32 protein-coding genes (1 of these 32 running past the window's edge) are annotated in these 57,671 nt (G+C 61.1%); 20 read left to right on the forward strand and 12 right to left on the reverse strand.

Annotation, left to right across the window (positions count from 1 at the left end):
• The 7 genes from N3J91_16325 to N3J91_16355 all read left to right on the forward strand — a co-directional run.
• Nucleotides 1–333 (forward strand): hypothetical protein (locus N3J91_16325; GenBank protein ID MCX8157979.1); only part of this gene is annotated, 333 nt, incomplete at its 5' end.
• A 76-nt stretch (nucleotides 334–409) separates the two neighbouring features.
• Entirely contained in the window at nucleotides 410–1,744 is a 1,335-nt protein-coding gene (locus N3J91_16330; protein MCX8157980.1) for a glycosyltransferase 87 family protein, read from the forward strand.
• Complete coding sequence (locus N3J91_16335; protein ID MCX8157981.1) at nucleotides 1,741–2,580, forward strand: type II secretion system GspH family protein; 840 nt, start codon at nucleotides 1,741–1,743, stop codon at nucleotides 2,578–2,580. Before N3J91_16330 ends, N3J91_16335 begins: the two co-directional genes overlap by 4 nt.
• 6 nt (nucleotides 2,581–2,586) lie before the next feature.
• Nucleotides 2,587–3,186 carry a DUF1559 domain-containing protein gene (locus tag N3J91_16340; protein ID MCX8157982.1) on the forward strand — a complete coding sequence of 200 codons (600 nt, stop codon included), beginning with the start codon at nucleotides 2,587–2,589 and terminating at the stop codon, nucleotides 3,184–3,186.
• A gap of 108 nt (nucleotides 3,187–3,294) precedes the next feature.
• Nucleotides 3,295–4,770: a sodium:solute symporter gene (locus N3J91_16345; GenBank protein MCX8157983.1), complete on the forward strand. Its 1,476-nt coding sequence runs from the start codon at nucleotides 3,295–3,297 to the stop codon at nucleotides 4,768–4,770.
• A 7-nt stretch (nucleotides 4,771–4,777) separates the two neighbouring features.
• Nucleotides 4,778–5,785, forward strand: coding sequence for a tRNA-dihydrouridine synthase family protein (locus N3J91_16350; GenBank protein MCX8157984.1), 1,008 nt, complete (start codon nucleotides 4,778–4,780; stop codon nucleotides 5,783–5,785).
• A 62-nt stretch (nucleotides 5,786–5,847) separates the two neighbouring features.
• Nucleotides 5,848–12,309: a lamin tail domain-containing protein gene (locus tag N3J91_16355; GenBank protein ID MCX8157985.1), complete on the forward strand. Its 6,462-nt coding sequence runs from the start codon at nucleotides 5,848–5,850 to the stop codon at nucleotides 12,307–12,309.
• Nucleotides 12,310–12,374: 65 nt separating this feature from the next.
• On the opposite strand, the gene N3J91_16360 is transcribed toward N3J91_16355, so the two are convergent.
• Nucleotides 12,375–13,064: a sulfite exporter TauE/SafE family protein gene (locus tag N3J91_16360; protein MCX8157986.1), complete on the reverse strand. Its 690-nt coding sequence runs from the start codon at nucleotides 13,062–13,064 to the stop codon at nucleotides 12,375–12,377.
• 153 nt (nucleotides 13,065–13,217) lie between these two features.
• Between N3J91_16360 and N3J91_16365 the strand changes: the two genes are divergently transcribed.
• Together N3J91_16365 and N3J91_16370 are read left to right on the forward strand one after the other, a co-directional pair.
• Nucleotides 13,218–15,278 (forward strand): beta-galactosidase, encoded by a 2,061-nt coding sequence (locus N3J91_16365; GenBank protein MCX8157987.1) that lies wholly within the window; start codon nucleotides 13,218–13,220, stop codon nucleotides 15,276–15,278.
• A 27-nt stretch (nucleotides 15,279–15,305) separates the two neighbouring features.
• Complete coding sequence (locus N3J91_16370) at nucleotides 15,306–15,530, forward strand: DNA gyrase inhibitor YacG (protein ID MCX8157988.1); 225 nt, start codon at nucleotides 15,306–15,308, stop codon at nucleotides 15,528–15,530.
• Here N3J91_16370 and hemB read toward each other — a convergent pair.
• The 4 genes from hemB to N3J91_16390 are packed head-to-tail and all read right to left on the reverse strand — an operon-like array spanning nucleotide 15,527 to nucleotide 19,213.
• Nucleotides 15,527–16,537, reverse strand: coding sequence for a porphobilinogen synthase (gene hemB / locus N3J91_16375; protein MCX8157989.1), 1,011 nt, complete (start codon nucleotides 16,535–16,537; stop codon nucleotides 15,527–15,529). The genes N3J91_16370 and hemB overlap by 4 nt on opposite strands.
• A 29-nt stretch (nucleotides 16,538–16,566) precedes the next feature.
• Nucleotides 16,567–17,343 carry a tRNA threonylcarbamoyladenosine dehydratase gene (locus N3J91_16380; GenBank protein MCX8157990.1) on the reverse strand — a complete coding sequence of 259 codons (777 nt, stop codon included), beginning with the start codon at nucleotides 17,341–17,343 and terminating at the stop codon, nucleotides 16,567–16,569.
• Nucleotides 17,340–18,185, reverse strand: coding sequence for a TatD family hydrolase (locus N3J91_16385; GenBank protein MCX8157991.1), 846 nt, complete (start codon nucleotides 18,183–18,185; stop codon nucleotides 17,340–17,342). Before N3J91_16385 ends, N3J91_16380 begins: the two co-directional genes overlap by 4 nt.
• Nucleotides 18,182–19,213: an LOG family protein gene (locus tag N3J91_16390; protein MCX8157992.1), complete on the reverse strand. Its 1,032-nt coding sequence runs from the start codon at nucleotides 19,211–19,213 to the stop codon at nucleotides 18,182–18,184. Before N3J91_16390 ends, N3J91_16385 begins: the two co-directional genes overlap by 4 nt.
• A gap of 116 nt (nucleotides 19,214–19,329) precedes the next feature.
• Here N3J91_16390 and N3J91_16395 point away from each other — a divergent pair, with 116 nt between their 5' ends.
• Complete coding sequence (locus N3J91_16395; GenBank protein MCX8157993.1) at nucleotides 19,330–19,779, forward strand: hypothetical protein; 450 nt, start codon at nucleotides 19,330–19,332, stop codon at nucleotides 19,777–19,779.
• A gap of 153 nt (nucleotides 19,780–19,932) precedes the next feature.
• On the opposite strand, the gene N3J91_16400 is transcribed toward N3J91_16395, so the two are convergent.
• Both N3J91_16400 and N3J91_16405 read right to left on the reverse strand, forming a co-directional pair.
• A complete protein-coding gene (locus N3J91_16400) occupies nucleotides 19,933–20,205 on the reverse strand; it encodes a zf-HC2 domain-containing protein (protein ID MCX8157994.1) in 273 nt (90 codons plus the stop codon).
• Between the two features lie 35 nt (nucleotides 20,206–20,240).
• The gene (locus tag N3J91_16405; protein ID MCX8157995.1) at nucleotides 20,241–20,885 is read right to left on the reverse strand and encodes a sigma-70 family RNA polymerase sigma factor; all 645 of its coding nucleotides are present in this window, start codon (nucleotides 20,883–20,885) and stop codon (nucleotides 20,241–20,243) included.
• A 119-nt stretch (nucleotides 20,886–21,004) separates the two neighbouring features.
• Between N3J91_16405 and N3J91_16410 the strand changes: the two genes are divergently transcribed.
• Both N3J91_16410 and N3J91_16415 read left to right on the forward strand, forming a co-directional pair.
• The gene (locus N3J91_16410) at nucleotides 21,005–21,721 is read left to right on the forward strand and encodes a Crp/Fnr family transcriptional regulator (GenBank protein MCX8157996.1); all 717 of its coding nucleotides are present in this window, start codon (nucleotides 21,005–21,007) and stop codon (nucleotides 21,719–21,721) included.
• A 3-nt stretch (nucleotides 21,722–21,724) separates the two neighbouring features.
• Nucleotides 21,725–22,624, forward strand: coding sequence for an alpha/beta hydrolase (locus N3J91_16415; GenBank protein MCX8157997.1), 900 nt, complete (start codon nucleotides 21,725–21,727; stop codon nucleotides 22,622–22,624).
• 76 nt (nucleotides 22,625–22,700) lie between these two features.
• Here N3J91_16415 and N3J91_16420 read toward each other — a convergent pair whose 3' ends face one another.
• Complete coding sequence (locus N3J91_16420; GenBank protein ID MCX8157998.1) at nucleotides 22,701–24,011, reverse strand: Gfo/Idh/MocA family oxidoreductase; 1,311 nt, start codon at nucleotides 24,009–24,011, stop codon at nucleotides 22,701–22,703.
• 247 nt (nucleotides 24,012–24,258) lie between these two features.
• Between N3J91_16420 and N3J91_16425 the strand changes: the two genes are divergently transcribed.
• Nucleotides 24,259–27,372, forward strand: coding sequence for a cadherin-like domain-containing protein (locus N3J91_16425; GenBank protein MCX8157999.1), 3,114 nt, complete (start codon nucleotides 24,259–24,261; stop codon nucleotides 27,370–27,372).
• Between the two features lie 15 nt (nucleotides 27,373–27,387).
• Here the strand turns inward: N3J91_16425 and mutT are convergent, their stop codons facing one another.
• Nucleotides 27,388–27,840, reverse strand: coding sequence for an 8-oxo-dGTP diphosphatase MutT (gene mutT / locus N3J91_16430; GenBank protein MCX8158000.1), 453 nt, complete (start codon nucleotides 27,838–27,840; stop codon nucleotides 27,388–27,390).
• A complete protein-coding gene (locus tag N3J91_16435; GenBank protein ID MCX8158001.1) occupies nucleotides 27,840–29,129 on the reverse strand; it encodes a UDP-glucose/GDP-mannose dehydrogenase family protein in 1,290 nt (429 codons plus the stop codon). The genes mutT and N3J91_16435 overlap by 1 nt, the downstream gene beginning before the upstream one ends.
• Nucleotides 29,130–29,213: 84 nt before the next feature.
• On the opposite strand from N3J91_16435, the gene N3J91_16440 reads away from it, so the two are divergent.
• Nucleotides 29,214–30,443: a hypothetical protein gene (locus N3J91_16440; GenBank protein MCX8158002.1), complete on the forward strand. Its 1,230-nt coding sequence runs from the start codon at nucleotides 29,214–29,216 to the stop codon at nucleotides 30,441–30,443.
• A gap of 618 nt (nucleotides 30,444–31,061) precedes the next feature.
• Here the strand turns inward: N3J91_16440 and N3J91_16445 are convergent.
• Nucleotides 31,062–32,249, reverse strand: a complete 1,188-nt coding sequence (locus N3J91_16445) for a Gfo/Idh/MocA family oxidoreductase (GenBank protein MCX8158003.1) — start codon at nucleotides 32,247–32,249, stop codon at nucleotides 31,062–31,064.
• Nucleotides 32,250–32,806: 557 nt separating this feature from the next.
• On the opposite strand from N3J91_16445, the gene N3J91_16450 reads away from it, so the two are divergent.
• The 6 genes from N3J91_16450 to N3J91_16475 all read left to right on the forward strand — a co-directional run bounded on the left by N3J91_16450 (nucleotide 32,807) and on the right by N3J91_16475 (nucleotide 56,694).
• Nucleotides 32,807–49,615 (forward strand): PA14 domain-containing protein, encoded by a 16,809-nt coding sequence (locus tag N3J91_16450; GenBank protein MCX8158004.1) that lies wholly within the window; start codon nucleotides 32,807–32,809, stop codon nucleotides 49,613–49,615.
• A 139-nt stretch (nucleotides 49,616–49,754) separates the two neighbouring features.
• On the forward strand, nucleotides 49,755–50,765 hold the full coding sequence (locus N3J91_16455) for a MoxR family ATPase (protein MCX8158005.1): 1,011 nt from the start codon (nucleotides 49,755–49,757) through the stop codon (nucleotides 50,763–50,765).
• A 28-nt stretch (nucleotides 50,766–50,793) separates the two neighbouring features.
• Nucleotides 50,794–51,912: a DUF58 domain-containing protein gene (locus tag N3J91_16460; GenBank protein MCX8158006.1), complete on the forward strand. Its 1,119-nt coding sequence runs from the start codon at nucleotides 50,794–50,796 to the stop codon at nucleotides 51,910–51,912.
• Nucleotides 51,909–53,873, forward strand: coding sequence for a transglutaminaseTgpA domain-containing protein (locus N3J91_16465; protein MCX8158007.1), 1,965 nt, complete (start codon nucleotides 51,909–51,911; stop codon nucleotides 53,871–53,873). The genes N3J91_16460 and N3J91_16465 overlap by 4 nt, the downstream gene beginning before the upstream one ends.
• Before the next feature lie 25 nt (nucleotides 53,874–53,898).
• A complete protein-coding gene (locus tag N3J91_16470) occupies nucleotides 53,899–54,855 on the forward strand; it encodes a PmoA family protein (protein ID MCX8158008.1) in 957 nt (318 codons plus the stop codon).
• Between the two features lie 24 nt (nucleotides 54,856–54,879).
• The gene (locus N3J91_16475) at nucleotides 54,880–56,694 is read left to right on the forward strand and encodes a PAS domain-containing protein (GenBank protein ID MCX8158009.1); all 1,815 of its coding nucleotides are present in this window, start codon (nucleotides 54,880–54,882) and stop codon (nucleotides 56,692–56,694) included.
• A 3-nt stretch (nucleotides 56,695–56,697) separates the two neighbouring features.
• Here N3J91_16475 and N3J91_16480 read toward each other — a convergent pair whose 3' ends face one another.
• Nucleotides 56,698–57,671 carry the 3' portion of an ABC transporter permease gene (locus N3J91_16480; GenBank protein ID MCX8158010.1) on the reverse strand. Its footprint extends 763 nt past the window's final position, so only the last 974 of its 1,737 coding nucleotides appear in the window; the start codon falls outside the window, past its right edge; it ends in the stop codon at nucleotides 56,698–56,700.

A 57,671-nucleotide genomic window follows, 5' to 3' on the forward strand; every position in this document is an offset into this window, starting at 1 on the left:
GGGCTGCTGAACATCGGCGAGTTTCACGGGGGCCTGACCTCGGCGGTGGACCGGTTGCATTATGTGCTGTTTGCGCAGGCGCTGGTGCTGGTGTGGCGTCTGGACGAGCGGTATTTTGCGTATGCGCTGCTGGTGGGAGGGGTGCCTGGGCTGACGCATATCTACTGGTCGTATCCGCGACTGATGATGATGGCGTTTCCGATGTTTATCGGGCTGGCGGTGTATTTGCGGGAGGGACTGGCGCGGTGGGTTTTGTGGTATTTGGTGGCGCTGATGGGGACGTTGCAGTTGTATTTCACGGCGTTGTACGTGCATAATCGCTGGGCGAGTTGAGGGGGAATGCCATTCGGCAAGACGCCAAAGGGAGAATGCGGAGCGCAAGTGCTACTTGAAACCGGGTTAATTGGACATGAACGAGCAAGGATCACCAGACAAAGTGGCAGTGGATGAATCTCCGCAAGCATTGTTGTCGCGTTGGGCGGCGGGGCGAGTGGTGGTGGAGGTGATGTCGGACCCGCGGCGTTTTTGGATATTTTTTTTGGTGGGCTTTTTGAGCTTGGTGGTGGTGGCGGAGTTGTTTCGCGGATTACGGCATAATCCGCATGCGGACGTTCAATTATACCAAAAGGTGGCACTGAATACCTTGGACGGGCGATTGCCTTACCGCGATTATGTGCTGGAGTACCCGCCTTATGCCGTGCCGTTTTTTCTGGTGACGGCGTTGCAGTCCGGCGAGCGCGGTCATTTGGCCGCGTTCTCAGCGCAAATGCTATTGGTGGACTGGCTGGTAAAAGGACTGTTGCTGTGGATGGTGTTTCGTTGGTGGCGGGAGCAGGAGGCTGCCGCGTCACCAGGTGAGGGGCCAGCGGCGGCGGTGTATGCGCCGACGGCCCGGATGTTTCTGCCACTGGTGGTGTTTTGCCTGTGCACGGCGCCGAACCACTTTTTTTATCTGCAACGGTACGACCTGATCCCGGCAGCCTTGTGTTTGGGGGTGTTGCTGGCATGGTGGCGTCAGCGGCAGGGCCTGGCGGGTGTGCTGTTGATGTTGGCCATCGGGGCCAAGCTGTATCCGGTGGTGTGGGTGCCGCCCTTGGTGGTGCTGGCGTGGCGGACGGGGCGGCTCAGGCCGTTTGTCCTGGGTTTGACGGCGGGGGCTGCGCCGCTGGTGCTTTTGGGGCTGGGGCTGCCCTGGTGGCGTTTCCTGGGCTTTCACGCTGAACGCGGCCTGCAGGTGGAGAGCCTGTTTGCGTCGGTCATCTGGCTGGGGAAACATCTGGGGTTATGGGCCGCGGAATATCGTTCGATCAAAGCGTGGCTGGAGGTGACGGGGCCGGTGGCGGAGCGGTTATTCCCGGTAGCGCGGGCGGTGTTCGTGGTGGCGACACTGGCCGGCGTGGCGGCGGCCTGTTGGCGGGCGCAGCGGGCCAAGGAAGGCTTGAGCCTGCCGGAGCTGGCGCAAACGCTGCTGTTGCCGTTGCTGGCGTTTGTGGCGTTCAACATCATTTTGAGTCCGCAGTACCTGATCTGGCTGGCCGTGGTGGTGGCGGTGGCGGCACTGGGGCCTTGGACGCCGCCGCTGCTGTTGATCACGGTGGCCGCTTTTATCACCCCCATCATTTTTCCGGGTTACCATTACAGCACGGGCGGGTCGCTGTTAGAATCGGTGATCACGGTAATTCGCAACGGTCTGTTGGTGCTGGCGGCGGCCCAACTTTTTCGGCAGATGCGTTCGACGCCATGAAACGGCGGTGTCCACGGGTATGGCGGCGGGGCTTCACGTTGGTGGAGCTGCTGGTGGTGGTGGGCATCATGGCGCTGTTGGCGGCGCTGGTGATGCCGGCTTTGGGGGCGGCCAAACGGCGGGCGGCCACGGTGCGGTGTTTGAACAATCTGCGGCAGTTGCAAGTGGCGTGGCAGATGTACGAGGTGGATCATCACGAGTTGCCCCCCAACAATGACCAGCCGGGCGCAGGGCAAAGCGCCGAACATCCCAGTTGGGTGGCGGGCTGGCTGCGGCTGGACAACGAGCAGGGGGACAAGCGGCAGTCCGTGGACACGGAGCTGCTCGTGGGCGCGAAGTACCGTCCGTTTGGGTCGTTGGGGCCTTATACCCGAAATCCGCAGCTCTACAAATGCGCGCACGACCGCAGCACGGTGCGAATTGACGGGGTGGATTTGCCGCGCACGCGCACGGTGGCGATGAACGCCTACATGAACGGTTCCGGCGTGTGGCAGGATACCAACTACGTGACGTTTCGGCGCTCGGCGCAAATCCCCAACCCCGCGGGGATGTGGGTGTTTATTGAGGAGCGGGAGGATTCAATCAATGACGGATACTTTGCGGTGGCCATGGCGGCCCGGTACGCGATCATTGACACGCCGGCCCAATACCACGAAGGGGCGGCGGTGGTGTCATTTGCCGACGGGCACGTGGACAAAAAGAAGTGGCAGGAGGCCACGACGCAGCCGCCTTTGCGGCCAGGGGTGCACCTGAGCGGCGTGCCGTTTTATACGCCGCCAACGGATCGGGACATGCGCTGGCTGGTGGAGCACACCAGTGTGCCGGCGCGGCCTTAGGGAAAGATGCGACCCCACCACGACCACACCGTAAAGCGTTGGGTGCTGGGCGCCAGCCGCGCCGAGGTGGCGCTGGTGTTGCTGGTATTGGGCATTTTGGGGATGGTGATACTGGCCTTCGTTTCACTGAATCGCGAGCGCACCAAGGAGACGGTCTGCTCCATGAATGTGAGGCGGCTGGCGGTGGCGTTTCAGAATTATGCCGCGGAACATTCCCAGTATCCCGCTTGCGGCAAGCTGGGGGATGAGTTGCCGCAAGACTGGCTGCACTGGCAGCCGGGCCGCCGCATTGAGCAGAGCGCCCTGGCGCCGTGGCTGGGGGAGATTTCCTCGCGCACCATGGCCTGCCCGCGCGATTTGGACACGCGGCATCGGCAGTATCAATTTAGTTATACGATGAACATGCACCTGCACCTGGCCGCGGTGGCCGGAGGGAAGCCCGCCGCCACGGTGGTGGTGTTTGAGGAGGAGCATCCCAATGACGGCGCCTGCCTGCCGGGGCACCCGAGTGACCGGCTGGCGCATCGGCATACTCGGGGGCGGTCCCATGCGGGTTTTGGGGATGGCAGCGTGCGGCTGGTGCGTGAGCATGAGGTGGTGAAGTAGCGCGGAGAGGGGGGCAGGGCGGGGACGAGGGGGCCAGGGTGCGCTCCCCACCGAAAAATGCAAATAATTGCTTGGCAGGGGGGCGGTGAATCCGTTTGATTGCGCGGCATGACGCCCGCGCTGATTCTGGGCTGCATCGGGGTGTTTTTTGTGGTGCTGGTGACCATTGCCTGGCGGACAAGCCGGCAGGCCGGCGCCCATGCGTACTTTCTTGGGGAGCGCAAGTCGCCGTGGTATATCCTGGCGTTTGGTCTGATTGGGGAATCCCTGTCCGGGGTGACCTTTATTTCGGTGCCGGGCCAGGTGGGTTTGCAACAATTTGGCTATTTCCAGATGGTCATGGGTTACGCCCTGGGCTACCTCATTATTGCCGGGGTGTTGTTGCCGTTGTATTACCGGCTGAATCTGACCTCGATTTATTCCTACTTATTCGGGCGGTATGGGCCGCGCACGCAAAAAGTGGGTTCGACCTTTTTTCTGGTCTCGCGTCTATTGGGCGCGGCAGCGCGGTTGTATTTGACGGCGGGGGTGATTCAGCATTTTGTGCTGGATCAATGGGGCGTGCCGTTTGCCGCCACGGTGGCCTTCATGATTTTGTTGATGATGGCCTACACGTTCAAGGGTGGCATCAAAACGATTGTGTGGACCGACACCTTTCTATCGTCATTTCTGCTGCTGGGGCTGTTTCTCTCGATTGTCCTGATTGCCCGGCAACTGGATTGGGGCGTGGGCGCCGTGTGGTCCAACCTGTGGGAGGGGCGTTACAGCCAGGTGTTTTTCTGGGACTGGCAGGCGAAGACCTTTTTCCCCAAGCAGTTCATTGGCGGCATCGTGGTGGCGGTGTGCATGACGGGCCTGGATCAAAATATGATGCAGCGCAACCTAAGCGCGCGCACCCTGCCCGAGGCGCAGAAAAACATCCGGTGGTTTGCGCTGATTGTGATGGTGGTCAATCTGGCATTTTTGTGCCTGGGGGCGCTGCTGCATGCGTATGCCGATGCCAAAGGCATTGCGAAGCCGGCCAATCTGGATCATCTGTTTCCGCTGCTGGCGCTGCAGCATTTGGGCCTGCTGGCGGGATTGATGTTCATCATCGGACTGACCTCGGCCACCTTTGCCAGCGCGGATACGGTGCTGACCACGCTGACCACCAGTTTTTGCATTGACATCCTGGACATGGACCGGCGGCCGCAGTGGGATGAGGCGTATAAAACGCGCCTGCGGCATCAGGTGCATGTCTTTTTCGCGCTGCTGCTGCTGCTGGTGATCTTGACCTTCAAGGCCTTGAACGCGCGGGAGGTGATCTTGCTGGTGTTGAAGCTGGCCAATTACACCTATGGGCCATTGCTGGGCCTGTTTTTCTTTGGGTTGTTCACGCCAATGCGCGTGGAGGATCGGTGGACCCCGCTGGCCTGTCTGCTGCCGCCGGTGGTATGTTACGTGCTGGAAGTTTTCGGCCCGCGGTGGTTGGGAGGCTACCAGTTCAGCAACGAATTGCTGCTGGTCAATGGCTTGTTGACCGCCTTTGGCTTGTGGCTGGCCCGGTGTAAAAACTCCCCCGCGCCCGGGACAACGGCAGGATGAGCCGCGCATGAGTCCGGTGGAATCATTTCGCGCCTTGTGGCGAGGGGGCACGCCTGTGCTGGCGCTGGCGCCGATGCAGGATGTGACCACCTTGCCGTTCATCCGGCTGTTGCATCAATATGGTGGAGCTGATTTGTATGTGACGGAATATTTCCGGGTCCATGCGTCCTCGCGGCCGGAGAAAGACATTCTGCGGTGCGTGGATGAAAACCCCACCGGCCGGCCGATGCTGGCGCAAATGATTGGCAATGACATTCCCGCCCTGATCCGCACCGCACAGGCCCTGTCCCGGCATCCGGTGGCGGGGATCGATCTCAATTTGGGCTGTCCAGCGCCGGTGGTTTATCGCAAGTGCGCCGGCGGGGGGCTGCTGCGGGAGCCGCAGCGGGTGGACCTGATCCTGGGCAGGCTGCGCGAGGCCATCACGCTTCCCTTGACCGTGAAGACGCGGCTGGGGTTTGCGGACGCGGCGGAGTTTGAAACGTTGCTGCCCATCTTTGCGCGGCACGGTTTGGATTTGTTGACGGTGCATGGCCGGACGGTGGCCGATGGCTACGGCGGAGTGGTGCGTTATGATTTGATTACCCAAGCGGCCACCGTGATGCCGTGCCCCGTGCTGGCCAACGGCAATGTTTTCAGCCCCGCTGATGCCGCGCGGGTTCTGCAGCAGACCGGTGCGCGCGGGGTGATGTTGGGGCGCGGGGCCATTCGCAATCCCTGGCTTTTTCGGCAAATTCGTGAGCATTTGGCGGGGCGGCCGGTCACTTTCCCGAGAGGGCGCGAAGTGCTGGCCTATTTGCATGCTTTGGACGAGGCCACGTCCACCCCAAACGTGAGCGAAGCATGTCAGGTGCAGGCACTTAAGAAGTTCAGCAATCAGGTGGGGTTGGGGCTGCCGGAGGCGGCGGCATTTTTGCACGACAGCCGGCGGGCGAAAACACGGGCCGAGTTTTTTGCGGTGTGCGCGGCTCACTTGGATCACGACCACCCCTTGGCACTGGTGCCGGCCGCTTGAAATGGCGGAAAGCAGTTGCCACTGGCGGGGATGGATGTTTTATTAGGGGCAACCAATCTGCTATGAGACGCCTCGCCGTTGTGATCGGGGCGGTGTGTTACGTTTTAGTGACAACCGCACAGCCCGCTGCTCCTTCGTTGGAAATCTCCGAATTTATGGCCAGCAACAACCGCGTGCTGGCCGATGAAGATGGAGATTTTCCGGACTGGATTGAGGTGCACAACCTCACCACCAATGCCGTTTCGCTGGGCGGGTATTATCTGACGGACGATCCGGCTCATTTGCGCAAGTGGGCTTTTCCAGAAATGGTGTTGCCGGCCGATGGTTATCTGCTGGTTTTTGCCTCGGGCAAAAACCGGCGCAACCCGGCGGCGCGCTTGCATGCCAATTTCGAGTTGGCGGCGGAGGGTGAGTTTCTGGCGCTGACGGATGGTCAAGCGGTGGTGCATGGCTTTGTGCCCACCTATCCCCCCCAATCGGAGGATATTTCCTATGGTATTGCCCGGCGGGTGATGGTGGCATCGTTGCTGGACCGCTCCGTGCCGCAGATTCTTATTCCCGCCAGCGCCGGGCAATGGGACAACCGCTGGGCGATGCCGGACTTTGTGCCGTCCGGACTGTGGTTTACCGGTGCCGTGCCTGCCGCCGTAGGCTATGATACCAACAAAGGCAGCGGGGTGGCGGCCAATGTGGCGCTAAGCGGCACGGCATCGCAGAGCACGACGCTCAGCTCCTACAGCGCCAGCCTGGCCATTAATGGGAGCACTTCGGATTTTACCCATACCACGTCGGCGGATTCCGCGCCGTTCTGGCAGGTCACCCTCACCAATCATTTTGCCATTTCGCGGGTCATCCTTTACAACCGCTCCTCCTGCTGCCAGTCCCGTTTGCGGGATATTCGGGTGCTCATCCTGTCCACCAATGTGTCCGGCATTGTCACCAACTGGCAATCGCCGTTGCTGAATCCGGAAAACGCCGGCTACACCTATCCCAACGGCCCCATGAGTATCACGGTGGATGTGGTGGCGTTGAACGGCGAGCCGGTGCTGGGCCGGATGGTGCGGGTGATCCGGATTCCGGATCCCGATTTGTCCGGCTCGGGCGGCCAGGGGAATGCCGATGAACCCAATGTTCTCTCTCTGGCGGAGGTGGTGGTGGAAGGGATGTTGGGAACGGATTTCGGGCTGTACCTTAAAACGGATGTGCAACCGCAAATGTTGGGGGTAAATGCCTCGGCCTTTTTGCGTCTGCCGTTTGTCGTGTCTCCGCAGCAGGCGGTGGAGCGGTTGCGGCTGCGGCTGCGCTATGATGATGGTTTTGTGGCCTACCTCAATGGGGTGGAAGTGGCGCGCGCCAACGCGCCGGCGGTACTGGACTGGAACAGCGCCGCCGTGACCAATCGCACCCTGCCTGCGGCCCGGCTGGAGGAGACGTTTGACCTTAGTGCCCAGGCCGGTTTGCTGGTGCCGGGCACCAACTGGCTGGCGATTCACGCGATGAATGTCTCCGCCCAAAATGGAGACTTTCTCATGGTGCCTGTCCTGGAGCTGCAGCATACCGTCGTATCCAGCTACGCCTGGCTGGTGGATGCCACACCGGGGACGCAGAACAACTCGGATTTCTATTATGGACAGGTGGCGGACACCAAGTTCAGCGTGAACCGGGGATTTTTCTTTGAGCCATTCACCTTGTCCATCACCTCGGCCACCCCTGGTGCGGAGATTTATTACTCCTTTAATGGCGATGAGCCGGCGCCGGGGAAAGGGATGCTGTACACCGGCCCGCTCACCATCACCAACACCACGGTGGTGCGGGCGCGGGCGTTCAAGGCAGGCTACCGGCCCACCAATGTGGACACGCACACCTACCTGTTTTTGGATGACGTGATTTATCAGTCGCCCGATGGCCGGCCGCCGCCCTATTTCCCCGCCAGTTGGGGGCGGAATCGGGTGGATTATGGGATGGATCCCGAAGTGGTGAGCAAGTACACCCGAGAGCAATGGCGTGAGGCGCTCACCCAAATCCCCACCCTTTCGATTGTAACCGAGCTGCCCAATTTGTTTGATCCGGTCATCGGCATCTATGCCAATGCCGACGGGCATGGGGAGGAATGGGAGCGGCCCAGCTCCATTGAGTTGCTGGATCCGACCAATGCAGTGCCGGGACGTTTTCAGGCGCCGTGCGGTCTGCGCATTCGCGGCGGTTACAGTCGCAACGCCAACTTTGTCAAACATTCCTTCCGGGTGTTTTTCCGGCGGGATTATGGGTTGGGCCGTCTGCGATATCCTCTGTTTGAGGACGAAGGCGCCCAGGAGTTCGACACCTTTGACCTGCGCACGAGCCAGAATTACTCCTGGCCGCGGGAGACGGGCAGCAATGGCCTTTACGAGACCATGGTGCGCGAGGTGTGGTGCCGGGAAACCCTGGGGGCGATGGGCCAGCCCTATCGCCGCTCCCGGTATTATCATCTTTACCTCAACGGCCAGTACTGGGGCTTGTATGAAACGGACGAGCGCCCGGAGGCCTCCTATGGCGAGATTTATCTGGGGGGCCGGAAGGAGGATTACGATGTGGTCAAGTGCGCCAACCATGTGGGGAATTTTGTCACGGAGGTCACCGATGGCAATATGACCTCCTGGTCCAACTTGTGGGTGATGGTGCGCTCGGTGCCGGGCAATCCCTCCAACTCCAATTATTTCCGCATCCTGGGGCGCAACCCGGATGGCACACGCAACCCCTCGCTGCCGGTGATGCTGGATGTGGACAACCTGATTGATTACATGATTGGCATCTTCTATTCCGGGGACGGGGATGCCACGCTGTCGGCCTTTCTCTCGAACACCCGGCCCAACAACTGGTTTGCGATGAAGAATCGCAACAACCCGGAGCGGGGCTGGATTTTCTTCAACAGCGACTGCGAGCACACCTTGGGCGCGCCGAGTTGGCAGGTGGACCGCACCGGGCCATGGAGCGGCATTAGCGGCTCGAATGTGGGCAATTTCACCTATTCCAATCCGCAGTACATGCATGAGGATTTGATGAACAATCCGGAGTACCGCCTCCGTTTTGCCGATCACGTGCAGAAGCATTTCTTCAACAACGGGGCCTTGACCTTTTCAGCCTGCACCAACCGTTGGTGGCGCAAGGCCAGTCAAATTACCAAGGCCATTCGCGCCTACTCTGCGCGCTGGGGGGATGCGGCCCCACGGGAGCCGCCGTATGGCGAGACGGACTGGATTAATGCCGTCAACGCCGTGCCCAACACCATTTTCCCCACCCGGGCCGACGTGGTTCTGGCGCAGCTCAAGACGGACGGTTTGTATCCCGCCGTGAATGCCCCCGGTTTCAACCGTCACGGGGGTTACGTGACCAATGGCTTTCCGCTGGCCATCAGTTTGAACAACCCCAGCGGGGTGGTGTATTACACGCTGGATGGGAGCGATCCGCGCCTGGTGGGCGGCGCGGTATCCCCGACGGCGGCCGCCTATACCGCGCCCATTCCACTGACCGGCAGCGTGCGCGTCAAGGCGCGCGCCCTGGTCAACAATGTTTGGAGCGCGTTGCTCGAGGCGGACTTCCTCACGCCGGAGCTGCCGTCGCTGCGTGTTACCGAGTTGATGTATCATCCGGCGCCTCCCACGGCGGCCGAACAGGCGGCCGGATTTACGGACGCCGATTTGTTTGAATATCTGGAGTTGCGCAATGTAGGCACCCAGACGGTGGCGCTCGCCGGTGTGCGCTTCATTGAGGGCATCAGCTTCCAATTCGAAGCGGGTACGCTGGCGCCCGGCGCCCGGTTGGTGCTGGTCAGAAATCGGGCGGCTTTTACCCTGCGCTATGGCGCCCAGACGCCGGTGGCCGGTGTGTATGTGGGCCAGCTCAGCAACGCCGGCGAGACGCTGCACCTGGTGGATGCCGCCGGCCGCACCATTCAACGTTTTGGCTATGGCGATGGATGGTATCCCATCACAGATGGCTATGGGTTTTCGCTGGTGGTGGTGGATGAAAACGCGCCGGCCTCGCTATGGGATAACCGCGCCAATTGGCGGCCAAGTGGCGCGTTTAACGGCTCGCCGGGTGGCCCGAATCTGGCGCCGCCATTGTTTCCGGCGGTGGTCGTCAACGAGGTGCTGGCGCATTCCGGCCCCGGCCAGGTGCGGGCGGTGGAGCTGGCCAATTTGGGGGACACACCGGCCGACATCAGCGGCTGGTGGCTGACAGACGATCTCAACCAGCCGTTCAAATTCCAATTCCCGTCCAATTCCATAATCCCCCCCGGCGGCTTCCGGGTGGTGATGGAGAGCGAATTGATCTCCGGTATGGGAGGGCTGACGTGGAGCGGCAGTGGTGGCGCGGTGGGCTTGTTCAGTGCCAACCCGCAAGGACAGCTTAGTGGTTATTACCATGGCTTTAACTTCCGCGGCTCCGAGGTTGGCGTGTCCTGGGGACGGCATGTGACCAGCACGGGCGCGGAGCACTTTGTCCGGCAGGCGCGCGTCACGCTGGGAGAGGCCAACGCCGGGCCGGCAGTGGGGCCGGTGGTGATTGCCGAAATCATGTATCGGCCGCCAGACCTTGGCACCAACGACAACAGCCGCGAGGAGTACATTGTTCTGGCCAATATAACCTCCCAGCCTGTTCTATTGTTTGATCCGGCCTCACCTACCAATACCTGGCGCATTTCCGGGGGGGTGGATTTTGTGTTTCCCACCAACGTCTGGCTGCCACCACGGGGGCGGTTGATGCTGGTCAATTTTAATCCTGTTAACAACCCGGGCGAGCTGGCTGCTTTTCGCCAGAAATACGGTGTGCCGCCTGAGATGCCCATATTGGGCGCGTACGCGGGCAAGCTGGACAATTCCGGCGAAGATGTGGAGCTCAAGGCGCCCATCGAATTTGCCACAGGTTTCCGGGGGGAAATGATGGTGGAGCAGGTGAGCTACCGCGACAACGCTCCGTGGCCCGGTGGCGCCGATGGTTTTGGCGCATCTCTGCAGCGGATTGATTTGAGCGCCTACGCCAATGATCCGGCCAACTGGCGGGCGGCCTGGCCGCGGTGGGCAGGTGGGCCGCTGATGGGGGCCGCGCCCGTCTTCACGCTCCAACCGCAAAGCCAGACGGTGGTGGAGGGTAGTACGGCCGTTTTCACGGCCACGGCCACGGGTGAGGGGCCGATTACATACTATTGGCGCTATAAGGGCACCGTGATTGCCACCAACACCAGCGGCCTGCTCACCCTCACCAATGTGAGCCTGGCGCAACAGGGCAATTACTCGGTGGGCGCTGCCAACGCGCATGGTGTGACGCTGAGCGAAGCGGCCGCCTTGGCGGTCTTATCTCTGCCCTCCATCGTCCAACCGCCCCTCAGCACCAATGTTTTGGTGGGCGGCAACGTGACCCTGACGGTGGTGGCCAGCAGTCCCTGGCCGCTGGGCTATCAGTGGCAGAAGGATGGGGTGGACATTCCCGGGGCCAACGGTGCCTCCCTGACGCTCACCAACGTGCAAATCGCCCATGAAGGCGCTTACCGGGTGATTGTGTCGGATTTGGTTGGGGCGCGCGTCAGCGCCCCGGCCTGGGTGCAGCCCATGCGGCGGGTCACCACGGTGCAGGGCATCCCCTCCACACTCACCGTCACTGCCGGGGTGGACGTGGTGTTTGCGCCGGTGTTTTCGGGTTATCCACCACCGTTTTATTACCAATTCCAACGCGTGCCGGTGGTGTTGGAAAATCGGGTGACGGAGGTGACCAATCCTGTTTTTCGGATCGTCAACATTCAAATCACCAATGCCGGCGTGTATCGGATCACGGCCACCAACCTGGCCGGCACAGGGGCCAGTGTGCTCTGTAATGTGACGGTAATTTCCTGGCCGCTGATCACCAATCAGCCGCTCAGCCGCTCGGCGCCTGCCGGCACTAACGTCACCCTGACGGCTGGCGTGGCCGGCACGGCGCCGTTATCCTTCCAGTGGTACAGGGCTGGCGGAGAACCTTTGCTGTGGGCGCGCACCAATAGCCTGACCCTGACCAATCTGCAGGCTGGCGTTAATGACGGGGGGTATTATCTCGTGATCACCAACGCCTACGGGGCGGCCACCAGTGACGTGGCCGTGGTTTCGGTGGCGGGATTGGACCTGGATGGTGACGGCCTGCCCGATGACTGGGAAGCCCGCTACGGCCTGGGTTCCGGGCCGGGCCATGGACGGGACGATGATCCGGATGGCGACGGTCGCACCAATTACGAGGAATACCTCAGCGGCACGCATCCGTTGGATGCCCGCAGTGTGCTTAAAGTGGAGGGATTCGCTGTGAATGCCTCGCAGGGTGCGCTTCTGCGATTCACCGCCCAGCCCGACATTGCCTATGTGGTGGAGTATCTCTCGCCCCTTGGGGCGGGGCCGTGGACGGTGTGGACAAACCTGCCGGCCCAGCCCACCACCAATGCCATTCTGTTGATTGATCCTGCCGCACGAAACTCACCCCAAATCTATTACCGGATTCGAGCCTGGCGGCCCAATCCTTGAGGGGGCTGCGTGGAGTCTCTCAGCGGCGCCTCCTGTTGGCAGATGATGCCGGGCGGCGGGCAGGTTTAATGTCCACCCTCAGCTTGGGCGAGGAAGAGCCATGCCAGACCGATGCCGAAGGCCGCCAGACCGCACAAGGTCATCAGACTGCGGTAGGCCTTCAGGCTGGAGAGCTGGAACCGTCGGGCCAGCCAGCCAATCAGCAGGGAGAAAACGGCCATGCTCAGGATGGTCCCGGCGGCAAACGCGGCCAAATAAAGAGCGCTTTCCCATTGGGTGCGCATGCCCAGCATGGGCAAAATGCCCAGCAGATGCGAGCTGCCGGCCAGGCCATGCAAAACCCCAATGCCCATGGCGGCGTGGACATGGCCATGGGAACCAGGGGATCGCGGGCCGATTTCATGCACGTGCAAATGTGCGTGGGGGGAGGACTGGTGGCCGTGGTCATGAGGGTGCGCGTGAACCACCAGCCGATGTGCTTTGTGCACCCCCCATACACCAATGCCCATGAGCAGCACCCCCACCAGTTTTTCTCCCCAATGGGAAATCGCCTCCACGGGGAGCCATTCCCGGGCCAGAAGCGCGAGCAGACCCACCAGGGCCACGCCGGCTGAATGGCCTATGCCCCAGCGGGCGCCGGGCACCCAGGCCCGTTGAGGATAGCGGGTGGCCAGCGGCGCAATGGCCGCGAGGTGGTCCGGACCGGACCACACATGCAAGGTGCCCGCCAGCCAGCCGCTAAAGAAAGCAATCATAACAACTGTCCTAATCGTAATACTACCCCAATGAATGCGCAACGGAAAAACCGGAGGCTTCAGCGGCAGGCAGGCCAACGGCATTGGCCCGCCGCCTTTCGGGTTGTCAGCCTGTCGCCGGTGGGGTAACTTGTAGCAGTCACCCAAAGCCTTATGTATTTTGGCGCCGATTATCATCCGGAGCATTGGGTTTATCCTTATGCTGGCACGGCGGAGGAGCCGGAACGCCGTTGGGAACGCGATGCGGAATTGATGGTGGCGGCAGGCATCAACGCCGTGCGCATGGGGGAGTTCACCTGGGGGATCTGCGAGCCGGAGGAGGGAAAATATGATTTTGCCTGGCTGCGGCGGGTGATGGACGTCATGCAGCGCCACGGCATCAAGGTCGTGCTGGCCACGCCCACGGCGGCCCCGCCGTTGTGGTTGAGCCAGAAACATCCGGAGATTTTGCCGATTGATGAGAAGGGGCTGGTGTTACATGAGGGCACTCGCCATGCCTGCTGCCTGAACTGCGATGTCTTCTGGGAATACTCACGCAAAATTGTGACGGCGATGGCCCGGGCGCTGGGAGATCATCCCCAGCTCCTGGCCTGGCAGATTGACAACGGCATTGGCGGCCATGCCACCGAGTTTTGTTACAATCCGGAAACCCGCAAGGACTGGCACGATTGGTTGCGCGCCAAATACGAAACGGTGGAGCGCCTCAACGAATGCCTGGGACTGCGGTTCTGGGGCCAGACGGCGACGGCGTTTGAACAGGTGCCCATGCCCATGCGGGCGCCCACCGCCCATCATCCGGGCTTGATGCTCGACTGGATGCGTTTTTCCAGCGACACCATCGTAGCCTACCTCAAAATGCAGGCCGAGCTGCTGCGGGAGCTGACGCCCCACGCGCCGGTCACCACCAACATGCGCATCTTTGGCCGGCACTATGACCAGTTTGATGTGGCCGAAGTGCTCGACTTTGTGTCCATGGACAGCTACGCCACGGTTAAAACCCGATCAGCCATCAATGCCTGCGAAATTGACATGGCGCGTTCGCTCAAGAAACGGCATCGCCGCCTGCCCGGAGAGGGGTTAAACTTTTGGGTCATTGAACAGAAGGCGGGGCAGGTGAACTGGCAGGAGGTCAATCCGCTGCTGCGTCCCGGGGTAACACGGCTGTTCACCTACCAGTTTATTTCGCGCGGCGCGGATGCGGTGTTTTACTTTTATTGGCGGCAGCCGCGTTTTGGCACCGAGCAATTTTACGGCGGCGTGCTGACGCATGACGGCCGGGGGGAGAACCGGGTGTACCGCGAGATCTGCCAGATTGGCGAGGAGATGCAGCGGCTGCGTCCTTTGTTGCAGGGCACCGAAGTCAGGGCAGAGGTGGGCCTGCTCTACAGCCACGCCAACGAATGGACCCAGAAGCTGCCGTTTCAGCCCAACCGGCATTTTCGCCAGCATGATCACGTTCTGTTGTATTACACCGCCTTGCACGATCGCAACATGCCGGTGGACTTTGTGCGGACGGACGAGGATTTAAGCCGGTACCGGCTCATCATTGCGCCATCGCTGCGCCTGTACAGCGAGGTGGAGGCCGCGGTGCTGCGCCAATATGTCGAGCAGGGCGGCACCCTGGTATCCACCTGCAACAGCGGGTTGCTGGACGAGAACAGTATGGTACCGGATGGCGGGCTGCCTTATTTGCTGGGCGATGTCTTTGGGCTGGAGGTGCAGGAATTTGACACCCTGGCACCGGGCGAGGAAAACCATCTGGCCTTTCGGGGCACATTCCCCACCAGCGCCCTGCATCCGGCTTGGTTATGGTGCGACATTATCGAGCCGCGCGGCTGCCAGATTGTGGCCACGTATGCCAAGGATTTCTATGCCGGCCGGCCGGCGGTGACGATCAATGATTATGGCAAGGGCCGCGCGGTCTATGTGGGGACTGTCAGTCATCAGCCCTTCTATTTGGATTTGATGGCCTGGCTGCGAGGCATGGCGGGGTTGCATCCGCTCCTTAAAGTCCCCGACACGGTGGAGGTGAGCCTGCGCGAGGGCAACGGCAAGAAAGTGTTTTTCCTGCTCAATCACCAGGCCTCGCCGGTGCGGATTACGTTTTACAAGCCCGCCCATGATTTCTTGAGCGGCCGCACCTTCACGGGCAATTACGACATTCCTCCCCACGGCGTCCTGGTGCTGGATGAACACGTGGCGCCGGCTGTGTGAAAACACTCCCTGTGCTAAGCTGCGCCCATGGCAGTGCCGCGACGCATTAAATGCCCCACCTGTAAAAAGGTGGGCGACTGGTTTGGCGGTCCCTACGGGCCTTTCTGCTCGGAGCGATGCCGCCTGATTGATTTGGGCAGGTGGCTGGGAGAGGAGCACCGTATCTCCGAGCCCTTGCAGGAGCCTCGGCTGAGTGACGGGGCGCCTGCGCCGCAGTCCCCTGCCGGCCCGGAGAAGCCGCGGGAAGGTTAACGGGCGGAATTTAACCGGCGCGCCATGTCCACCGCGGCGTAGGTGATAAGAATGTCAGCCCCGGCGCGCCGCATGGCCAGCAGACTTTCCCACTGCACTGCGGCCTCATCAATCCATCCCCTGGCCCCGGCCGCTTTGATCATGGAATACTCGGCGCTGACGGCATAGGCCGCGGTGGGCAGGCCGAAGGTGATCTTGACCCGGTACAAGACATCCAGATAAGCCAGGGCCGGCTTCACCATGACAATGTCGGCGCCTTCCGCCACATCGAGGGCCACTTCACGCAACGCCTCGTCCCCGTTCGCCGGGTCCATTTGGTAGCTGCGCCGGTCCCCAAACCCTGGGGCCGACTCGGCTGCCTCACGAAAGGGGCCATAGAAGGCGGAGGCGAATTTGGCCGCATAAGCCATGATGGGCGTCTCGGTAAAACCGGCCTTGTCCAGGGCTTCCCGGATGGCGCGCACCCGGCCATCCATCATATCGCTGGGGGCGACAATATCGGCCCCCGCCCGGGCGTGGCTGAGGGCGGTTTTGGCGAGCAGTTGAAGCGAGGGATCGTTGAGTACGCGGCCGGTGCGGTCCTTTTGGTCCACGAGCCCGCAGTGACCGTGGCTCATATACTCACAGAGGCACACGTCCGTGATGACCACCAGTTGGGGAAAAGCCTTTTTCAGTTGTCGCACGGCCTGCTGCACGATTCCCTGCGGGGCATAGGCCTCCGAAGCGCGTTCGTCCTTGCGCGCCGGCAGGCCAAACAGCAAAACGGCCTGGACCCCCGCCTCCTGGGCACGGCCCGCTTCTTTGACCAGTTCATCCACGGAAAGCTGGCACACGCCCGGCATGGAATTCACCGGTTGACGCACCCCCTGTCCATGGCGGACGAAAAGCGGCAGCACCAATTGATCCGCACTCAGGCGGTTCTCGCGCACCAGGCGCCGCAAGGCCTCGGTCTGACGCAGGCGGCGCAACCGCCGCACGGGAAAATCACCTGCAAACCAGGTATTCATAAAGGCCAATGTATCGCAGGGAGGGCGAATTAACGAGCCTGATTTTCTCCGGCCACCGTGGGGCATTCCAATAAAAAGCGCAAGGCTTCATGCGCCAGCCGCAAGCCAAACAGGCCGGTGAGGGTTGGCAGGCTGCCCAGTCCCGCCCGTGGGTCCAAAAGATTTGGCTCCTCCTGGGACATTTTTTCATCCCGCCGGGCTGCCACCCCCAAGGGGGCCGCCGGTTCGGTGGAGTAGATGCATAAAAAGTCTCCCGTGAAGCCGGCGCGGCGCAGGCGTTGCCGCAAATGCCTGGCCAGCGGACAGGCGGTCACCTGGGAAAACAATCCCGCCTGCACCTGGGCCGGGTCCCGGCGTCGGGCGGCCCCCATCGAGGCCATGAGGGGAATACCGCGGGTGTGGGCTTCAAGCACCAGCGCCATCTTGCCGGTGACTGAATCAATGGCATCCAGAACCAAATCCGGCTGGCCGCTTAGGGCTTGTACGGCGGTCTGACGATCCAGTTTTAACGCCAGCGTTTCCACCTGGCACCGAGGGTTGATGTCGAGCACACGCTCACGTGCCACTTCGCATTTGAGGCGTCCCAAAGTGGATTCCAAGGCAAACAGTTGGCGGTTGAGGTTGCTGAGCTGTACCCGATCAAAATCCACCAGCCGCAGGCGGCCCACGCCTGCGCGGGCCAGGGCTTCGGTGGCAAAACTGCCCACCGCCCCCAGACCGGCCACGACGACGAAGGAGGATTGCAGCCGTTGCAGGCCGGCTTCGCCGATGAGCTGGACGGTGCGGGTGAAACGGGGATCGCTCATGGGGCGGGCGGAGGCCCCGGGGCAGGTAATAGCCGAGGCCCCAGAAACCTTTGCGTGTTTTGCCAGAGTTGTTGTGCCAGCGCTTCTTCGCTCATCCCCAAGAGGGCGGCCACCCCTCGCAAAATGGGCCGCAGGTTGGCTGGCTCGTTGACCCGGCGTCCGTGCTGGTCCTGCAGGGGGCGCAGGCAGTGAGGCGGCGGCGGGGGCATGTCGGGCGCATCGGTTTCCAACAGCAAACGGTCTGGTGGAATCAGCGGCAGCGTTTCACGCCGCAATTTTTTGCGTTCGTCCAGGGTGCTGCCGCCGTAACTGAAGTAGGCGCCCATTTCGGCCAGGGGTTGGATCAGCTCGGCGGGGCCGCCGTAGGCATGCAACAGAAAACCGGCCGGCAGCGGCGGCTCGTCGCGCAGAACGTCCATCAACCATCCCCAGGCGCGTACGCAGTGGATCATGGCGGGCAGCCGGCGGCGCCGGGCCACAGCAAGCTGGGCGCGAAAAACCTCCTCCTGCGCCGCTTCGTCGCGCGGTTCTTTCCACCGGTCCAGCCCAATTTCCCCCACGGCCGAGGGGACGGCATCGAGGTGCTGCTCCAAGGTTTCCAGCCATTGCGGTGAGCGCGCGCCGACATACCACGGATGCAACCCAAAACACGGCACGATGGCGGGGTGCGCGCGGGACTGTGCCAGCACCTGGGGCCAGTCGCTTTCCTCGGCGCCGTTGTTGATGAATCCCTGCACCCCTGCCGTGCGGGCCAGATGGAGTATTTCGTCCAGCCGCGCGGAAAGGAAATCATCCTGCAAATGCAGGTGCACATCCACAAGGGGGCAGGGCAGGGGATTCACAGCGTATTGAGCCGGTCAATCAATTCGCGCAGCCGGCCATAATTCTTGCGGTTGAAACCAAAGGCCAGCCGGGGCAGCGTGGGCACGTCCTCATCCTCGATTTCCTCCGGTGTGGCCTGAATGAGGCGGAAGGGCTCGCCTTTGACGATGTCCGCAAAGTCCTCGTTCAAGCTGCGCAGGGCGCCGGGGCTGGGGGCGTGTTGGAGCCGTAACACGAGGAGGTCTTTGACATAACGGAAGGAATGGTAATTGCGGTAGAAGCGGGTGATCCACCTCACCGCCTGTTCCGGGTCGTCGGTGATCTGATAAAGATTTAGATCTTCGGGCGATATCAACTCATTGCGAAGCAGGTGTTCCCTAACGTGCTTGTCCCAGGTTTTCCAATAAGTCCCCCCGGGGCGGTCAATCAACACCAGCGGCATGATCTGGCTTTTGCCCGTTTGCATGAGGGTCAGGGCCTCGAATCCCTCGTCCAACGTGCCAAAACCGCCGGGAAACAGGGCCAGCGCATCGCTCTGCCGGATAAAGGTCAGCTTGCGGGTGAAGAAATATTTGAACGTGATGAGTTTTTTGTCCTGGGAAATGACCGGGTTGGCCGATTGCTCCCAGGGCAGGCGGATATTGGCGCCAAAACTTTTTTCCGGCCCCGCCCCTTCATGTCCGGCCTGCATGATGCCCGGGCCGGCGCCCGTGATTACCATGTAACCGGCCTCCACCATCCGGCGGGCAAACTCCACGGCTTGTTTGTACTCGGGCCGCTGGGGGCGGGTGCGAGCCGAGCCAAAAATGGCCACCTTGCGCACGGCGGCGTAAGGCTCAAACAATTTGAAAGCATAACGCAGCTCGCGCAGTGCCGTCTGGATGATGCGCACATCGCCCCGGTGTTTGACGTCCTTGAGCAGCTTGAGGGCGGTGGCGATCATGTCCGCCACCAAATCCTCGTTGTAACCACCCCCCTGGCTGGCCACGAGTTCTTCAATGCGCTTTTGCAGCGCCCCATCCACCGGCTTGCGAGTGCGTTGTTGCATGAGCGAGTTAAACCGTAAAGGCGCCCGACTGACAAGCCCGCTGTCTTCTTCCGGCCGGCGCGGCTGTTCTTGGCCGTTCTTAGCAGTTGAGCTGCCATGGCCGGTAGAATTTAACATTGTCAAAGCTGTTAAATGATGGCATTTTACCAGTTGAATCACCTGTAAAAGCCAGCCTCCCTGAAAGGCTTGCCGGGCAGGTGGTGTGGCTTGTGCCGCCTGTCAGCGCCCCACGGCGGCCGGGCCGAAACGAATACATCCAAAATCCCATGAAAACTACTCGCATGCTTGTGGCAGTCCTGCTGGCAGCCGCTCTGAGTCTGGGTACTTCTGCTGTGCTGGCGGCGCAATCTTGTTGTGTGCAGGCCAAATCCAAGGGCAAAGACTGCGCGCACCCCTGCTGCGTGGAAGCCCGCAAGGCCGAAAAAACCTGTGAGAAATGCCAGAAGGATGCCTCCTGCTGTGACAAGGCCATCGCCAAGGGCAAGGCTTGTGCGCATCCTTGCTGCGTGGAGTCCGCCAAGGAAAAGAAGATCTGCGAAAAATGCAATTCTCCCGCGAAGAAGTAAGCAGGTTGATTTAGGACTCCTGTCCTGGCAGGAGAATCGGACGAGCCCCGGGCTTGGGGGAGGGGGTTGGGGAAGGGGCCTGTTAAAGGTGGGCTGGGTTTGGGGAGTGCGGCCCGACACTAAGGGCCAATCAATTCCCTCCGCGAGCCGGGGTCACGGGGCGTGCCTGTTCTTTTCTTGCTCCAGGCGCGCCTTAAACTTTTCGCGCAACAGGGCATGGATTTTTTCCCGGCACTGGGGCGGAATTTCGTATTGCCGTCCATCCTTGCACAACAGAATCGTCTGCCGCAGGTTGTTGACCACCACCTGGCAGGGCTGGCAATGGGCCAGATGCTGCTTGAACTCCTCGCAAAGAGGGGCGGCTTCGTTGCCGTCCACGTATTCATTGAGGGCGGCCAGGATTTCTTCGCAATTCATGGTGCTCATAATGATGGAGTCGCCAAGCCAGGAAAAGTTACAGCTTAATCTTCGGCTTCCTCGTGCTGGTGGGGGGCAAGGCGGCGTTCAGGATCGCCCAGCCATCGCGTCAGGCGTTCGCGCAGTTGCAGCCGGGCCCGCAACAGGCGCACCTTGACATTGGCCGGGGTAATGCCCAGCGCGGTGGCGGTTTCTTCCACCGACAACCCCTCCACGTCGCGCAGCAGGAATACCACCCGGTGTTTTTCGTCGAGCTCGGCGAGGGCCTGCTCGATAAGCTGGCGCACCTCCTGTCGTTGGGCCAGGTGCTCCGGCGTGTCCCGCCAGTCGGCAATAAATTCGGGGTGCGGCGGAGGGCCCTCCTGTTCCGGGGTGGGATCCACGGAAGCATCCAGGGAGATGGTGTCCAGCCCCTTGCGCTTGCGCAGGATTTTAAAGGCGGCAAAGGTGGCCACCCGATAAAGCCAGGTGCGAAACGAGCTTTCCCCCCGGAATGAATCCAGGTTTTCGACGAGATTTAAAAACGTCTGCTGGGTGACGTCTTCGGCATCCTGCTCATGGCGGAGGAGGCGCATGGCCAGGTTGTACACGGGCTGCTCGTAGCGGCTCACCAGTGTCTCCAAGGCTTCCAGGCTCCCTTGGCGGGCTTGCTCAAGCAGGGCTTCGTCCGAAAGTTCGGCCTGTGGCACGGGGGCAGGCTAAAGGACTCCCGGTATCTAAAGAAGCAAAAACTTACATGGCTTCCCGCCGCCTGTCCCCGTTGCATTTTCAGCGCGACAGTGCGCAAGGCTTGACGCATAATAAACCCATGAGCTTAGCCGCCGACCTGAAGCAGGCAGCCATTCTTAATACCTTGCGAAATTGCCGGATTTTCCACGGCCTTTCGACCGAGGATTTGACGGCCATTGCGGCGGCTGTGGTGGTGAAACCGTTGCAAAAAGGGGAATATTTGTTTCGCGAAAGCCAGCCGTCACAGGGCTTTTATATTGTGCAGGCCGGCGCGGTGAACGTGCATCGCGTCAACGCCGCGGGCAAAGAGCAGGTGATTCGCATCTTTCGGGCCGGGGAGACTTTTGCCGAGGCCACACTGGCCACCGATGCGGGCTACCCGGCGGATGCCAAGGCGGTGGAGCCATCGCAGGTGTTGCTGGTGCAAAAGTCGGCTTTTCTGGCGCTGCTGCGCCGGCAACCCGAGCTGGCCTTGCGCATGTTGGCCTCCATGAGCCTGCACTTGCGCGCCCTGGTGGCGCAGATGGAAGACCTGATGATGAAGGATGTGGAGACCCGGCTGGCCAACTGGCTCATCAAGCGGTGCCCCCACCCCGAGCAGCCGACGCCGGTGACCATCGAGCTGAGCATGACCAAGCGCGTGCTGGCGGCCGAACTGGGCACGGTCAGCGAGACCCTTTCCCGCACACTGGCAAAGTTCAAGTCGCAAAAACTCGTTTCTGTCAAAGGCCGTACGGTCACGGTGCTGGACCCGCCGGGATTACGGCGGTTGTTGCAGAAAAATTTGGGAGAATAAACCATGAATCATGGAATCTGGCTTTTCCTTATGTGCAGCATGGCGTTTGTCCTTCATGCCGCACCCGCACCGGTCACTTTGCCTCTCTGGCCGAACCAGCCACCGGGCGAAACGGAAACGTACGGTGAGGAGCGCGACACCACTAACGAGAAGGGGGGCTTGGTGGCAGGGCGCCGGGTGATGCGGCTGGCACCGGTCAGCCGGCCCACACTGACGTTTTACCCGGCGCCAGCGGAGCGGAACACGCGCACCACCATCCTGGTATGTCCGGGGGGAGCCTATCATATTCTGGCGTGGGATTTGGAGGGCACCGAGGTGGCGGAATGGTTGAACTCGATTGGCGTGAATGCCGTCCTGCTGAAATATCGCGTGCCCATCCGCAAGAACCGGGAGCGTTGGGAGGCGCCGCTGGAGGATGCCCAGCGGGCGATGGGGCTGGTGCGTGCCCGCGCCCGGGAATGGAATCTGGATCCGGAGCGTCTCGGCGTTCTGGGCTTTTCGGCGGGAGGGCATTTGTGTGCTCTGCTGTCCTGCCGCCATGCCAGCCGGCATTACGCGCCGGTGGATGAGGCCGACAAGCTAAGTTGCCGGCCGGATTTTACGGTGTTGGTTTATCCGGCTTACCTTACTGTGCCCAAGGAGAATGATGCCATCGCTCCTGAACTGACCATTTCCTCCAATCTTCCGCCCACTTTCTTGGTGCAGACACAGGATGATGGCGTGCGAGTGGAGAACAGTGTCTATTACTACCTGGCCTTGAAGAAGGCCGGCGTGCCGGCGGAGTTGCATCTCTATCCCCGCGGTGGTCACGGCTACGGATTGCGGCCCACGGACAACCCGGTCACGCATTGGCCCCGGCGGGTGGAAGAATGGCTGCGCGCCAGCGGCTGGCTCAAACCTTAAGCCGCAGCCCGGGGGCGGCTGCCGACACCCGGGATGAGGACTGGCGGGCGTCCTGCGGAAATATCGTGGACGGAAGTCACACCTTGGGCAACTGCCACGGATCCCGCCGCGCGCGATCCATCATCGCCGTGGCGGCAGCGTCATCAATAAAGACCTCCTTGACCGGGTCCCACCGCAGCTTGCGCCCGAGTTTGATGGCGATGTTGGCGAGATGGCAGATGGTGGAGACCCGATGGCCAATGTCCACCGGGAAGTAGGGATCCTTGCGGCTCTTGACACATTTCAGGAAATCGTCGTGCTCACCGGCGGGGTTGGTGTAAAGGTGGATTTCGTTGGGGCCGATTTTGCTTTCCAAGATTTCCTTGGAGCTGGCCTGTACCGGGGCGCGCCAGCCGGTGTTGCCCACCCAGCCATCGGTGCCGATAAATTTAATGCTGGGGTTGCCAGGCTTGCAGGTCATCACCACGCCATTGGCGTAGCGAAAAGTCACGTCATAGTCCTTGACGGTGTTGAACAGTCCGCCTTCCCAGTGTGTGCCGGTGCCTTCAATTTCCACGGGGCCACTGCGCTCGGTGTCGTTGGCCCATTGGGCCGTGTCGAACAGGTGGGTGCCCCAGTCACAAATAATCCCGCCCGAATAATCCCAAATCCACCGGAAATTCCAATGCACCCGGTCCTTGGTGTAGGGGGCGTAAGGGGCCGGGCCAAGCCACATGTCATAATCCAGCCCCGGCGGGACGGGCTGCGGCGTGGGATCGCCAGGGGAGGTGGGCTGCTTGGGCAGGATGACTTCGATGCGCTGCAGTTTGCCGATGCGGCCGTTGCGCACGAGTTCAGCCATGCGGTGGTATTCCGGCACCGCGCGGTCTTCCGTGCTGGTCTGAAAGACCCGTTTGTGTTTGCGCACGGCCTCCACCAACACCTTGCCTTCATGAATGGTCAGGGTGGGTTTCTCGCATTGCACATCTTTGCCGGCTTGGATGGCCATGAGGCTGATGATGGTGTGCCAGTGGTCTGGCGTGGAGATCATCACGGCATCAATGTCCTTGCGGGCCAGAACGTGCCGAAAGTCTTTGGTGGCCAGGCAATCTTCATTGCCGTGATGCTCATCCACGGTTTGTTTGGCGCGGATGAGCCGGCGCTCGTCCACGTCGCACACGGCCAGGATTTGCGCCACTTTCTGCTTGCGGTAAAAGCTCAGATTCCAGTTGGTGCCGTGGTCACCGGTGCCAATGAAGCCCACGGTGATGCGCTCGCTGGGGGGCACCTGGCCGTTGGCGCCAATGACCGAGGAGGGAACCAGCGTGGGAAACAAGGCCAATCCGCCGGCGGCAGCCCCCGCCTGCTGGAGAAAACGACGACGTGAAGCGACAAAGGGTTTGTTCATATGGTGCTTATATCTAAAAACCAGACGCAGGAAAAGAGGGGATTATTCGCCGGTTTCGGTGCAACATCCCCAAGCTGTGCCCGGGAAACAGGCGAAAGGCAGGCCTTCCAGATTAACAACGCCATCAGTTACTTTGCGTCTGCCGGCGGTGTTGGGAGAAATTTTGCCGGGTTTTTTTGACAGACAAAATACCGGGGCTTAAACTGAAAAAAACTGTTAAAAAATAATTGAAGCAAAAAGGGCAACCATGAAAAAGGTTCTCATCACAACCGTGACGCTGCTGGCGGGATTATTGGTTGGCCGGGCGGCTTTTGTTGAATTGGACACTTTCAACCGCCTGACCAACGGCCCCATTGGCGGGCGTAATGGATGGGTGACCTCGCAAAGCGCTTTTGTGGTGACCAATGATCCGGCCGGCGGCCCCAACAAGGTGCTGGCCGCCCTAGCCATGTCCGAAAGTCCGGTGTACAAACCCCTCGGCGCGCTCACCATCACCAACGGCACGACCGGCACCTTGTTCTTTCGTATGCGCCGGGCGGATAGTGCGCCCAATGTGTCGGTGGGCATGTCGGATGTCACCGCGCCCACCAGCAGTTTTGCGGATTTTGAGGCGCAAATCAATTGTAACACCGTGGGCGGGACGCTCAACGTGCGCGACGCCGGCACCTTTGATGCCGTTGATACCTTCAACCCCAACATCTGGTACAAGGTTTGGATGGTGATAGATAATGCCGCTGATTTGACCCGCGTGTACATGCAGGGGGGGCATTTGGGCACGCAAACGCTGCTGGACGGCAATGACGGCGAAACTTATTTCACTTTTCGCAACACCACCGGCGATGGATTTAATGGGAATACCACCCCTGTGGCCAATCATCTGGTCACTTTCCTGATTCGCGTCGGCAGCGGCCACACCGGACCATTTTACATTGATGATATTTACGTGGATCCCCAGGGGATGAATCTCAGCGACCCCGCGCTGGATGTGGCCCCCCCCGAGGTGATCCAGGTGGTGCCCGCTGCCGGTAGCACGGTTTCCGGGGTGTTTCAGGCAACCATCACCTTCAACGAAATGGTGGGCGGGGTCACCGCCAGCAGCCTGCTGCTTAATGGCTTGCCGGCCACCAACGTCGTGGGGGGGCCGGAAGTTTATACCTTTCAATTCGACGCCCCAACACCTGGTCCGCTCACGTTGAGCTGGAATAATTCCCATGGGATAGTGGATTACGCCGGCAATGCTTTTCCGGGGACGAACATCTGGCAGTACACTTACACCACCGACCTCACCCCTCCCGCGATTCTTTCTGTTTCACCCGGGCCCGGCTCGCTGATTACCAATTGGGGGGGCTTAACCATCCTTGTCAGTTTCAACGAGTTGGTCACGGGCGTTGAGGCTGAGGATTTGCTTATCAATGGACTCCCTGCACTGGCAGTTACCAATCAGGGCGCCAGTTATTATTTCAAAGCGCCGCAGCCTTTGTCCGGGCCGGTTGCCATTCGTTTTGCCGCCAATCACGGGATTAAAGACTTGTTTAACAATTCCTTTGATGCCGAACTGCCAGCCCATCAGTGGACATATGATTTCACCGATACCGTACCTCCCTTCGTGGCGGTGGTGACGCCGGCCCCCGCCCAACTGGTTTTAAGCCTGGATTCCATCGAGGTTGTCTTCAATGAGGAAGTGAACGGAGTGGATGCCGGCGATTTACTGGTGAATGGCGTGGCTGCCACCAGCCTTGTCGGTAGTGGGGCCGGCCCGTACCGCTTCAGCTTCCCGGCGCCGATTGCAGGGCCGGTTCGCCTGGAATGGGCTGCGAGCCATCAAATCGTTGATCGCAACGGCCTGCCCTTCGCCGGCGGCGCCTGGCAGGTGATGTTGGCGGCCATCCGGCCATCTGGTTTCGTGTTGTTTGAGGATTTCCAAGCACTGACGCCGGGGCCCCTCAACGGTCAGAATAATTGGCTGGCCAGCAACGAAGTGCAGGTAGTGGCGGATCCGGTTGAGCCACGCAACCGGGTTTTGTGCATCAGCAATAGCACCACCGCCGATGCCTGGCGGGCGCTGGGACCGTTGACGATTTCCAATAATGTGACAGCCACGGTGTTCTGGCGCTTTCGCCGCGCCGACACCGACGTCAACATGTCTCATGGCCTTTCGGATTCACTGCCCCCGGCCAGCCGCAACTTTGCGGATTTCGAGGCTCAATTGCAGAGCAACGGCAGCGGGCTAACGCCGCTGAACGCCCGGGACGCCGGCGCGTTTAAGGGACTTCGCGTCTTTACGCCCAACGTGTGGTTTAGTGTCTGGCTGGTGGTGGACAATGCCAATGATTTGTATCGTGTTTACTTGCAAGGCGACGATTTGACCGTGCCCACGCTGATGACCAGCACGGCCGATCCCTCGGAGTTTGCCTTTACTTTCCGCAACACCACGGGCGACGGCATCAACCTGAACACGGGGCCGGTGGTGAGCAATCTCACGGTCTTCCTGATTCGCGCCAGCGGCAGTGTTAACCACGTCGGGCCTTTCTACCTCGATGACATTTATGTGGATTTGCTTGGGGCCAATCTTGCCAATCCTTTACCGCCTCCCAAACCAGCCGGGGTGGAAATATTCCCGGGCACTGCGGAGGCCACGCTGGTTTGGGCGCCCGTGCCCGGGGTGACCAATTACATCGTCAAGCGCGGCACCACCACCGGGGGGCCTTACCAGCGCCTGGGCACCAACAACGATGTTTTTTTCACTGACTCCACCCCTGATGTGAACACCACATACTATTATGTGGTCTCGGCGTTGGGAGTGAATGGGGAAAGCTTCGATTCCGAGGAGGTATTCCTCCGCATCAACACCCCGCCGCTGGCGGGCCAGACCAATTGGCAGGTGACAGCCAACACTTCGGTGACACGCTCTGCAGATGTGCTGCTGGCCCTTTGCACTGATGTGGAAAATGATGCCTTGACCCTGGTGGCGGTGCAGGCGGGCACCAATGGGGCTACAGTGACTCTCGCTGATGGCCTGATTACGTATGCGCCTCCTCCGGGATTTGTGGGCCAGGACCAATTTACTTATACGGTTCGCGATGCCCGCGGTGGCACTTCGCAGGGGGTGGTGAGAGTGGAGGTTGTCATGCCGCCCGCGCAACCCATGCCGCTGCTGGCGCCGCGTTTTACCATAGGCGGTGGTTTTGCTTTTGAGTTTGCAGGTCAGCCCGGCCGCACTTACATCATCGAGCGGGCGGTGGATATTTCCGGGCCGTGGTCCACAGTGGCGGAAATCCCAGGGGCGGCTGAGGGGCGCACGCCTTTTGTGGATAGCCAACCCCCGGCCGGCCGGGCGTTTTATCGCTTGCGTACGCCTTGAGGCCTGCGGAGAGCTTCAGGCGCGCGCTTGTGGCGGGGGACACGCATCGTCGGAAGGCCCCGCCTGCCACCATTCTTGTTGGGCACGGAGTTTCTCCAGCAGGCGGGCGTCGGCGGGGGGAAACGGGTAATGAGCCATTTCCTCCGGGGTGATCCAGGCGAGGGCAGCGCAGCCCAGGGGCTGGGGGTCACCGTGGAGGATGCGGCAGAGAAAGAAACGCAGGTGCACCTGTTTTTCGGGATAGTCGTGGTCTACAGTTTCCACCAGCTCCCCCACCTGCACTTCCACGCCCAGCTCCTCCCGCAATTCACGCGCCAGGCACATCTCGAAACTCTCTCCCGCTTCGCGTTTGCCTCCGGGAAATTCCCATGTTCCCCCCAGATGATCCTCGGCGCGGCGCTGGGCCACAAGCAAACGCCCGTGGCGGAAAATCAGGCCGGCGGCGACTTCGATGCGTTGGCCGGGCATCAGCGTCCCACGCTTTTATAGATGAAACCCAGCCGCTCCATTTCGGCCGGGTCAAAGAGGTTGCGCCCGTCAAACATAATGGGATGGCTGAGCGCCTTGCGGGCCCGCTCCAGGTCGAGTTTCTTGAACTCCTCCCACTCCGTGGCAATGACCAGCGCGTCGCAGCCTTCGGCCAAGGCATTCATGTCGTCCACGTACTCCGCCTCGGGCAACACGGCGCGTGCCTTGGGCATGGCTTTGGGATCGTGCACGCGCAGGCGGGCGCCTTCTTTGAGCAGCCGCTGGCACAGCTCAATGGCGGGGGACATGCGAATGTCATCCGTGTTCTGCTTGAACGCCAGCCCCAGCACGCCCAGCGTCTTGCCTTTGAGCACCCAGAGGGTGTCGGTGATCTTTTTGATAAAGCGGTCCATTTGTGCCGCGTTAATCCGCTGCACCTCGCGCAACAAATGAAAGGGACAGCCCAAATCTTCCGAGATGCGGATGAACGCGCTCAGATCCTTGGGAAAACAACTGCCGCCAAAGCCGATGCCGGCATTCAGGAAGGCCCGGCCAATCCGCTTGTCCATGCCGATGCCGTTGGCCACTTCCTCCACGTTGGCGCCGGAGGCTTCGCAAATGGCGGCCACGGCGTTGATGTAGGAGATTTTGAGGGCCAGGAAGGAGTTGGCGGCGTGTTTGATCAGCTCGGCCGAATTGATGTCGGTGACGATGATGGGGGCGTTGAAGGGCGCGTACAACTCCTTCATTGCGGCCACGGGGCGCGGCGAGCGCACACCAATGACGATGCGGTCTGGTTTGAGGAAATCCTCGACCGCAAAGCCTTCACGCAAAAACTCCGGGTTGCTGACAACGTCAAACTCCACTTTGGCCTTGCAATAGCGTTTGATGGTCTCGGCCACTTTTTCGCCGGTTTTTACGGGCACGGTGCTTTTGTCCACGACGATTTTGTAGGAGGTCATGGCGCCAGCAATGTCGCGCGAGACTCCTTCCATGAAGCTCAAATCCACCGAGCCATCCGGCAGCGGGGGGGTGGGCACCGCAATGAAAATGATGTCGGCGCGGTCCACGCCCTCCTTGGTGGAGGTGGTGAAATCCAGGCGGCCGGCGGCCTTGTTGCGCTGCACCAGCTCTTCCAGCCCCGGCTCATAAATGGGCATCTGACCGGCCTTGAGGGTGGCAATCTTGGCGGCATCGCAATCCACGCAAACCACCTGATGGCCCACCTCCGCAAAACAGGTGCCGGTCACCAATCCCACGTAACCCGTCCCAATAATGCACAGGCGCATAGTGCGGCGTAGGCTAGCCACCTTGCTGCTGCGGCTCAAGCACTTTCCCTTGATGCAGCCGGGGATTGGCGGTAAGAAAATGGCATGCAACCATGGCGACGAGAGCTGGGGCCGTGCCCCTTTTGCGGGCGGGCCGTGCTGGGAGTGCTGATCCTACTGCTAATTTTATTGTCACTCTTACGCTCCCTGGCGCAGCCGGCCAATGCTTCATCCAGCCCCTACGCCCGCTGGAAGAACGGCCCCTCGGCGGATCCCGGCTTTTTCCCAATCGCGGTATGGCTGCAGAACCCTGCCAAGGCCGAGCACTTCAAAGCCGCGGGCTTCAACGTGTATGTGGGCCTGTGGCGCGGTCCCACCGAGGCGCAGTTGAGCGCCCTCAAAGCCGCCGGTATGAAGGTGATTTGTCATCAGAATGAAGTGGGGCTTCGTCATCGCGATGATCCCATCATCATTGGCTGGATGCACGGCGATGAACCGGATAATGCCCAGTCCCTTGGGCAGGGCAAGGGTTATGGCCCGCCCATTCCGCCGGCAAAAATTGTGGAGGATTACCACCGCATTCGGGCCGCCGACCCGACGCGCCCGGTGCTCCTGAACCTGGGCCAGGGGGTGGCGTGGGATCGCTGGCATGGCCGCGGCGTGCGCACCAATCACCCCGAAGATTATCCGGAGTACATCAAAGGCTGCGATATTGTGTCATTTGACATTTATCCCGTGGCCCACAGCCATCCGGACGTGCGCGGCAACCTCTGGTACGTGGCTCGGGGGGTGGAGCGCCTCAAGCAATGGAGCCGCCCCGAGCAGGTGGTCTGGAATTGCATCGAATGCACGCGCATCAGCTCCACCAACAAGGCCACCGCCGCGCAGGTGAAGGCCGAGGTGTGGATGTCCCTCATTCACGGCTCGCGTGGCCTTATTTATTTTGTCCACGAATGGAATCCCCGCTTTAACGAATCAGCCCTGCTGGACGATCCAGAGCTGCTGCCGGCGATCACCGAGATTAATCGCCAGATCCATGCTCTGGCCCCCGTGCTGAACCAGCCAACCCTGCCGCAAGCCGTGCGTGTGACCACCGAACCGCCGGAGGTGCCCGTGGCCGTGGCCGCCCATCGCCACGAGGGCGCCCTCTACATATTTGCCGTCGCCATGCGCGACCGGCCCGTGCAAGCCGTTTTCACCCTGCAACAACAGGCTGTGGGAGCTTCCGTGGAAGTCCTCCACGAAAACCGCCGCCTTCCCCTCACCAACGCCACCTTCCGCGACACCTTCCCCCCTTACGGCGTGCATTTGTATAAAATAGATGAGCGACCCTGATAATTGGTCGAACTTCAACCACCAGATTGGGGAGAATAAAATACTCAGCATGTCTCGCACTAGTGACAAAAGTCTGACATTGAGATGCCTTCAACCTTTATGGGAATAGGTCATTTGCCCGAGCAATTAGCCAGCCATCGGATTGTGTTTGGGGGTTATTTGGAATCGCGGTCAATTTGGTCGATTTTTTGTTGCAGACTCTCCAAACGGGACAGCAGTTCGCTGATCGAGACGGCATTGGATTCCTTGTGCCCAAGGAAAAGGGAGGCAACGAGGCCGCTAAGGCCGGCAAAAGATGCCCGAGCCGCAGACGAGGGTATCCATGAATTGGATGCCTTGGCTGGTTTTCGGTGGCAGGGTCAAGAGGATGTTGGCGGCCAGGGCGGTGAGTATGACAAGCTAAGGATGTGAATGGCGATTGGGAATGAGCCGACGGAGACAATGATTTGGAGTTTGGTGTTTTGCGTGGGGGTGTTTTAACAAAAAGTACGGGGAATGGCACGAAGTTGCTTGTGCTGCCTGCGAGGCGTGAAGGGGTGGACGGGAGGCTGGCAATAAAAAAGCCCCCGCGGTGAGGCGGGGGCTTGAGGGGAAACGGCGTGTGGCCGTGCGCCGCGGCTAGATTTTCTTGGGCATTTTGACCCACGCGCCTTTCTTGGACGCGCTTTTGACCGCGGTTTCGATGAAGGCCAGGCCCATCCAGCCGTCTTCGATGTTGGCGTATTTGCTGCCGTCAATGGTGACCTTGCCGGTGGCTTTCCACTTCCGGATGTCCGCCTCGAAGCAGCGGTGCAGGCGGGCAAAGGCATCGTGGAAGGCTTCGGGGTGCCCGGGCGGAATGGTGACCTCGTCGAGCAATTCCTTGGGCACGTCCTTGAGGAAGCCGTCGTTGGGCACCACGCAGCCGCGCCAATAGACGCGGTCGGGCTGGCCCATGAGGCTGATGGTGATGCTTTCGGGTTCCTCCTGGCGCCAGCGCAGGGAGCCTTTGGTGCCGTTGATGCTGATGCCCAGATCATTCTTGTGCCCGATGCAAATCTGGGAGGCCCGCACCAGCGCGCGCGCGCCGTTGTTGAGTTTGCAGTAGGTGGTGAAGTGGTCGTCCAATTGGCGGCCGGGCACAAAAGTTTCGAGCTGGGCCGACACTTCCGTGACCTCCAGGCCGGTGACGTAGCGCAATTGCATGAGGGCGTGGGTGCCGATGTCCCCGCCGCAGCCGGAGGCGCCGGCGAGCTTGGGATTGACGCGCCAGGAGGCCTGCTGCTGGCCGGTGTCTTCCAGCTTGGTGGCGAGCCAGCCCTGGATGTAGTAGCTGTCCACCCAGCGGATTTCGCCCAGCAACCCGCTGCGCACCACCCAGCGGGCAAAGCGCGAGGTCCAATGGCCCAGATAGGTGTGCGCCACACCAAAAGGCACGCCGGTCTTGCGTTGCATCTTCACCAGTTCGGTGGCCTGCTTAAGGTTGACGGTCAGGGGCTTTTCGCAGAACACCGGGATGCCAGCCTTCATGGCCTTCATGGCGGGGTCGAAGTGCACATGATTGGGCGTCACGATGAGCACGTAGTCCAGGCGTTCTTCTTCGGGCAGTTTGGCCTGTTCAGCGATCATTTCATCGTAGGAGCCGTAACCCTTGATGGGATAGGGCCATTTCTCGGCTTCCTCGAGCGCGATTTTGGGATCCGGGAACAAGGCGCCAGCCACCACGCGGCGGGTGCCGTCCATGTGGATGGCGCGTTGATGGGGATGCACAATAAACGCGCCTTTGCCGCCGCCAATCAATCCGACTTTCAATGGTTTCTGTGACATAAGCAACTTGTGGTTTGTTCGTTTCTTCGTGTTCACACCACTGAGCCCCGCCCGGGAAAACCCCCGGAACCACGGCAACCCAGCGCAGGACGTATGGGCATGACCCTAGAAAATCAGCGCCCGGGCTTCAAGGTTTTTGTTGCTGGCGTTGTTGGCCCAGCGGCAGGTGTTGCCTGCCCGAGGCTCCTCCTTCTTTCAGGGCGATGGGGGCAGGAGTTCATTTCGTAGCGGCTAAGGCGCCACAGCGGTTTAATTTTGCCGGGTTCTTCTGCAGGGAGCGGACGTCGAGACATCGAGGCCGGAACAGGCAGGGCGGGCCGTCTCTTGGGTGCACAGCCGAGGTGCGGTGCCCTGCGATATAAATTGGAAATTTAGGCTTGTGTGCCGGCTCCATTTATGCATTATGTTGAATGAAGCAAAAATCCAAATAGCTGCCGATAACTGCATCCTGACGCAATTCCCACCCATCGTTCAAAGTCCTTGGGCAAGCAGGTTGTGGTCATAGTGGTTATTTGGGGCACAGAGTGCCGTAATTTGTCAGTTGCCTGAGGTACGCCATGAAAACAAACCTGTTGCCCTTTTATTTAAGGCATCTTTTTGGGATTCTTTCACTCAGCCTCTTTCTTGCCCCGCATATTTGGGCTGCGTGTCTGGCACCGCCCGCCGGCAGCGTGGGGTGGTGGCCGGCGGAGGGGTGGCCGAACGATTTGCTGGGGCGGCATCCCAACGTGATGCAGGATGGCGCCACGTTTGCGACCGGCAAGGTGGGGCGCGCGTTTTATTTTGACGGAGCAAATGCCACCATTGAGCCTCTCACGCAGCCGCTGACCAATATCGCCAATACGTTTACCCTGGAATTTTGGGCTTACCCTACCCGGGGGCGTAATACTACTACGGAAAACACCAGCGGCCTGGCCGGGACAAGCGGCCAACGTTATGCCGTGGCTCCCGAGAGCGTCAATCTGGGCACGGTGGTGGGAGCTGGAGTGTCGGTGGGGACCAATGGCGTGAGTGTGTTTGAACATGGCACCAGTTACCTGCCTTCTTTGCTGGTGTTCGACACGAACATCACCGACTGGGTGCACATTGCGGTGGTTTATCAAAATAAACAACCCCGCCTCTATCTTAATGGCGTGTTGGTACGCACGGGACTGACCAGCACACGCGCCACCGTTTTTCCCTCCAAATTGTTCGGGGGCGTGTCGAGCTATGGCTATTACGGCGGGTGGTTGGATGAGGTTACGATCTATGACCGTGCCTTGTCGGACACCGAGATAGAGGCCATTTACCAGGCGGACGCTGCGGGGAAGTGTCGTCCTGATCCTGCCGTGCCGCCGGAAGGCATGCTCGCCTGGTGGACGGGTGATCGTCATCCTTACGATGTGGTGGGGACTAATCCTGGGGCACTCAGCAACGGCGTGACCTATGCGGTGGGAGTGAATGATTATGCATTCAGCCTGGATGGCGTGAATGATTTTGTGGCGGTTGGGGCGCTGGGGTTGGGCCAGGTCTTTAGTTTGGAGGGATGGTTCAGACCCACCATCCTGACCAATGACATGATGCTTATTTGCCGTGATGATTTTGGGGAAGCGCGCAGTTATTACTTGATGCTGGAGGCTTCCGGCGCCCTGGTGGGGTCGGTGGTTAACAGTAACAATTTGCCCACGCAATACCGGACTACCGCGGGAACGGTGAGCGCCGGCAACTGGCAGCACGTGGTGTGGACCTACAATGGCCAGGCCGGCTCAGGTCAGAAAATGAAGTTTTACGTCAATGGGGCTGCGGTCACCGGCACCGCTGCGGATGGCCAGGATCATGGCGGCACCCCGGCGGCCTTGATGGCGGGCGCGCGCCTGGGGGCCAACCTGGGTGGAGGCCAGGTATTTCGCGGCCAGATGGACGAGGTGGCGGTGTATGGCCGGGGATTGGGAATGGCCGAGGTGCAGGCGGTGTACCAGGCTGGATTTATGAACAAGTTCAAGCCCAACCCTTATGACGTGCCGTTCGGGGCAGAGTTATGGGTGCGCGGCAACGCCGCCAACGGAAATCAGAACCTCCAGCGAGCCGGCTTCAACAACGCCGGCACCGTGCGGTTACAATCCACCGACGGCGGTTATACCAGTGCCTTGACGGTGAATCTGGGTGCTTTGACCAATTCGCCTTTGGGCGTGGTGAACATCGAGCAAGGTTCAGGGGGCAGCCGTTATTTGTATGGTGATTTGGTCAACCGCGGCACCTTCAACGTCAATTACGGCATCACCTTCAGCAAGGCGGGGGGGGTGTATGAGAATCAAGGGACGTTCAATATTGCCAGCGGCCGGGAGTTAACGATCAGCGGCCAGAATCAGGTGTTTCGGCAGGTGGACGGCTTGCTCAACATTCAGGGGGCTTTGACGCTGAACAACGTCAGCATGAGTTATCTTGGGGGTGCGATCAGCGGCTCCCTCCATCTGATCAACAGCCGGCTATGGTTGGGGCCGGAGGCGACCAATGCCGCCAGTTTTATCATGACGGGTTCTTCCAGCACGTGGAGCGGGGACATTAAGGAGGGGCAAAGCATTTGGGTGCGGGGTAGCTCGGTGGGGAGCAGCACGACGATTACGGTGACCAATGGTTTTCGCAATGCGGGGACGCTGATGTTGCAGTCGGTGGATGGCGGTTATACGTCGGCCTTGGCGGTGGGGGAAGGAGTGTTGACCAACATGGCGGCGGGGGTCATCAACATTAATCCGGGCACTGGGGGGCCGCGGACCGTTTCGGCCAGCCTGCTTAACTTGGGCACGGTCAACATCAATTACGGCACCACGTTCAGCAAGGCGGGTGGGGTGTATGAGAATCAGGGGACGTTCAACATTGCCAGTGGCCAGGGGCTATCCCTGAGCGGCCAGAACCAGGTGTTCCGGCAGGCCGACGGGGAATTGAAGATCCTGGGGGGGCTCGACCTGGATAATGTCACGTTCGATTATGTGTCGGGCAGGATTCAGGGGACTCCATTACTGGTGAACTCACGGTTGTTTCTGGGGGCTGGCGCGGTGAATGCCGCCAGTTTCACCTTGACCGGCTCGGGCAGCACGTGGGTGGGGGACATCAAACCGGGCCAGTCCATTTGGGTGCAAGGCAGTGGCCGTGCCGGCAATACCACCGTGGTGGTGACCAATGGATTTGAAAACTCGGGGCTGCTTACACTGCAATCGGTCAATGGCGGGTACATCAGCAGCCTAACGGTCAACAACGGCACCCTTACCAACCGACTGGGAGGGACAATCGCCGTTAACGGCGGGAATGGCGGGCCGCGGACCATCTCGGCCAACCTCTTGAATGAAGGGCTATTATCCGTCAATACCGGCCTCACCTTGAGCAGGGCCAATGGCGTTTATGAGAATCTGGGCTATATATTCATCAATAATGGCGGCAGCATTTCCCTCAGCGGCCAAAACCAAATCTTCCGCCAGCGGGGCGGCAGTATCACCAATTTGGGCACATTGGATCTGACTGGGGTTCAGTTCCTTTTTGAGGGTGGGGGTCTTTACGGCAATGCCATCATCCTGGAGAATGTGCGGCTGGATATGGGGGCGGGTGCTGCCAGCCCGTGTGAGTTTCAAATGACGGGCAGCGGCAGCCGGTACTATGGGGATTTGAAGGCGGGACAATTGTTGTGGGTGCAGGGCAGTTATCGAGGCGGCCACACCACCCTGATTGCGCCGGAGGGCTTCCGGAATGAAGGAACCATTCGCTTGCAATCTAGCGGGTCGAGTTTTGTATCCAGTTTGTCCGTGACCAACGGAGTGTTCACCAACGCAGCCGGTGGCGTGTTGGAGATCAACGGCGGCAGTGGCGGTTCACGCGATATTTACGGTCACCTGCTCAATGAGGGCGTGATCCAGGTGAACTATCACGGGGCATGGACACGCCCCGGGGCGGAGCTCATCAACCGGGGCACCATAAACATCGCCAACAACATCAACCTGACGTTGAATGGGGCAGGTCAGGTTTTTAACCAGGAAGGCATCATGACGGGAGGTGGGCGACTGGTCATGAGCGGGGGAAATCAAATCCTGAATCAGAACGGCGGCACCCTGGCGTTGGGCGGGGGTCTCGATTTGACGGGGGTGGCTTTCAATTTTGTGCGCAACGGGGCCACCGCCGCGAGTGGGCCGGTGGTGATGGAGAATTGCCGGCTGGTATTGGGGCCGGAAGCGGCCAGCCCGTGTGAGTTTCAAATGACGGGCAGCGGCAACCGGTACTATGGGGATTTGAAGGCGGGACAATTGTTGTGGGTGCAGGGCAGTTATCGGGGTGGTCACACCACCGTGATTGCGCCGGAGGGGTTTCGAAATGAAGGGACCATTCGCTTGCAATCCACAGGGTCGAGTTTTGAATCCAGTTTATCCGTGACCAACGGCGTGCTGACCAATGCCGCCAGCGGCGTGGTGGAAATTGTTGGCGGGAGCGGCGGCGCGCGCGTCTTGTCCGCCAACCTGGTGAATGAGGGGTTGATGGCGGTTTACACGGGATTGACGCTCAGCAAGGCTAACGGCATTTATAACAACCGGGGGCGACTTTACATTGACAGCACGGGCAGCCTCACCCTCAACGGCCAAAACCAGGTTTTTCGCCAGCGCGGCGGTGGTTTCACAAATTCGGGGAGTGTAGATTTAACGGCGGTGACCTTTGTACTGGAGGAGGGGGGCATACCGGGCAACGCCCTTTATATGCAGGATTGCCGGTTGGAAATCGGGCCACAGGCCACCGGACCGGCGAATTTTATCCTGACCGGCTCCGGCAGCCGGTACTATGGGGATCTGAAAGCTGGTCAGGTGGTCTGGGTGCAGGGCAATTATCGAGGCGGCTACACCACAGTGATTGCGCCGGAGGGCTTCCGGAATGAAGGGACCATTCGCCTGCAATCCTCGGGGTCAAGTTTTGAATCCAGTTTGTCCGTGACCAACGGGGTGTTCACTAATGCGGCCGGGGGCGTGGTGGAGATCAACCGTGGCACCGGCGGCGCGCGCAATATCGCTGCAAGCATTCTCAATGCCGGCCAGTTGTGGGTCAATTACTCCCTCAATTGCAGTAAAGCCGGGGCGGGTTTCCTCAACGAGGGGCGGATCATTATCGCCAGTGGCCAAACCTTGACGATCGCCAGCCCCATGACGCAAGTGGGTGGCGCCCTTGAGCTTAATGGTGGAACGGTGGACCCCGGCGACAGCCTGCTGCTCCAGGGCGGGGTCCTCCTGGGCAATGGTACCGTGGCGGGCCAGGTGACCAACACTGCCGGCCGTGTGGCGCCCGGCACCAGCGCGGGGACGCTAACCATCAATGGCAATTACTCGCAGGGGCCGGGAGGAACTTTGGAAATTGAGTTGGGCGGCGCGAATGCGGGCAGTGAGTACGACCAATTAGTGGTCAACGGAACCGCCGAATTGAACGGGCGGTTGGTGGTGACTTTAATCAATAATTTCGTGCCCACCAACGGCCAGTCTTTCACCGTGCTGACTGCGTCCTTGCGCAAAGGGGCCTTCACCGAGCTGCAATTGCCGACCCTGCCGGGAGGGCTGACCTGGGAAATCTTACACCAACCGGCTTCGGTCGTGGTGCGCGTGGCCGAGGCGTTGCCGGAGGGCGATGCCCGGATAACCGGCACGGTGCGCAATTCGGCGGGTTTGCCGCTCACCAATCTTTTGGTGACCGCCTATAGCGCCCAGACCAATTTTAATGGGCTGCGGGGAGATTACTATGACAACAAGGACTTCACGGCCTACAAGTTCAGCCGGCTCGATGCCACGGTGGATTTCAATTGGGGAGCTGGCGCACCGGACAGCCGCTTGGAGGTGGATACCTTTTCGGTGCGGTGGAGTGGCACGGTGACGCCACTGTACACCGAAACTTACACCTTCTACACGGTGACTGATGATGGGGTGCGCTTGTGGGTCAATGGACAGCAAATCATCAGCTATTGGGCTGACCAAGGGGCCACCGAACGTGCCAGCACGGGCATCGCCCTGACCAGCGGCGTGCCTTATGAAATTGTCATGGAGTATTACGACAATGCTGTGTACGCCACGGCCCGGCTCTTATGGAGCAGTCCCAGCCAGCCCAAGCAGGTGATTCCTGCTACTCAGTTGGCGCCCTCCAGCACCACCAACCTTGAGTACACCACTAGCAGTGCCTACGCCCGTGTGGTGGAAACCACCACCGACGCGCAGGGGCAGTTCAGTCTATTGGTATATCCCAGCATGTGGCAGGTGAATGTGTTTGGGCTGCCCAGCCTCGGTTATGCCGAAACCACCAACCGCACGGTCGTCATTGCCTCCTCCCCTACCAACGCTGTCGTGGACTTTGTGGCGCAGCCGTTCACCGGTGAATATTACAATATCCTGGCCCAGGCCAATCCGCCGCAGGGCGGCAGTGTCAACGGTTCGGGCACCTATCCCGGCGGCGGCAGTGTGACCTTGACCGCCCTCCCCAACACCAACGCCATGCCGTATTATTTTGTGAGCTGGACCGAGGGCGGTGTGGTCGCCAGCTCGAATGCCGTGTACACCTTCACCGTCGCGCGCGACCGCCAGTTGCTGGCGAATTTTGCTCTGCCACGTTACGCCGTGACGGTCAGCAATAACCCATCCGGGGCGGGCAGCGTGTCCGGTGCGGGCACTTACACCCACGGCACCACAGTGACCCTTAGCGCCACACCGTCCTACGGCTATCGCTTCAGTCACTGGAGTGAAGGTGGGACGGTGTTAAGCAGCAACAGCCCATACAGTTTCACGGCCACACGACCCACGAGTGTTACCGCCAATTATGCCGAAGCGCATCTGGTGCACGTGGTTACCACCGCCACCAGCCCGGCGGGCCTGGCGAACGTGGCAGGGGCAGGGGTGTACACCAACGGCGAGACCACCACCATTAGCGCGCCGGTGACGGTCACCAATCCGCCCAACCTCTACACCTTCGTTCGTTTTCGTCTGAACGGGACGGTTTATGGGGCCCAGCCGGAGTTTCAAAAGACCTTCAACACCACGGACAACACCAACATGCACTTCGTAGCCGAGTACAGCTCCCGCCCACTGGCACCGCAGTTGGCGGCGGTTTGGGCCAATTTCAACAACCCCGTGCCGGCCACGACTGATTTGGCGCTGAGTGTTCGGTTTGATCGCTCAATGAACACGGGCGTTCAGCCGTTGCTGGTGTTCACCAACCTGAGCGGCATGGCCGCGCCGCAGGTACCCGCCAATGGCACATGGACCACCACCTATGTGGCCAATGACACCTATCGCACGCCCGCCTTCACGGTGGACGCCTCCATGAACGGCACCAACCGTTTGAATGTCAGCCTGGCCCGCGCCACCGACAATCAGGAGATGACGCCGGTGGATGCGTGGGACCTGGTGGTGGATGGCACATTCCCCACAATCACTAACATCAATGCCTACCCCGGGGCGGCGGGTGTCGTCATCACCTGGCAAACGGACGAGCCGGCCACCCGGCAGGTGGAATATGGGCTGACGGTGGCGTATGGCAACATGAGCACTCTGGGGGGCACCTTTGCCACCGCCCACTCTGTGAGCATCGGCAATCTTGCGCCGGAAACAACTTATCATTATCGGGTGCGCTCGCGGGACCGTGCGGGCAATGAAACCATTTCCGAGGACAAAATCTTCACCACCCTGGCGGCGCCGGATCTCATCGTCACCAACCTTACGCTCATCCCCACCAACGGCCTGGCCTCCAGCGGCGAGCTGACCATTTATTGGGAAGATCTGAATGTGGGCGCGGGCCGCACGGAAACTTCATGGCAGGACTGGCTGGTGATCAGCAACCTCGACAGCGGCGAGCGGCTCTTAAATGTCACGATTCCTTACAACGCGGGCGCGCAGGGCCATCTGACCAACGGCGCCTGGCGGGCGCGCCAGTATGTGTATCAGTTGCCGGATGGGCCGCGGGGAGCGGGTACGATTGGGGTGCGGGTGATGGTGGACACGTTCGGTGAAGTCGTGGAAGTCAACACCGCGGGGACGGCCGAGCAGAACAATTCGGCGCTGGCCACCAATCTTTCTGCTCTTGCGCCCTATCCTGATCTGGCGGTGAGCAACCTCGTCATCGCCCCTCCTGTGCCGCAAAGCGGTGGCACGGTAACCGTGAGCTGGGCGGTGGCCAACGTGGGCGAGGCGGCGGTGGGGCGTGCCTTTCGCGATCGCTTGATCTTGCGGAATACGACGGCAGGTACGACGTATGTGGACACCACCCTGCTTTATGATGCTGCCGCCCAGGGCGCCATCCCGCCGGGCGCAATGCGCCTGCGGCAGCATAGCTTCCGCCTGCCTGATGGCGGGGCTGGAGTGGGCGAGCTGCGGGCGGAGGTGACGGTAGATTCACAAAACGCCGTGTTTGAGTACATGGGCGGATACGATGCCGAGACGAATAACGCCGCCGTCGCCACCGCCACCGCTGTCCTTGCGCCCTATCCAGATTTGGCGGTGGCCGCCATTGCCTCACCGGCCGCTGCGCCAATGGGCCAAACGCTGTTTATCACCATCACCCTCACAAACCAGGGGGATGGCCTGGCTGCGGCGCCGTGGAATAATGCGGTGGCGCTGGCCAGCGATCCTACCGGTGCGGGAGCGCAAGTGCTGGGGATGTTCACGGTGACCAATCCCCTGCCGCCCGGGGCGGCGCTGGTGGTCACCCAACAGGTGATTTTGCCGCCCGGCCTGCATGGCACGCGGTATTGGGTCATCACCGCAGACAGTGGCAATCAGGTCTTTGAGTTGGACAACGGCAACAACGTGCGGGTGGCCGAAACGCCGGTGCAGATTCAGGCCGCGGACCTGGTGGTGGAGGCGATTAATGTGCCCGCCAGCGCGGTGTATGGGCAACCGTTTGAAGTCACGTGGACCGTGCGCAACGCGGGCACCGCAGCCGCCAGCGGCTCGTGGCGGGATCGCCTTTATTATGCCACTTCGCCCAGCCTGGCTTTTGCCCAACCGCTGCTGGATCGCACCACCGATGACATCAGCCCGTTGGCAGCCGGAGCGACTTACCTCCGTCAGGCCAGTGTGGTGATTCCCTTTGGAGCCACCTTGGAAAGCAGGACTTATTATCTCATTGTCGTGACAGATTTTAACAACCGCCAGCCCGAGAGCAACGATGGCAACAATTCGCGCATTCCCTCGGCGTTGACGGTGACGGCGCCGCCGTTGCCGGACCTGGCGGTGACCGGCGTGCAGGCGCCGCTGGTGGGCGTGCCGGGCCAGCCGGTGGAGTTGGTGTGGACGGTGACCAACGTGGGGAACGCCGCTGCAAACGGGCCGTGGGTGGAAACGGTCTATGTTTCCGGAGATGACCAGATTGGTGGCGATCTCTCGGTAGCCTCCTTCACCTTCACCAACTCCCTGGCGGCGGGAGAGTTTGTGACGCGCACGCAGGCGGTCACCCTCCCGGGCAATACGTTCATTGGCAACTTGTATTTCGTCGTCTCGGCGGACAGCTCCCTGCTGGTGCGCGAAGTGACGGAGGGCAACAACACCGCCGTGGCCCCCACCAACACTTACGTGCCGGCGCGCCTGGGCCTCACCGCTCCCGTCACGCGCATTGCGGAAAACAGTCCCAACCCTGCGCTGCGTCTGACGGTCAGCCGCAATGGGCCGTTGACCAATGCGCTGACGGTGACGTTGTCCAACAGTCATCCGTCGCGGCTGGTCTCGCCACCGCAGGTGGTCATTGCTGCAGGCCAGGCTGCGGCCAGTTTTGAGGTGTTGGTCATTCCGGACGGGGTGGCCGGGCCGGATGTGGAGGTGCATCTTATGGCCTCAGCCCCGGATTACCTCAGCGAGGACTTGCTCCTACGCATATTGAATAGTGATCGCCGACCGCTTTACCTGCAACCCGCCACCACCACCGTCACCGAGGGGCAGAGCATCACGTTCACTGTGCGCCGCGAGGCTCTGGACGGCCTGCCCTTGCAGGTGAATCTGGAAAGCTCGGCGCCCGCTCAACTGGTGGCGCCCGCCCAGGTGGTTATTCCCTCCAATAGCTTGTCGGTGACCTTTGGCGTGCTCGCCACCGACGATCAGGACTTGGAGCCGGTCACCAGTTACACCCTTACGGCTGCTGCCGCTGGCTTCTCCAACGCCGTGGCGCAGGTGGTGGTGCAGGACAATGACATCCCCACTTTGCAGGTGGCGTTTGCGGCGCCGTCGGTGGGCGAGGGCATAATTCACGCCACGACGCTGACGATCACCCGCACCCCGGTGACGGCGTTCCGCTTGAACGTGGAACTGCAGGCCAGCCTGCCCGGCCAACTGATTATCCCGGCCACGGTGACCTTGCCGGCCAATGTGGCCACTTTGACCCTTCCCGTCTCCACGGTGGACAATGCGTTTGCCGACGGCACGCGGCAGGTGGCGGTTACAGCGCATGTTCTGGATGCGGCCGGCAACCGTCTGGCCACCGGCGGGTCTGACACGTTGGAGATCAACGATGATGATGGCAATGCTCTGCAGCTCACCCTGGCGCGCAGTCTGGTGGCGGAGGGTTTAAGTCCGGCCACCACGGGCACCGTAACCCGCAACACCGCCACCAACGAACCCTTGGATATCACGCTCACCTCCAGCCGCAATACGGAAGCCACCGTACCGGGCACGGTGACCATCCCGGCAGGCCAGCGCTCGGTCACCTTCCCGATCAATACACTGGAGGACGGGGTGAGCGACGGCAATCAGACGGTTTTGATTACGGCTGCGGCCTCTGGTTTTGCCCTGGGGCGGGCGGCCCTGGTGGTTTCCGATGTGAATCTCCCCGATCTGGTGGTGCCGCAGTTGATCGCCCCCACCAACGGCTTGACCGAGACGACGGTGCCGGTCTCCTTCCGCGTGCTAAATCAGGGCGTGGCTGTGGCCAGCGGCTCGTTTGTGCAGCGGGTGTGGCTCTCGCGGGATCCTCTGCCCGGCAGTGATGATCTGTTGATGGGAGAGTTTCCTTTCACCGGCCAGTTGCCGGTGGGGATGCACATTGAGCAGGTGCTGACCATTACGTTGCCGCGCACCCCGGGCGACTATTACGTGCTGGTGACAGCCGATGCCGGCGGGCAGATCAACGAAACGTTGGAGAACAACAACACGGCGATTTCCACCACACCCATCCGCGTCGCGCCGGCCTTCACGGCCACGGTACAAACGGATGTGGAGACCGCCCTGGCTGATACGGCGGTGCCGCTCTATGGCACGGCCACGAAGGCTGCCGGCGGACCGGCGCCATTTGAGGCTGTGAGCATTCACATTTATTTGCGCGAGACGCGACGCACTCTGGCCGCGTTAACGGATGCCAACGGCCAGTTCACTGCGGTTTTCCAGCCGCTGCCGGGAGAGGGGGGCGTGTACCGGGTGGGCGCGGCGCATCCCGCGGCCACGGACATCCCCATACAGGATCAATTCACTTTGCTGGGCCTGCGGCTTAACCCCGACTATGTGCATCGCAAGGTGCTGGGGCTGGAGACAATCACCGGCACTGTGCGTTTGGAGAACCTGGCGGATGTGGATTTGCACAACCTCACCGCCCAGTTGCAGGACGTGCCGGCCGGGCTAAGTGTGCAGGTAATGTTGACCAATGCCCTGCCGGGGCTGGCCACCGCCACACTGACCTATACCATTCAATCGTTGGAGGATGCCGAATCGTACAACACCTTTGCGGTGCGCCTTCTTTCGCAGGAGGGGGCCAATCTCACCCTGCCCATGTATATCCAGGTGGAGCCGCGGCGGCCTCGTTTGCAGGTACAACCGGCTGTCCTCATGGGAGGCATGGTGCGCGGGGAGCAACGCGTGGTGGGCCTTGAAGTGGCCAATGTTGGCGGCGCGCCCACCGGGCCGCTCAGCATTATGATTCCCGAAGTGCCTTGGCTGCGGGTGGTTTCCACCAATCCGCTGCCCAACCTTGAGCCGGGCCAGACCAGCCGGGTGGAGTTGTTGTTAATGCCGGCGGCGGACCTGCCGCTGGCGGAGTATCAGGGCAGCATTGTTCTGGCCGCCACGCTGGCCAACAACACCATTCCCTTCAACTTCCGTTGCCTCTCGGATGCCGTGGGCGACTTGCGCATTCTGACGGTGGACGAGTTGAGCTACCACGGCGACAACCCGCGCAATCTGGCCGGGGCCAAAGTGGTGTTGCGTGATCCTTTCACCGGTGCCGTGGTGGCCAGCGGGGTGACGGATACCAATGGCATATTTGACGTATTTAATCTGCGCGAAGGCACTTACCATCTGGAAGCCACCGCGGACCGGCACGACCGCACGCTGGCCACCCTGGAAGTGAAGGCCGGCCAGCGGAATGAGCAGACCATCTTCCTGCGTCTGCAGTTGGTGCGGTACAACTGGACGGTGGAGGAGATTGAGATTGAAGATCGCACCCGCATTACCCTGGAAACAGTTTATGAAGCGTTCGTGCCCACGCCGGTGGTGACCGTGGAGCCGAGCGTAATTGATTTGGCTGGGGTTACCGGCGAGATGGCGCAGATTGATCTGAAAATCAGCAACCACGGCCTGATTGCCGCGCGGGATGTCGTCATCAAGTTCCCCGAGCACGAACGCTGGATTATTACGCCGCTCATCAGCGGGGCGGCCAGCATTCCCGCCAACAGCTCGATGACGGTGCCGGTCATTATTCAGCGGCGGCCGCCGGAAACCAATGGTCTAGTGGCAGCCAATCCGCGGGATTTGACGATTCGCATCGGCGACTGCACCTACACGGCCACCATTGAATGGCGGTTGATCTGCGGCCCCTTCAACATTGCCTATCCGGTTCCCATCCCGGTGATCAATGCCACGGGTAACTGCTTCGGCGGAAGTCGCGTAGGCGGTCCGGCCAGCGGAGGCAGTGGCACAGGGTGGTGGAGAGGCGGCTTGGGGAGTTGGGGTGATCCCGGTGTGGCGACAGCACCGGGCCAGCCCCAGCTCACCATTTACACACCTACCCCCAGTGTGACTCCCAGCAACAAGTGCGCGTGTGTGAAAAGTGAGTACCAGGAGGAGTGCCTGAAATATGAGGCCGGCTTGAAAGCCGAAATTGCCGGCGCTCTCACCAAGGCCATCAATGCGGCGCTGGCCAGCACGCCCTTAAGCGTCAAAAGCATCGAGGTCAGCTTCAACGTCAACGGCCAGCTTTGTACCTGCTGCGAAGATGACTTAAAGGGCCTGAAGGCCTCGGTGGGTGGAAGTGCCAGCGTCACCGCCACGCTGGTTATTGGTTATAATCCGGAAGCCAGCGGGCAGGTGAACATCCCCGGCTTGGGCGCGGCCAGCTACGAGGCCTCGTTCCTGGCGGGCGCCGAGATCACCCTCTCCGGAAGTGTCAGCGGTTCATACGGCACGGAATGTCACATGCGCAATCCCAAGCTCTGTCTCGGCGGCAGCGTGAGCGCATCCGGCGTGGCGGGGCTGCGCGGCAAGGTGGATTTGACGCATGAGCGCAACGGCCGGACTTATAAAGGCGGCGGCACCGCGTTCGCGGGCGTGACCGTGGGCGCAACCGTTTCCATACAAGGTTGCACGCCCGGCGGGGGCATCGAGGTCAAGGTGTGTCTCGATCCGGTGGTCTTCAAGGTCAACGTGGAAGGCAGCATTGAAGTGGACGGACTGTCCTATTCCACCTCCACCGGTTATGAGCGCCAGTTGCTGCCGGGCGGCTGCTATCCGCCGGAAGGGGACGGGGTGGTGCGCCTGCATCTGCCGGATTTTGGCCTCGCAGCTCAGCCCACCGCCGGAGAGATGGCGCAAGTGCTCGGGTTCCGTCACGCCGAAGGCATGGTGCAGGATTTGACCGGCCGCCGCGCCGCCATTGCTGCGGAGGCCCCGGCGAGCCATCTGGCGGCGGCGCTGCAATCTGCGCGCTCTCCGACCGGCACGGCTGCGCTGTTCACAGCGCCCTTCCGCCGCTCGCAGGTGACGGTGGGCTGGGCCGCCCCGCGGCCGGCGGCGCCTCCGGTGGGCAGCCTGGCGCGCGCCGCCCTGCCACCGGCTCCGCTCCAAAATGGTGTCTGTGCCCAGGTGCGGCTGCAGATTGACCAGGAGGCTGTCATGACGCGCAAAGCCATTGGCGCAACGCTGGATATCTTCAATGACTCCAACGTGGACCCGTTGCAAAACCTGAATGTCACCCTCAGCATTCTGGACCCCAACGGCAACCTGGCCAACCACAAGTTTGTCATCCTGCCGCCCGAGCTGACCGACATCGAGCCGGTCAGCGGCTCCGCCGACACCAATGAATTTACGGTCACGCGGGATTTGTGGCGGATGCCGCCGGCCTCCACGGGCCGGGCGCGGTGGATCATTCTGCCGCGGGACGAAGCCGCGCCGGAGACGCCGGTGGTCTATTCGGTGGGCGGCATCATGACCTACAGCGCCGGCGGTGTCCCCGGCTCCGCCATCCTGCTGCCGTCGCCGGTGACGGTGTATCCCAATCCGAAACTCATCCTGAAGTACTTCCACCAGCGCGATGTGATGAGTGATGACCCCTTCACGCCCGAAGTGGAGCCGGCCGAGCCGTTCACGCTGGCGGTCATGGTGCAGAACGTGGGTAAGGGTATCGCCAAAAAATTTAGCATCACCTCCGCCCAGCCGAAGATCATCGAGAACGAAAAAGGCCTGCAGATTGACTTCAGCATCATCGCCACAGAAGTGGCCGGCAAATCATTGTCGCCTTCGCTTACCGCCGTTTTCGGGGATATTGGCCCCAATCAAATCGTCATCGGCCGCTGGTTGATGAAGGCGTCCTTGCTGGGCTTTTTTGTGGATTATCGCGCCACTTTTGAACATGAAAACACGTTGGGCGGCCGCGAAACCTCGCTGATTGATAGCGTGGAAATCCACGAGATGATTCGCCAGGTGCAGGCGGCCGGGCCGTTGGAGGATGGCCGCCCTGATTTCTTGGTCAATGATGTCAAGGATGATCTGACGCTGCCAGATGTCATTTACCTCAGCGATGGCTCCACCGGGATGGTGGCGGCCGTCACCTCGGGGGTTGTGGACCAGGCGCCGGGCCCCGGCCGTCTGGTGGTCACGTTGACCGCGCCAATGCCCGGTGGCTGGGCCTATTTGCGGGTGCCGGACCCGGCCGATGGCCAATATGTCCTGACTCGCGTCGAGCGAAGCGACGGGGGCCTCGTTCCGCTTAACACCAATGTCTGGGTTTCGCGTTACACCTTCACCAAACCGGGTGTGCGCCCGACGCGGGAAAATGTGTTGCACCTGCTCGATTACAATTCTCCCGGGGTTTATTACCTGCATTATACGCCGCCGCCCCGGCCCGATACCAATCCGCCGACCAGCCGGGTGGCTGCGTTGCCGCCGGCCAGCTTCCCGCAAATCCCCGTAAGCTGGTCAGGGACAGACGCCGAGAGTGAGATTCATTATTATGATGTGTTTGTTTCCCTCAACGACGGCCCCTTTGTGCCGTGGCTGCAAAGGACCCGGCAAAGCGGGGCGGTGTATCAGGGGGCGGCCGGCCAGCGTTATGCCTTCTATTGCGTGGCCACGGATACCGCCGGCAACACGGAGCCAGTGCCATTGACGCCCCAGGCGGTGACCACCGTCTCCCTGATTAACACACCGCCGCAACTGGCTGCGCTGCCCAATGTCACGCTTAAGGAGGGCGAGACACTGCAGGTTGCCGTCATCGCGACCGACGCGGATATGCCCGCGCAGCAGCTCGTGTACAGCCTCGGCAGCGGCACGCCGCCAGGAGTGAGCATTCACCCGCAAAGCGGCGCGCTGACCTGGCTGACGGGCGAGTCGCACGGTGGCACCACCAACCGCATCGCCGTGGTGGTAACCGACAATGGTGTGCCGGCCATGTCTGCCACCCAATCCTTTGTGGTGGTGGTGCGCGAGGTCAACCAGCCACCGGTGGTGCCGGCACTGATTGACCGCCGCGTGGATGCCGGACAGATCATCGGCTTCCTGGTGGGCGCTTCAGATCCGGATATCCCAGCCAATACTTTAACCTACAGCCTGGAAAATGCCCCGGCCGGGGCGACCCTCCACCCCACCACGGGCCTGTTCCAATGGACACCGTCGCTGGCGCAATCACCCAGCACCAATGTCATCACGGTGCGCGTCACGGACAACGGCACTCCGAATCTTTCCGCAGCCAGCACCTTCATGGTCATCGTCAACCGGCCCAATCAGCCGCCCAACCTGGCAGTGCCCGCAGACCAGGTGATTGATGAAGGAAACTTGCTGCTTGTCAGCGCCTCGGCCAGCGATGCCGATGTGCCGGCGCAACAGCTTGCCTACAGTCTCGTGAACCCGCCGGCAGGGGCCACCATCCACCCGGTGAGTGGCATTATCTCCTGGACGCCTGCCGAGGCCCAGGGGCCTTCCACCAACACGCTCACCGTGAAAGTCACGGATAATGGCTCGCCCCCGCAGAGCGCCACGCGCAGCTTCACGGTGATCGTCAATGAGGTCAATTCGGCGCCTGTCTGGCCGTCTCTGCCGCTGCTGACGGCGGCGCCGCGACGGCCGTTGACCAATCAAGTGGCCGCCACCGATGCTGATCTGCCCCCCAATCAGATTACATACCGGCTCGCGGCAGGAAGTCCGGTAAGCGCCTCGATCAACGCCAGCAATGGCATGCTGGTTTTCCTGCCGGGGGCCGAGCATGCGGGCCGCACCAACTGGCTGCCGATTGTGGCAACTGACAGTGGTCAGCCACCCCTGAGCGCTACCACCTTGGTGGCGGTGGCCGTCTCGGACATGATGGATCTGGCGGCGGGGCAGGGCATCGTTCCCGCCGGCCAGAGCGGCCGCATACCGTTGAATCTATTTGTCAGCAGCCCACTAACGAATCTGGGCTTTACGCTGCAAGTGCCCTCGGCGGGTTTGACCAACTTCATGGTGACGTCTTCCAATGCCGCCCTGACGGCCAGCCCTGCCGTGCGTATATCGGACATGGAATGGCGGTTCACTTTGGAAATCCGTGATGCCAGCCTGGTGGGCACGCAGGAATTCGCGGCATTGCAATTTGACGTTTTGCCCCAGGCATCCGCGGCCATCATACCGCTGAATCTTCAGCAGGTGTCGGCGCAAACCATCGCCGGGCAGCCCGTGCCTTATGTGTGGACCTACCCGGGAAGGGCGATTGTGGTGGGAGCACAACCCTTGCTGAACCTCAGCACGGAAGCGGGTCAGGTCCGTCTGCTGCTCTATGAATTGCCGGGCACGACTCTGCAATTGCAGACGGCCACGCGCCTGGAGCCGCCGCCACCCTGGCAGAACTGGATGCGGATTACGGTAACCAATTACCAGACAGAGGTATTGGATTTGATGAGCCATCCCGCCATGTACTATCGGGCCTTCCGCACCAATGCACCGTGAGCCTTGAGCAAAGGCGCCAAACTGTTTTCGGTGCCAGCGGGGAGGGGAAGGAGACGGCCCTCCCCTTTCAGGCATGAATTCATTCCTGTTTTCCCTGAGACGCATTTGGTGTTACTTTATCCGGTAACTGGCGAAAACCTTGAGTACGCAACCAGCATCAGCGGCGTGGGGTGCGGCCACCCGCACCACCACGAGTGACACACCGCGCGCCCGCCCCGGCGCGCACACGGAAACCGTCCGACAGCTCATTGCGAGCGTAAGCCAGGCTTTTCTGGGCAAGGAAGAGGTGGTGGCGCGCGCCGTCCTCACCCTCATTGCTGGCGGTCACGTGCTGATTGAGGACGTGCCCGGGGTGGGCAAGACGCTGCTGGCCAAGGCCCTGGCCCGCTCGCTGGCCGCGGAGTTCAAACGCATTCAATTCACGGCGGACCTGCTGCCTTCGGACATTACTGGCGTCACTGTCTATGCACCCGAACGACATGAGTTCTCCTTCCGGCGCGGGCCGGTCTTCACCAACATCTTGCTGGGCGACGAAATCAATCGTGCCACGCCCCGCACGCAGTCCAGTCTGCTGGAAGCCATGGAGGAGGGACATGTGACGGTGGATGGCGTGCTGTACCCCTTACAGACGCCGTTTTTTGTTATTGCCACGCAAAATCCCATCGAGCTGGAAGGCACCTATCCGCTGCCCTTCGCGCAGATGGATCGCTTCATGGCGCGCCTGAGCATCGGCTACCTGCAGCGCGCCGAGGAAGTGCGCATGTTGCGCGCACAGCAAACCTTTGATCCGCTGGAGCGCGTCACGCCGGTGTTGGATTGCTATGGCCTGACCGTCATTCAAGCCGCGGTGCGTGAAGTGCGTGTGGAGGAGGCACTGGCGGGTTATGTGGTGGACATTGTCAACGCCACCCGGCAGCACGAGGCTTTGGAGCATGGCGCCAGCCCGCGCGGCAGTTTGGACATGCAGGCCTACAGCCAGGCCCTGGCCCTGCTGGCCGGGCGGAATTATGTGCTGCCGGACGATGTGAAAGAGGCCGCGCGCGTGGTTTTGCCCCATCGTTTGATTGTGCGCAAGGGCACGCGCTCGGTGCCCTTGAGCGCACCGGCCGTGGTGGAGCGCATCCTCGAATCGGTGCCGGTGCCGGTGTGAGGCAGGGCAAGGCATAACTCCCCAAGGTATGCGGTTAACCCGTCCAGGCGCGTTGGTGATGCTGGCGTCCCTGGCTTTTGCCCTCGCGGCGCTGACCTCGCAATCCAGCCTGTTGGTCATGCTTTGCGGCCTGCTGCTGGGGTGCCTGAGTCTCAACGCATGGCGGGCGTGGCAGGCGTTACAACAGGTGCAGGTTACGGCCCCCGCTGTCAGCCATGCTGAAGAGAAACGTGCTCCGCAAGAACCGTGGACGCTCGTTCACGGGGGGCGTTCCGCGATTTCCACTCTCAGGGTGGTGCATCCCGAAGGCATTTTATTTGCACTCCCCCTTTTGTCCCCGGGTGAAAGCCGCCATCTGGTGCCGCAATGGTGCCCTTCCCGCCGTGGGGTTTATCATTGGCGGGACGTTCGCCTGGAAACCACGCATCCCTTTGGATTGGTCCTGGGCCGGCGGCGGCTGGCCTTGAACGGCGAGCTGGTGGTTTTCCCCGCCCTGTATCCGGCCTCCTCGCCCCTGGCAGCCGGTTACGATGCGATGGTGGGTGGCAAGCATCGCGGCACGCGCCGCATTGCCAGCGGCACCCATTTTGCCGGGGTGCGCCCTCTGCAACCCGGTGACGCATTCAAACAAATCCACTGGCCTTCCAGCGCCAAGGGCCTGGGCTTGATGGTCAAGACCTACGAGGAGGAGCTGGCCGGCCGCATTTCGGTCTTGCTGGATCCGGGACATGACGGCAACCGGCAGGCGGCTGATGCCTGCGTGCGTGCAGCCGGCTCTCTCATGTTTGCCGCGTTGGATGAGGGACATCACGTGGAGTGGCTGGCGGTGGGAACGGAGATGGTGGAATTGGTGCCGCCGTTTTCCGATGGCCACGAATTATTGGAAGCCCTGGCGCGTCTGCCGGTGCAAACGGGAGTGCTGACCCAGTCGTGGCTGGAGGAAGGCTACAAAAGGGTGTCGGCTCGCAGCGCCCTGGTATTGGTGGTCACCACCGTGAATGACGCGGTGGCTCACGCCGTCAACGCCTGGCTGGAGCGGCGGCGAACCATCACCCTCTGTGTGCCGGCGCCGGCGCGGCAATGGCCCTCATTGCCGGGGGTGGCGGTATGGGAATATGGTGAGGATTATGTGACCCCCGTGACATGAGCTCGGCGCGTCATCAACTGGTTTTGCTGGGGCTGCTGTGCATGGGGTTGACGTGGAACGACTGGCTCATGCCCGGCCTTTACGCGCTCTCATGGGCGGTGTGCCTCAGACTGGGCCGGCGCCCAAGACATCTGGGAGCCGCGGGCGAGGCCCTGTTGCTCGTTGGCGGCACGTTGGCGGGACATTTCCTGGCCCGCTGGCTGGGTTACAGCGCCCATTTTGCCATCGGTCATGGCCTGGCGTGGCTCCAATTAGGGCGGTTGTTGCGCCCGCTGAACCGCCGCGAGCAATGGTTTTCCTTCCTCATTGCCCTGTTTCATCTGGCGGTGGCGTGCACCTTCCTGTTCGATTACCGCTTCCTAGCCGTGTTGCTGGCGGCGCTTTGGTGTGTGCCTCGCGCCCTGACTGAACTGGCAGCCGAGGCCTCCCCCGGGGCACAGGCCTGGCGCCGGCCGTTGCGGCTGGCGGGAGTGGATCTCCTGCTGATTTTTGGGGTGACGCTGATCTTGTTCCTGCTTTTTCCCCGTGGCTGGATGAGCGGAGGCATGCGCTGGCGCCTGGGGCGGGCGGCGGATGAGGCCACGTTGCTGGACACCGTTCTGGACCCGGCCAGCCGCGCGGGCGGGGGCGGGCGCCGCATTTTATTCCAAATTCGCGGCGAGCAACTGGGCTATTTGCGCTGTTACACCCTCGCGGCATTCGATGGCCAGCGCTGGCAGATCATGGCGGAGAATCAGCGCTGGCGTTTGCTGCAAAGTGGCACTTACGACCCGCCGCCGCCGGAGGTTTTAGAGCGGGAGCTGCGCATCAAAAATCCTTCTTTTTTGGGCCGCGTGCTCCCGGTGGATGGCCATGTGGTACGCTTGAGCGGCACTTTCTTTCATCGCGCCTACGAAACGCGGCAGGGCATGGTGGAAACCGATGTGGTTTTCTCGCGCCAAAACAATGTCTGTCTTTACTACATCCTGCGCACCCCGCCGTGGCGGGCCTTGCGGGCGGACGAGGAGGCGGCACTGACCCGGCATCCGCCGGCCTCCCCCCGTTTGCGGGCGTGGCTGGACCAGGTGTTGGCGGGAGAAACCAACGCCTATCAGCAGGCGCGTCTCCTGGAAAAATATCTGGAGCGTCATTTTACCTATGACCTGGGCGCGCCGGAGCTGAGCCGGCTCAATACCTTGGAGGATTTCCTATTCGTCCAACGCCGCGGTCACTGCGAGCGCTTTGCCTCGGCGTTGGCCCAGCTTTTGCGCCTGCAAGGCATTCCCAGCCGGGTGGTGATTGGTTACCTTCCCCGTACCCGCAACCCCATCTCTGGCTGGTATGACATCCGCCTGCGCGATGCTCACGCCTGGACGGAGGCCTGGTTTCCCGAGCGGGGTTGGGAGCGATTTGATGCCACGCCGGCGGCCACTCTGCCGCCGCCGTCCGCCTGGAGTGACTGGCTTGAAGCCCTCGATTTTGCCTGGTACGCCCACGTGGTCAATTTTGACCGCGCCAGCCAGAATGCTTTGTGGGACGCGCTCGGCCAGGGCTGGCACACGGTTTATTTCACACTTTCGGAGTGGGGGCGCCGCCACGGCGCTTGGCTGGCGGGCAGTGGCCTGGCGCTCGGGATGCTGTTCTTGGGGTGGTTTGCCTGGCGGCACTTGGGCTGGCGTGGCTGGCGGCGCAAGGCGGCCCGGGATGCCGAAAGTGCCCGCGCTTTGGCGGGACATTACTATGGGCGCATGTTGCGAATCCTGGCGCGGCGCGGCCTGTACCGTCAGCCCCATCAAACACCGCTGGAATTCCTGCAAACCCTGGCCCGCGCCCACCTCCCGGACTATGACGAGGCGGTTGGCATCACCCAAACTTTTTGCCTGACCCATTACGGTGGCCTGCCTATGATGCCCGAAATCCAGCGGGAAATGGAAAATGCGCTGAAGCGCATGGAGGCCACGAAATATGCGGCAAATAAGTGATGGCGAACGATCGGCATTGCCGGCAATGCTGAGGATGCTGATCTTGGGGGGAAGCCTGGCGGCGTGCCTGCTGCCCGCCGCCGGGCAGGTGGACCTGCCTTCGGCCAGGCCCGTGCCCGCCCTGCAGGCTCTGCCCCTGCCTTTGGAGCAAATCAGCTTCGAATATCAGGGCCGTGAACTGACGCGATATTATTACAGCGCAAACTTACAGCGCCCTTTCCTTTATCCGCTTAACGGCCCGGCGGGGCGCTCCCTTACCCGCATGGGGCATCCGCGTGATCCCCAATCGCACAAGCACCATAACTCCGTCTGGATTTCGCATCAAAACGTCCAGGGCGCCAATTTTTGGGAGGATTTCGCCACCAATCAGATCGTGCACGTGGCCATGGAGCGCCTCGAGGATGGGGAAGATGCCGCATATATGGTGGCCCTCAACGAATGGCGCTCGGGAGGGGCGCCTCTGCTCAGAGAACGCCGGCAAATCACCGTGCGTTATTTGAACCGCGGCGAATGGCTGCTGTTGTTGGATATGCGATTCGAGCCGGTGGCAAAGCCGGTCACTTTGGGGCAGACGGCTTTCGGTTTTGTGGGTGTCCGCATGGCCAAAACCGTGGGTGTGCGCGATGGCGGCGGCCTCATGCGCAACTCCGAAGGTGGCGTCAATGAGGCGGGATGTTTCCGCAAGCCGGCCCGGTGGGTGGATTATTCCGGCGCCATCACGGCGACGGCGCGGGAGGGCGTCACCCTGATGGATCATCCTGCCAACTATAGCCATCCCACCCCGTTTCATGTGCGGGATGATGGATGGATGGGGGCTTCCCCCACTTTTCTGGGGGAACGCGTAATCAGCGCGGAAAACCCCTTGGAGCTGCGCTATGGACTTTACGTACATGACGGCATTCCCACGGCAGCGGATATTGAAAAGGTTTACGCCTTGTTTGTGAAAATGCCGCGGCCGGATTTGCGGGCCAAAGGGCGCTGAACCCACGGGAAAAGGAGGCGAGGAATGGCAGGTATCTTGGCGGAGAAAACGCTGATGGCGCGGGAATTTCCGCGCCGCCTGTTGCTGGTGGCGGCCGGTTGTTCGGTGGCCTTGCTGGTGGCAGCCTTGTGGAGCCTGAATCGCGAGGCGCGGCTGAACCGCGAGCTGGCTGAAAAGCTGGCGCAGGAGAGCGCCCTGGTGCTGGAGCTGCACCACCTCAACCATGAATTGAGCCAGAGCGCGGTCCTGGCGGTGTGGCGTGGTGGCGCAGGTGCGGTGGAGGCTTATTATTGGCGTGAGAGCCAGGCGGCGGCACGGCTGGGCGAAGTGGCGCAGCGCCTGCCCTGGTTATATCGCCAAATTCCCCTGCGCCGACTAACCCAGGTGGAGCGGCAGGCCCTGGACCTTGTCCGGCAGGGCAACCTCGATGCTGCCCAGCGGCTCTTGCGGACCGACGAATATCAAACGCAACTGCAGTCCTACAACCTGGCCTGGCATCGTTTGCGGGAGGGGCTGGCGGCGCAGCATCAGCAGATTTGGCTGCGGCGGTTTGAGCAAGTCAATCGGACCAGCCTGCTGCTGGCCTCCGGCATGGCCGTGCTCACCTTGTTCTGGGGATTGGTCTTTCGGGACTTGCGCCAATTCGTGGCCCAGGCCTCCCACCATGAAGCCGCCCTGCGGGAGAGTGAGGAGCTGAATCGCACCCTGCTGGCCAGTTTGCCGCAACGGGTGTTTTACAAAGATCGCCAGCTCGTGTTTCGCGGCGTCAATGCCGCCTTTGCTGCGGATCTGGGCAAAACGCCCGAGCAGGTGGTGGGGCGGAATGATTTTGATTTCTTCCCGCGCGATCTGGCCGAGAAATATCGGGCGGATGATTTGCGGGTGATGCAGGAGCGCAAGCCGGTGACGCTCGAGGAGCGGAATGTCGCGCAGGGCCGCGAACGGATTGTGGAGGTGGTGAAAGCCCCGGTGATTGATGCCTCGGGCGAGGTCATAGGGTTGGTGGGATTGTTTACGGACATCACGTCCCGCAAGCAGGCAGAGGCACGCCTGCAGGAATATACCCGCCGGCTGGCGCAGAACAACCGGGAATTACAGGAATTTGCCTACGTGGCCTCGCATGATTTGCAGGAGCCGCTGCGCAAGGTGCGCGCCTTTGGCGACCGCCTCCAGGCCAAATGTGGCGCGGCGCTCACGCCCGAGGGCAAGGATTATCTGGCGCGCATGCAAAATGCCGCCGAACGCATGCAGATGTTGATTGAGGCCCTGCTGGCCTATTCTCGCATTACCACCAAGGCCAAGCCTTTCGCGCAGGTGAAGCTCTCGGAGATTGCGCGGGAGGTGCTGGGCGATCTGGAAATTCGCATCGAACAGACCAACGCCCGCATCCAGGTGGGTGAGCTGCCGGAAATCCAGGCCGATCCGATGCAAATGCGGCAGTTGTTGCAGAACCTCCTGGGTAACGCCCTGAAATTCCATCGCCCGGGCGTGCCGCCGGAGATTCAGGTCACCGCAAAAATCTTTACCACCGCGGAAGGGGCGGCGCACGGCGTTTCGCCCGCCTTGCTGGCCGATTATCCACCGGAGACGGAATTTTGTCAGATCGCCGTGCAGGATAACGGCATCGGGTTTGACGACAAATACGCCGAGCGAATTTTCGGCGTTTTTCAACGGTTGCATGGCCGCGGCGATTACGAGGGCGCAGGAGTGGGTCTGGCCATTTGTCGCAAAATTGCCGAACGCCATGGCGGGGAAATTACCGCTCGCGGCCAGCCGGGGCAGGGGGCTTTGTTTCGCGTGACCCTGCCGGTCCACCACGCCGTGGATATTGAGAGCTGAGGCTTATGCGGCAGGACGAGCCACCCGTTGCCACCACCCGCCCAGCCTCTGCCACCATGGGGGCGGGGCGCATTCGTAGCGATGTTGCAGGGCGAGCGCGCGAAAGTGTTTTTTAACCTGCTGGCGGCCGCGCAAGCCCAGCATGAGGCTGATGGGCACCGCAAAGACGAGTAAAAGTAAATGGCTTGTTGATTGTTCGGGAAGTGGTTGATGATAATGACCGTTCACCCACACGAGGAAGCCGAAGGCCACGGACGTTAGGATCCAGGGCATCCCCAAGACCAGCACCATCGTATAAAGCCCGCTGTTTAACTGCTTGCGGAGCTTGAGTCCCTGCCACAGGCCCACCCAGCCCAGCGCCCAGCAATCCAGGAAAAACAGGAGCAAGAGTCCTCCGTATTGCAGCCATATCGTCAATCGTTCCCCCTCGCTAAAGGGGTGGAAGGGCCATGTGCCAATGGCGCCGTTAAAGTAAAACATAACCAACACCAGCACCACCAACGCCACCAACGGCTTCAGAAACAGAATCCGCAAGGCCCGCCAATGACTGGCAATAAAGTCAGACGCCCGCAAGGGGGTGCCCAACAGCGCCTCCAATTCTTGCTGCCGAATTTCGCGCGCCAGACCCTGCGAGCTTTCGAGGCTCAGGGCAACTTTGAACAGCCCCAAAGTCATCCACGCCAGCCAGAGCCAATTCCCCCGCACTTCCTTACCCTGCAACTCGAGCGAAAGCGCAAAAAACGCAGCAAACAGACCCAAAATGAGCCACACGACGATGGGTTTATACCAGGGCCGCACTAACATCCAGGCAATGGGGTCTTGTGCAAACCAGCGTTGGTAAACTCGCCGGCGATACCAGGCCGGACCAAATAACAGCCAGTGCCGCAACCGCTGCCAAAGGAAGAATTGCCGCTCGGGCTTTTCCTGCCAGAAGCGTGCCGTGAAAAAAACGGCGGCGAGGATGAGCACCGCGATGG

The sequence above is a fragment of the Verrucomicrobiia bacterium genome, assembly GCA_026414565.1.
Classification (GTDB): Bacteria; Verrucomicrobiota; Verrucomicrobiia; order Limisphaerales; family Fontisphaeraceae; genus Fontisphaera.

Excerpts from the sequence above, each read along its gene's own strand:
- N3J91_16330 (MCX8157980.1), top strand. The coding sequence starts at position 410 with ATGAACGAGCAAGGATCACCAGACAAAGTGGCAGTGGATGAATCTCCG.
- N3J91_16335 (MCX8157981.1), top strand. The coding sequence starts at position 1,741 with ATGAAACGGCGGTGTCCACGGGTATGGCGGCGGGGCTTCACGTTGGTG.
- N3J91_16340 (MCX8157982.1), top strand. The coding sequence starts at position 2,587 with ATGCGACCCCACCACGACCACACCGTAAAGCGTTGGGTGCTGGGCGCC.
- N3J91_16345 (MCX8157983.1), top strand. The coding sequence starts at position 3,295 with ATGACGCCCGCGCTGATTCTGGGCTGCATCGGGGTGTTTTTTGTGGTG.
- N3J91_16350 (MCX8157984.1), top strand. The coding sequence starts at position 4,778 with ATGAGTCCGGTGGAATCATTTCGCGCCTTGTGGCGAGGGGGCACGCCT.
- N3J91_16355 (MCX8157985.1), top strand. The coding sequence starts at position 5,848 with ATGAGACGCCTCGCCGTTGTGATCGGGGCGGTGTGTTACGTTTTAGTG.
- N3J91_16360 (MCX8157986.1), bottom strand. The coding sequence starts at position 13,064 with ATGATTGCTTTCTTTAGCGGCTGGCTGGCGGGCACCTTGCATGTGTGG.
- N3J91_16365 (MCX8157987.1), top strand. The coding sequence starts at position 13,218 with ATGTATTTTGGCGCCGATTATCATCCGGAGCATTGGGTTTATCCTTAT.
- N3J91_16370 (MCX8157988.1), top strand. The coding sequence starts at position 15,306 with ATGGCAGTGCCGCGACGCATTAAATGCCCCACCTGTAAAAAGGTGGGC.
- hemB (MCX8157989.1), bottom strand. The coding sequence starts at position 16,537 with ATGAATACCTGGTTTGCAGGTGATTTTCCCGTGCGGCGGTTGCGCCGC.
- N3J91_16380 (MCX8157990.1), bottom strand. The coding sequence starts at position 17,343 with ATGAGCGATCCCCGTTTCACCCGCACCGTCCAGCTCATCGGCGAAGCC.
- N3J91_16390 (MCX8157992.1), bottom strand. The coding sequence starts at position 19,213 with ATGCAACAACGCACTCGCAAGCCGGTGGATGGGGCGCTGCAAAAGCGC.
- N3J91_16400 (MCX8157994.1), bottom strand. The coding sequence starts at position 20,205 with ATGAGCACCATGAATTGCGAAGAAATCCTGGCCGCCCTCAATGAATAC.
- N3J91_16410 (MCX8157996.1), top strand. The coding sequence starts at position 21,005 with ATGAGCTTAGCCGCCGACCTGAAGCAGGCAGCCATTCTTAATACCTTG.
- N3J91_16415 (MCX8157997.1), top strand. The coding sequence starts at position 21,725 with ATGAATCATGGAATCTGGCTTTTCCTTATGTGCAGCATGGCGTTTGTC.
- N3J91_16420 (MCX8157998.1), bottom strand. The coding sequence starts at position 24,011 with ATGAACAAACCCTTTGTCGCTTCACGTCGTCGTTTTCTCCAGCAGGCG.
- N3J91_16425 (MCX8157999.1), top strand. The coding sequence starts at position 24,259 with ATGAAAAAGGTTCTCATCACAACCGTGACGCTGCTGGCGGGATTATTG.
- mutT (MCX8158000.1), bottom strand. The coding sequence starts at position 27,840 with ATGCCCGGCCAACGCATCGAAGTCGCCGCCGGCCTGATTTTCCGCCAC.
- N3J91_16435 (MCX8158001.1), bottom strand. The coding sequence starts at position 29,129 with ATGCGCCTGTGCATTATTGGGACGGGTTACGTGGGATTGGTGACCGGC.
- N3J91_16440 (MCX8158002.1), top strand. The coding sequence starts at position 29,214 with ATGCAACCATGGCGACGAGAGCTGGGGCCGTGCCCCTTTTGCGGGCGG.
- N3J91_16445 (MCX8158003.1), bottom strand. The coding sequence starts at position 32,249 with ATGTCACAGAAACCATTGAAAGTCGGATTGATTGGCGGCGGCAAAGGC.
- N3J91_16450 (MCX8158004.1), top strand. The coding sequence starts at position 32,807 with ATGAAAACAAACCTGTTGCCCTTTTATTTAAGGCATCTTTTTGGGATT.
- N3J91_16460 (MCX8158006.1), top strand. The coding sequence starts at position 50,794 with ATGCGGTTAACCCGTCCAGGCGCGTTGGTGATGCTGGCGTCCCTGGCT.
- N3J91_16465 (MCX8158007.1), top strand. The coding sequence starts at position 51,909 with ATGAGCTCGGCGCGTCATCAACTGGTTTTGCTGGGGCTGCTGTGCATG.
- N3J91_16470 (MCX8158008.1), top strand. The coding sequence starts at position 53,899 with ATGCTGAGGATGCTGATCTTGGGGGGAAGCCTGGCGGCGTGCCTGCTG.
- N3J91_16475 (MCX8158009.1), top strand. The coding sequence starts at position 54,880 with ATGGCAGGTATCTTGGCGGAGAAAACGCTGATGGCGCGGGAATTTCCG.